General features: G+C 55.0%; 59 protein-coding genes and 2 tRNA genes (1 of these 61 running past the window's edge). 47 read left to right on the plus strand and 14 right to left on the minus strand.

Translation table 11 applies throughout. The annotated features are described in order from the left end of the window. Window positions 1-104 precede the first annotated feature (104 nt). Together ACTHO6_RS16385 and ACTHO6_RS16390 are read left to right on the plus strand one after the other, a co-directional pair. Window positions 105-192: transfer RNA gene (locus tag ACTHO6_RS16385), tRNA-Leu, on the plus strand. 12 nt (window positions 193-204) lie between these two features. Beyond that, window positions 205-278 (plus strand) — tRNA-Gly (locus tag ACTHO6_RS16390). Between the two features lie 403 nt (window positions 279-681). On the opposite strand, the gene ACTHO6_RS16395 is transcribed toward ACTHO6_RS16390, so the two are convergent. Further along, a complete protein-coding gene (locus ACTHO6_RS16395) occupies window positions 682-1,848 on the minus strand; it encodes a sensor histidine kinase (RefSeq protein WP_440242834.1) in 1,167 nt (388 codons plus the stop codon). A 215-nt stretch (window positions 1,849-2,063) separates the two neighbouring features. Here ACTHO6_RS16395 and ACTHO6_RS16400 point away from each other — a divergent pair, with 215 nt between their 5' ends. From ACTHO6_RS16400 to ytfJ, 13 genes are all read left to right on the plus strand, one after another. Then, window positions 2,064-2,714: a TerC family protein gene (locus ACTHO6_RS16400; protein ID WP_440242835.1), complete on the plus strand. Its 651-nt coding sequence runs from the start codon at window positions 2,064-2,066 to the stop codon at window positions 2,712-2,714. 70 nt (window positions 2,715-2,784) lie between these two features. Next, window positions 2,785-3,372, plus strand: a complete 588-nt coding sequence (locus ACTHO6_RS16405) for a YkoP family protein (protein WP_440242836.1) — start codon at window positions 2,785-2,787, stop codon at window positions 3,370-3,372. Continuing rightward, window positions 3,372-4,526 (plus strand): MGDG synthase family glycosyltransferase, encoded by a 1,155-nt coding sequence (locus tag ACTHO6_RS16410; protein WP_440242837.1) that lies wholly within the window; start codon window positions 3,372-3,374, stop codon window positions 4,524-4,526. Before ACTHO6_RS16405 ends, ACTHO6_RS16410 begins: the two co-directional genes overlap by 1 nt. A 56-nt stretch (window positions 4,527-4,582) precedes the next feature. Next, the gene (locus ACTHO6_RS16415; protein ID WP_005830919.1) at window positions 4,583-4,786 is read left to right on the plus strand and encodes an alpha/beta-type small acid-soluble spore protein; all 204 of its coding nucleotides are present in this window, start codon (window positions 4,583-4,585) and stop codon (window positions 4,784-4,786) included. 151 nt (window positions 4,787-4,937) lie between these two features. Continuing rightward, window positions 4,938-5,144, plus strand: a complete 207-nt coding sequence (locus ACTHO6_RS16420; protein WP_440242838.1) for a DUF1657 domain-containing protein — start codon at window positions 4,938-4,940, stop codon at window positions 5,142-5,144. Between the two features lie 70 nt (window positions 5,145-5,214). Then, window positions 5,215-6,075, plus strand: coding sequence for a DUF421 domain-containing protein (locus tag ACTHO6_RS16425; protein ID WP_440242839.1), 861 nt, complete (start codon window positions 5,215-5,217; stop codon window positions 6,073-6,075). 18 nt (window positions 6,076-6,093) lie between these two features. Continuing rightward, on the plus strand, window positions 6,094-6,567 hold the full coding sequence (spoVAC, locus tag ACTHO6_RS16430; RefSeq protein ID WP_440242840.1) for a stage V sporulation protein AC: 474 nt from the start codon (window positions 6,094-6,096) through the stop codon (window positions 6,565-6,567). 3 nt (window positions 6,568-6,570) lie between these two features. Further along, window positions 6,571-7,575, plus strand: coding sequence for a stage V sporulation protein AD (spoVAD, locus tag ACTHO6_RS16435; RefSeq protein ID WP_440242841.1), 1,005 nt, complete (start codon window positions 6,571-6,573; stop codon window positions 7,573-7,575). Window positions 7,576-7,591: 16 nt separating this feature from the next. Next, window positions 7,592-7,942: a stage V sporulation protein AE gene (spoVAE, locus tag ACTHO6_RS16440; RefSeq protein WP_440242842.1), complete on the plus strand. Its 351-nt coding sequence runs from the start codon at window positions 7,592-7,594 to the stop codon at window positions 7,940-7,942. A 101-nt stretch (window positions 7,943-8,043) separates the two neighbouring features. Beyond that, a complete protein-coding gene (gene sleB, locus ACTHO6_RS16445) occupies window positions 8,044-8,691 on the plus strand; it encodes a spore cortex-lytic enzyme (protein ID WP_440242843.1) in 648 nt (215 codons plus the stop codon). A 217-nt stretch (window positions 8,692-8,908) separates the two neighbouring features. After that, window positions 8,909-9,880 (plus strand): S-layer homology domain-containing protein, encoded by a 972-nt coding sequence (locus ACTHO6_RS16450; protein ID WP_440242844.1) that lies wholly within the window; start codon window positions 8,909-8,911, stop codon window positions 9,878-9,880. Between the two features lie 68 nt (window positions 9,881-9,948). Next, window positions 9,949-10,614 (plus strand): DUF2953 domain-containing protein, encoded by a 666-nt coding sequence (locus tag ACTHO6_RS16455; RefSeq protein ID WP_440242845.1) that lies wholly within the window; start codon window positions 9,949-9,951, stop codon window positions 10,612-10,614. 113 nt (window positions 10,615-10,727) lie between these two features. Further along, complete coding sequence (ytfJ, locus tag ACTHO6_RS16460; RefSeq protein WP_440242846.1) at window positions 10,728-11,186, plus strand: GerW family sporulation protein; 459 nt, start codon at window positions 10,728-10,730, stop codon at window positions 11,184-11,186. A 72-nt stretch (window positions 11,187-11,258) separates the two neighbouring features. Here the strand turns inward: ytfJ and ACTHO6_RS16465 are convergent, their stop codons facing one another. Both ACTHO6_RS16465 and pyc read right to left on the minus strand, forming a co-directional pair. Further along, window positions 11,259-12,308, minus strand: a complete 1,050-nt coding sequence (locus ACTHO6_RS16465; protein WP_440242847.1) for a flagellar filament capping protein FliD — start codon at window positions 12,306-12,308, stop codon at window positions 11,259-11,261. 73 nt (window positions 12,309-12,381) lie between these two features. Then, window positions 12,382-15,828 (minus strand): pyruvate carboxylase, encoded by a 3,447-nt coding sequence (pyc, locus tag ACTHO6_RS16470; RefSeq protein ID WP_440242848.1) that lies wholly within the window; start codon window positions 15,826-15,828, stop codon window positions 12,382-12,384. 142 nt (window positions 15,829-15,970) lie between these two features. Here pyc and ACTHO6_RS16475 point away from each other — a divergent pair, with 142 nt between their 5' ends. From ACTHO6_RS16475 to ACTHO6_RS16510, 8 genes are all read left to right on the plus strand, one after another. Then, window positions 15,971-16,411 carry a gamma-glutamylcyclotransferase family protein gene (locus ACTHO6_RS16475; protein WP_440242849.1) on the plus strand — a complete coding sequence of 147 codons (441 nt, stop codon included), beginning with the start codon at window positions 15,971-15,973 and terminating at the stop codon, window positions 16,409-16,411. 52 nt (window positions 16,412-16,463) lie between these two features. Then, a complete protein-coding gene (locus ACTHO6_RS16480; RefSeq protein WP_440242850.1) occupies window positions 16,464-16,997 on the plus strand; it encodes a hypothetical protein in 534 nt (177 codons plus the stop codon). 88 nt (window positions 16,998-17,085) lie between these two features. Further along, window positions 17,086-17,607 carry a thiol peroxidase gene (gene tpx / locus ACTHO6_RS16485; RefSeq protein ID WP_440242851.1) on the plus strand — a complete coding sequence of 174 codons (522 nt, stop codon included), beginning with the start codon at window positions 17,086-17,088 and terminating at the stop codon, window positions 17,605-17,607. Between the two features lie 70 nt (window positions 17,608-17,677). Continuing rightward, the gene (locus ACTHO6_RS16490; RefSeq protein ID WP_440242852.1) at window positions 17,678-17,899 is read left to right on the plus strand and encodes a hypothetical protein; all 222 of its coding nucleotides are present in this window, start codon (window positions 17,678-17,680) and stop codon (window positions 17,897-17,899) included. Between the two features lie 125 nt (window positions 17,900-18,024). Further along, the gene (locus tag ACTHO6_RS16495) at window positions 18,025-18,951 is read left to right on the plus strand and encodes an RluA family pseudouridine synthase (protein WP_440242853.1); all 927 of its coding nucleotides are present in this window, start codon (window positions 18,025-18,027) and stop codon (window positions 18,949-18,951) included. Window positions 18,952-19,221: 270 nt separating this feature from the next. After that, complete coding sequence (locus tag ACTHO6_RS16500; protein ID WP_440242854.1) at window positions 19,222-20,151, plus strand: fumarylacetoacetate hydrolase family protein; 930 nt, start codon at window positions 19,222-19,224, stop codon at window positions 20,149-20,151. 27 nt (window positions 20,152-20,178) lie between these two features. Further along, complete coding sequence (locus ACTHO6_RS16505; RefSeq protein WP_440242855.1) at window positions 20,179-21,336, plus strand: homogentisate 1,2-dioxygenase; 1,158 nt, start codon at window positions 20,179-20,181, stop codon at window positions 21,334-21,336. Between the two features lie 24 nt (window positions 21,337-21,360). Continuing rightward, entirely contained in the window at window positions 21,361-21,987 is a 627-nt protein-coding gene (locus ACTHO6_RS16510) for a flavin reductase family protein (protein ID WP_440242856.1), read from the plus strand. Window positions 21,988-22,067: 80 nt separating this feature from the next. Here ACTHO6_RS16510 and ACTHO6_RS16515 read toward each other — a convergent pair whose 3' ends face one another. After that, complete coding sequence (locus ACTHO6_RS16515; RefSeq protein WP_440242857.1) at window positions 22,068-22,310, minus strand: hypothetical protein; 243 nt, start codon at window positions 22,308-22,310, stop codon at window positions 22,068-22,070. A gap of 176 nt (window positions 22,311-22,486) precedes the next feature. Between ACTHO6_RS16515 and ACTHO6_RS16520 the strand changes: the two genes are divergently transcribed. Both ACTHO6_RS16520 and ACTHO6_RS16525 read left to right on the plus strand, forming a co-directional pair. Then, window positions 22,487-22,834 carry a PspC domain-containing protein gene (locus tag ACTHO6_RS16520; RefSeq protein ID WP_440242858.1) on the plus strand — a complete coding sequence of 116 codons (348 nt, stop codon included), beginning with the start codon at window positions 22,487-22,489 and terminating at the stop codon, window positions 22,832-22,834. 168 nt (window positions 22,835-23,002) lie between these two features. Beyond that, window positions 23,003-23,179, plus strand: coding sequence for a hypothetical protein (locus ACTHO6_RS16525; protein WP_440242859.1), 177 nt, complete (start codon window positions 23,003-23,005; stop codon window positions 23,177-23,179). A gap of 89 nt (window positions 23,180-23,268) precedes the next feature. Here the strand turns inward: ACTHO6_RS16525 and ACTHO6_RS16530 are convergent, their stop codons facing one another. From ACTHO6_RS16530 to ACTHO6_RS16540, 3 genes are all read right to left on the minus strand, one after another. Then, complete coding sequence (locus ACTHO6_RS16530) at window positions 23,269-23,883, minus strand: TetR/AcrR family transcriptional regulator (RefSeq protein ID WP_440242860.1); 615 nt, start codon at window positions 23,881-23,883, stop codon at window positions 23,269-23,271. Window position 23,884: 1 nt separating this feature from the next. Further along, entirely contained in the window at window positions 23,885-24,895 is a 1,011-nt protein-coding gene (locus ACTHO6_RS16535; protein WP_440242861.1) for an LLM class flavin-dependent oxidoreductase, read from the minus strand. A 590-nt stretch (window positions 24,896-25,485) separates the two neighbouring features. Continuing rightward, window positions 25,486-25,794 carry a DUF4372 domain-containing protein gene (locus ACTHO6_RS16540; RefSeq protein ID WP_440242916.1) on the minus strand — a complete coding sequence of 103 codons (309 nt, stop codon included), beginning with the start codon at window positions 25,792-25,794 and terminating at the stop codon, window positions 25,486-25,488. Between the two features lie 329 nt (window positions 25,795-26,123). On the opposite strand from ACTHO6_RS16540, the gene ACTHO6_RS16545 reads away from it, so the two are divergent. Then, on the plus strand, window positions 26,124-27,419 hold the full coding sequence (locus tag ACTHO6_RS16545; protein WP_440242862.1) for a hypothetical protein: 1,296 nt from the start codon (window positions 26,124-26,126) through the stop codon (window positions 27,417-27,419). A 419-nt stretch (window positions 27,420-27,838) separates the two neighbouring features. Here ACTHO6_RS16545 and map read toward each other — a convergent pair whose 3' ends face one another. Beyond that, entirely contained in the window at window positions 27,839-28,585 is a 747-nt protein-coding gene (map, locus tag ACTHO6_RS16550; protein ID WP_440242863.1) for a type I methionyl aminopeptidase, read from the minus strand. Between the two features lie 134 nt (window positions 28,586-28,719). Between map and nadE the strand changes: the two genes are divergently transcribed. Both nadE and ACTHO6_RS16560 read left to right on the plus strand, forming a co-directional pair. Then, window positions 28,720-29,472 (plus strand): NAD(+) synthase, encoded by a 753-nt coding sequence (nadE, locus tag ACTHO6_RS16555; protein WP_440242864.1) that lies wholly within the window; start codon window positions 28,720-28,722, stop codon window positions 29,470-29,472. 179 nt (window positions 29,473-29,651) lie between these two features. After that, complete coding sequence (locus ACTHO6_RS16560; protein ID WP_440242865.1) at window positions 29,652-29,873, plus strand: hypothetical protein; 222 nt, start codon at window positions 29,652-29,654, stop codon at window positions 29,871-29,873. 80 nt (window positions 29,874-29,953) lie between these two features. Here the strand turns inward: ACTHO6_RS16560 and ACTHO6_RS16565 are convergent, their stop codons facing one another. Then, on the minus strand, window positions 29,954-30,442 hold the full coding sequence (locus tag ACTHO6_RS16565) for a DUF2062 domain-containing protein (protein ID WP_440242866.1): 489 nt from the start codon (window positions 30,440-30,442) through the stop codon (window positions 29,954-29,956). A 186-nt stretch (window positions 30,443-30,628) separates the two neighbouring features. Here ACTHO6_RS16565 and ACTHO6_RS16570 point away from each other — a divergent pair, with 186 nt between their 5' ends. The 6 genes from ACTHO6_RS16570 (at window position 30,629) to ACTHO6_RS16595 (ending at window position 36,316) form a co-directional block, all read left to right on the plus strand. After that, window positions 30,629-31,255: a DedA family protein gene (locus tag ACTHO6_RS16570; protein ID WP_440242867.1), complete on the plus strand. Its 627-nt coding sequence runs from the start codon at window positions 30,629-30,631 to the stop codon at window positions 31,253-31,255. Next, the gene (locus ACTHO6_RS16575) at window positions 31,252-31,770 is read left to right on the plus strand and encodes a YkvA family protein (RefSeq protein WP_440242868.1); all 519 of its coding nucleotides are present in this window, start codon (window positions 31,252-31,254) and stop codon (window positions 31,768-31,770) included. The genes ACTHO6_RS16570 and ACTHO6_RS16575 overlap by 4 nt, the downstream gene beginning before the upstream one ends. A gap of 15 nt (window positions 31,771-31,785) precedes the next feature. Further along, window positions 31,786-32,736 carry a 3'-5' exoribonuclease YhaM family protein gene (locus ACTHO6_RS16580; protein WP_440242869.1) on the plus strand — a complete coding sequence of 317 codons (951 nt, stop codon included), beginning with the start codon at window positions 31,786-31,788 and terminating at the stop codon, window positions 32,734-32,736. Between the two features lie 174 nt (window positions 32,737-32,910). Beyond that, window positions 32,911-33,903, plus strand: a complete 993-nt coding sequence (locus ACTHO6_RS16585) for a hypothetical protein (protein ID WP_440242870.1) — start codon at window positions 32,911-32,913, stop codon at window positions 33,901-33,903. Next, window positions 33,900-34,163 carry a hypothetical protein gene (locus tag ACTHO6_RS16590; RefSeq protein ID WP_440242871.1) on the plus strand — a complete coding sequence of 88 codons (264 nt, stop codon included), beginning with the start codon at window positions 33,900-33,902 and terminating at the stop codon, window positions 34,161-34,163. Before ACTHO6_RS16585 ends, ACTHO6_RS16590 begins: the two co-directional genes overlap by 4 nt. Window positions 34,164-34,252: 89 nt before the next feature. Next, complete coding sequence (locus tag ACTHO6_RS16595) at window positions 34,253-36,316, plus strand: YecA family protein (RefSeq protein ID WP_440242872.1); 2,064 nt, start codon at window positions 34,253-34,255, stop codon at window positions 36,314-36,316. A gap of 77 nt (window positions 36,317-36,393) precedes the next feature. Here the strand turns inward: ACTHO6_RS16595 and ACTHO6_RS16600 are convergent, their stop codons facing one another. Beyond that, window positions 36,394-37,611, minus strand: coding sequence for an MFS transporter (locus tag ACTHO6_RS16600; protein WP_440242873.1), 1,218 nt, complete (start codon window positions 37,609-37,611; stop codon window positions 36,394-36,396). A 275-nt stretch (window positions 37,612-37,886) separates the two neighbouring features. Here ACTHO6_RS16600 and ACTHO6_RS16605 point away from each other — a divergent pair, with 275 nt between their 5' ends. The 8 genes from ACTHO6_RS16605 to ACTHO6_RS16640 all read left to right on the plus strand — a co-directional run bounded on the left by ACTHO6_RS16605 (window position 37,887) and on the right by ACTHO6_RS16640 (window position 46,777). After that, on the plus strand, window positions 37,887-38,828 hold the full coding sequence (locus tag ACTHO6_RS16605) for a carbohydrate kinase family protein (RefSeq protein ID WP_440242874.1): 942 nt from the start codon (window positions 37,887-37,889) through the stop codon (window positions 38,826-38,828). Window positions 38,829-39,180: 352 nt separating this feature from the next. Next, window positions 39,181-40,647 (plus strand): LCP family glycopolymer transferase, encoded by a 1,467-nt coding sequence (locus tag ACTHO6_RS16610; protein ID WP_440242875.1) that lies wholly within the window; start codon window positions 39,181-39,183, stop codon window positions 40,645-40,647. A 198-nt stretch (window positions 40,648-40,845) separates the two neighbouring features. Beyond that, complete coding sequence (locus ACTHO6_RS16615) at window positions 40,846-41,157, plus strand: hypothetical protein (RefSeq protein ID WP_440242876.1); 312 nt, start codon at window positions 40,846-40,848, stop codon at window positions 41,155-41,157. 77 nt (window positions 41,158-41,234) lie between these two features. Continuing rightward, complete coding sequence (locus ACTHO6_RS16620; protein ID WP_440242877.1) at window positions 41,235-41,708, plus strand: hypothetical protein; 474 nt, start codon at window positions 41,235-41,237, stop codon at window positions 41,706-41,708. Between the two features lie 210 nt (window positions 41,709-41,918). Continuing rightward, entirely contained in the window at window positions 41,919-43,922 is a 2,004-nt protein-coding gene (locus ACTHO6_RS16625; protein WP_440242878.1) for an FAD-dependent oxidoreductase, read from the plus strand. 164 nt (window positions 43,923-44,086) lie between these two features. Further along, on the plus strand, window positions 44,087-44,383 hold the full coding sequence (locus tag ACTHO6_RS16630; RefSeq protein ID WP_440242917.1) for a hypothetical protein: 297 nt from the start codon (window positions 44,087-44,089) through the stop codon (window positions 44,381-44,383). A 66-nt stretch (window positions 44,384-44,449) separates the two neighbouring features. Continuing rightward, entirely contained in the window at window positions 44,450-45,298 is an 849-nt protein-coding gene (locus ACTHO6_RS16635; RefSeq protein ID WP_440242879.1) for a YtnP family quorum-quenching lactonase, read from the plus strand. 243 nt (window positions 45,299-45,541) lie between these two features. After that, window positions 45,542-46,777, plus strand: a complete 1,236-nt coding sequence (locus tag ACTHO6_RS16640) for an MDR family MFS transporter (RefSeq protein ID WP_440242880.1) — start codon at window positions 45,542-45,544, stop codon at window positions 46,775-46,777. Here ACTHO6_RS16640 and ACTHO6_RS16645 read toward each other — a convergent pair. After that, on the minus strand, window positions 46,769-47,557 hold the full coding sequence (locus ACTHO6_RS16645; RefSeq protein ID WP_440242881.1) for a GDSL-type esterase/lipase family protein: 789 nt from the start codon (window positions 47,555-47,557) through the stop codon (window positions 46,769-46,771). The genes ACTHO6_RS16640 and ACTHO6_RS16645 overlap by 9 nt on opposite strands. 130 nt (window positions 47,558-47,687) lie before the next feature. Between ACTHO6_RS16645 and ACTHO6_RS16650 the strand changes: the two genes are divergently transcribed. From ACTHO6_RS16650 to ACTHO6_RS16660, 3 genes are all read left to right on the plus strand, one after another. Next, window positions 47,688-48,647, plus strand: coding sequence for an ABC transporter ATP-binding protein (locus tag ACTHO6_RS16650; protein ID WP_440242882.1), 960 nt, complete (start codon window positions 47,688-47,690; stop codon window positions 48,645-48,647). Beyond that, the gene (locus ACTHO6_RS16655) at window positions 48,613-49,608 is read left to right on the plus strand and encodes an ABC transporter permease subunit (protein WP_440242883.1); all 996 of its coding nucleotides are present in this window, start codon (window positions 48,613-48,615) and stop codon (window positions 49,606-49,608) included. The genes ACTHO6_RS16650 and ACTHO6_RS16655 overlap by 35 nt, the downstream gene beginning before the upstream one ends. 130 nt (window positions 49,609-49,738) lie before the next feature. After that, window positions 49,739-49,999: a DUF2573 family protein gene (locus ACTHO6_RS16660; protein WP_440242884.1), complete on the plus strand. Its 261-nt coding sequence runs from the start codon at window positions 49,739-49,741 to the stop codon at window positions 49,997-49,999. Between the two features lie 185 nt (window positions 50,000-50,184). On the opposite strand, the gene ACTHO6_RS16665 is transcribed toward ACTHO6_RS16660, so the two are convergent. The 3 genes from ACTHO6_RS16665 to ACTHO6_RS16675 form a co-directional block, all read right to left on the minus strand. Continuing rightward, window positions 50,185-51,414: a hypothetical protein gene (locus tag ACTHO6_RS16665; RefSeq protein WP_440242918.1), complete on the minus strand. Its 1,230-nt coding sequence runs from the start codon at window positions 51,412-51,414 to the stop codon at window positions 50,185-50,187. Window positions 51,415-51,517: 103 nt separating this feature from the next. Continuing rightward, window positions 51,518-52,087, minus strand: a complete 570-nt coding sequence (locus ACTHO6_RS16670; protein WP_440242885.1) for an RNA polymerase sigma factor — start codon at window positions 52,085-52,087, stop codon at window positions 51,518-51,520. A gap of 53 nt (window positions 52,088-52,140) precedes the next feature. Beyond that, window positions 52,141-53,805: a DNA repair helicase XPB gene (locus ACTHO6_RS16675; protein ID WP_440242886.1), complete on the minus strand. Its 1,665-nt coding sequence runs from the start codon at window positions 53,803-53,805 to the stop codon at window positions 52,141-52,143. Between the two features lie 141 nt (window positions 53,806-53,946). Between ACTHO6_RS16675 and ACTHO6_RS16680 the strand changes: the two genes are divergently transcribed. Next, on the plus strand, window positions 53,947-55,308 hold the full coding sequence (locus tag ACTHO6_RS16680; protein ID WP_440242887.1) for a hemolysin family protein: 1,362 nt from the start codon (window positions 53,947-53,949) through the stop codon (window positions 55,306-55,308). Between the two features lie 89 nt (window positions 55,309-55,397). Further along, window positions 55,398-56,090: the 5' portion of an ABC transporter substrate binding protein gene (locus tag ACTHO6_RS16685; protein WP_440242888.1), read on the plus strand. Its footprint extends 315 nt past the window's final position; the window shows 693 of its 1,008 coding nt (coding positions 1-693); it begins with the start codon at window positions 55,398-55,400; its stop codon lies beyond the right edge, outside the window.

Below are 56,090 nucleotides of genomic sequence, written 5' to 3' on the forward strand. Positions count from 1 at the left end.
GGAAGTAGCTCAGCTTGGTAGAGTACTTGGCTTGGGACCAAGGGGTCGCAGGTTCGAATCCTGTCTTCCCGACCATGCTTTGCCCAAAGATTCGTAACGAAATTGCCGGGGTGGCGGAATGGGCAGACGCAACAGACTTAAAATCTGTCGGGAGTTTCTCCCGTACCGGTTCAAGTCCGGTCCTCGGCACCATATCAGTCCGATGCGGGTGTAGTTCAATGGTAGAACTCCAGCCTTCCAAGCTGGTCGCGTGGGTTCGATTCCCATCACCCGCTCCATACGAAAAAGCGCAAAAGCAGAGAGCCAGTCGGTTTTCTGCTTTTTATTTTTGCATGAAAGGCTTCCAAGCGGAAGAATGACCGCCTCAAAAAGGGAGAGAGGCCTGAGAATGCGCATCGTCCTTGGAGCGTCCCACTGCTGCCACGCCGATGTCGAAAGCTGTCTGACGTTTAGGGTGGTAGAAACATATGTTTTCGTGTACAGTAAGGCTAAGATCGCTTACCGAACGAATGGGTAACGGATCTCTTGCATTGCCTCCTGAATTCCAGGAGGCTTTTTTATTTGGTGCAGCCCCGTTCTCGAATGCGGCTAGGATGCCAGGAATGGCTCTGCTTCCTTCTTTCGAATAAACGCACGAAGGCTACGCCAATAGCTGGCGCAGCCTCACGGTTCAACGGACGCTTACATGGATTGCGTTGCTTCCACTGCCTTTTCTGGCGAGACAATCGGCAGCGATACGACGAAGCGGGTGCGGTTTTCGTTGGAATCACAATGGATCGTGCCATTATGCTTCTCGATAATATTTTTGCAGATCGACAGACCGATGCCTGTCCCGTTTTGCTTGGTGGTGAAGAACGGCTGAAACAAAATCTCGACAATGTCCGGAGGAATCATCTCTCCGTTGTTTTCCACGTTCAAATAGAGCCAGCCGTCCGAAGCGGTGGCAATGACGTGGATGTACTTGTCCGTCCGATTTTGCACAGCGTCGATCGCATTGTTCAACAAATTGACGACGACCTGTTTTAGGCCTTCCTCATAACAAGCCAGAGCGCAGGGGTGGATTTGTTTTTCAAATCGTATATTTTCTCCTACCAGTCGCGGAGTAATGAGCGTTTCTACTTCTTCCAGCAGTTGCTCAACTTGGACAGTTTTGAATATTTCATCGAGAATCGGCTTTTTGGAAAAGCTGAGAAAGCCGGTTATTTGCCGATGCAAATTTTCGAATTCATGCATCACGACTTGAATGTACGTTTGCAGCTGCGCCTGTTCCTGTGTGGACTCGCTAATCAGCTTGAGAAAGCCTTCGATTGCGCACAACGGATTGCGCAGCTCATGAGCCATGTTGGCGGCGATTTTCCCCAGCATGGTCAGTTTGTCGTTATGCAGGTACGAAATCGTTTCTTCTTTTTGGACGAGCTCCTTGTTTATCATTTGCTCGAAATGATAGACAGCCCAGAAAACACTTTCATCCATCGCTTTCCCCAGTTGTTTTTCCAGGTAATGCATGTCCTGCGGAGAGAGCGACCATTGTTGCAGTTCGGGTTGAAGCACACGCCAAAAAACATTTCGATACAGCTGATACGTACGCAAAATGGAGGAGAAGGGGAACTCCTGCGAACGCAGCCACTCTCCCATATCCAGTGCCCAGTTCTGCATGTCCTGGTCCACGTTTTCCACCAGATAGCGGGCTAAGAGTATCGTGCGTTTCTCCGCAAAATCACGAGGAATTGTTACAGAGATTTCCATACTGCGAACAATTTCCTCCATCCATATTGTAGTAATTCTTGGAGCCAGATCTAAAATTTTCCGTGAAACGTTCAATAGATTAAGCGTCACAGTCTCCACCATCGCATTATCCACCCCACTAAAATCGTAAGGGAAAAGGGTAAGAGTAGACAAGGTATAATTATCCCGATTTCTCGATAAAATATTATTTTGTGGGAATTTTTTATTGACAAAATCCGCTGAAATACGCCTTCATTCGGAAAAATATGCAATCATGAGCCCCATTCTCGTCGCATAAAGTAGAATGGACAAACGTTGGATGGACCAGGGAGGCAGGGATGGGAGAGCATTTTTGGCTGGGTCTGGTACATATTTTCATGATTGATCTGGTGCTAAGCAGCGATAATGCTGTCATCATAGGAATGGCTTGTCGGGGCTTGCCTCTGCGGGAGCGAAGCCGCGCTGTCCTGTATGGAACGATCGGGGCCGTTGTCCTGCGTGTAGGCTTAACGGGCGTGACAACGTGGATGCTGGATATTCCGCTGGTCAAGGCGATCGGGGGAGGACTGCTCTTATGGATTGCCGTCAAGCTGATGGTGAACCACCAGGAGGAAACGACAGAGGTCGCGCATAATCAGACAATCGGCCAGGCCGTCCGAACGATTATCTTGGCGGATTTTGTTATGAGTCTGGACAATGTTTTGGCGGTTGGTGGGGCGGCGCATGGCGATATCGGGCTGGTTTTGCTTGGACTGGGGATGAGCATTCCGCTGTTAATGTGGGGAAGCGCGTGGGTGGCGCGACTGATGAACCGTTTTCCGGGCTTGGTCATCATCGGGGGCGGAGTGCTGGCTTTTACGGCGGTGGACATGTGTCTGGAAGACCCGTACGTATGGAAATGGATCAATCCGCTGCTGCTCAACCACATGTGGCTTCCGGCGATGGCTTCGGCAGCCATCATGCTGTGGGGACGGCTGAAAAGGGCCTAATCAGGTAATGAAAGGAAGCGATAGTGGGGAATACTACAAAGTAAACAACGCGGGAAAGGAACCGTTGCACATGAACACAAATCTCTTGATGCTATGGGGCTACTGGGATGAAATCTACCAACGGTGCACCAGACTGACCTACATTGAAAAAGGAAAGAACATTTTTCGGGTCGTTCCCTTGCGTTACCGAGGGGAGACATTGCGCACGTCAGACGAACGAAGTATTCGTGACGGCGATCTGATTCTGAAAATACATATTCACAACTATTACTTTGCCACGCTTTGCCGGGGAGTGCAGGACGAGCTGCGGGTTGCCCTGTTGTTGCGCAGGCATATTTTGCAGTCGCTGCCTCGACTGGCGGCTTTTCTGGAAGCGATGGAAGAACGGGAGCAAATCAAGGGAATCGTAGGCACAACCATGCTGCACAAAGGCGTGGCCCCTCTGGGATTTTCCATTTCCGATGTGCCGATGAACTGGTTTTTCCGCTACAAGCGCTGGTACTTGCGCCTCATGCTCAGGCTGGTCCATCCCCATGGCAAAAGACGGGTGCAGACGTGGAAGCACGACATGCCGTTAAAACGGGTCTACATGTCCAAGGAACTTTTGCTTGCCCGCTACGGACCAAGCAGGCAGCAGACGACAGAGGATTCGCTTTGATGGCGAAACGATTTTTGCTGGTCACGGAGGAATGGGCAGGGAGCGGACACAGGGTAGCAGCAGAGGCTCTGCGGGAGGCTTTGCAGAACATGGACGGTGCGGAATCAGTTCGGGTGATCGGAGGCTTGCAGACAGCCAGCCCCGGTTTGCGCGTGCTGTCCCGTTTTTTTTATTTCAACATGCTCAAATATGCCAAGCCTGTCTGGCAAAGGATGTACGAACAGGATGAGGTGTGGGGAAAGTCGCTGTCCAAGCCGCTCGGCTGGTGGCTGGCAGCCAGACTGCTTCGGCGGGTGCTGCTGGCGGAGCAGCCGGACGTCGTGATTGCGACGCATGCCTACTGCCTGTCGGCGCTTGCTTACGCCAAGCAAAAGGTAGACAAGCCGTTTCAGTTGGTCAGCGTGCCGACTGATTTTCACCTGAACCGCTTTTGGGTAGATCCGCGGATCGACGCCTACATGGTAGCGCATGAACAAATGGCGGAGCGACTGCAGCAACGCTATCGGATTCCTCGTGAAAACATTCACGTTTGCGGCATTCCCATCCGTCGTCCGTTCAGCCTGGCAGCGAACACGACCAGGCACGAGTGGAAACAGCGGCTCGGGATTGCCCCCGAGCGTTTTACCGTGCTGATTGGCGGAGGCGAGGGCGGCTACGGTCAAATGGAAGAAGTCATTCGCGCCTTGTTCACAGAGGAAGAGCCGCTGCAAATCATCGTCGTCACCGGAAAAAATGCCCGTCTGAAAAAGCGGTTGGAGACAGGGCTGGCGCACAGAGCGGAGCGGCACGAGCTGATCGTCAAAGGCTTTGAGGAATGCATGTGGCAATGGATGGGCGCGGCGGATGCGTATGTGACCAAACCAGGAGGCATCACGTGTGCAGAAGCGCTCGCTTTGCGGACGCCGCTGATCGTGTATCAGCCGCTGCCTGGACAGGAGAGGCATAACAGCGCGTTTCTCACACAGCAAAACGCAGCCATGCTGGCGAGAACGCCGGAGGAAGTCCGGGACGTCATCAGGCGTTGGCGCCAATCCGATCAAAAGGAGAGGATCGTCCTGCAAATGGACAAGCTGCGGCGTCCGGAAGCGGCTACCCGCATCGCCGCGCTGCTGTTCGAGCGGGAGTCTAAAATTGGAAAAGAAAATGGCGAATGAACAAAGAAAACTTCACGCATATTAAACCTACACCAACGACGAGGAGGTGATTACAGATGGCTAACAACAACCGCTCTAGCAACAATCTGGTGGTTCCCCAAGCAAACCAAGCGCTGGACCAAATGAAGTACGAAATCGCTTCTGAATTCGGCGTTCAGCTCGGCCCGGACACCACTTCCCGTCAAAACGGTTCAGTCGGTGGCGAGATTACAAAACGTCTTGTTGCCTTTGCTGAACAACAATTGGCTGGCCGTGGCTAATTGCATAGCTGGATGAGGAAAGGCACCCGCGGGTGTCTTTCTTTTTTGGGCATGGAAACATTTGGTAATAACTTACAGGGAAAATGGCAAACTTGACCGCATATTTCCGCGAGAGAGGCCGATTCTATACGTGTTGGGAGGTGAAGGAAGTATGACAGTCGGAGCACAGGTCAAACAAGCGCTTGCCAGCTTGAAGGGAGCGCAGGCAGATTTGGAGTCGTTCGCGCTGAGCACGCAAAACAAAAAAGCGAAGCAACTGTACACAGAAGCTGCCGAGCAAACCCAGGCGATTGTGAACAACCTGCAGCAACGGGTAACCGAGTTGGAAAATGAAGAGCCACAGTATAAAGGCTTCTAGCCTGCCGGGAACGAGGGGGAGAGACTCCCTCTTTCTTGGCTTTTCTGGCAAAGGCTGACGGAGGTGGAGCATGCCTGACTGGTTAAATATTTTGCTGCGCTCAGTGGGAGCGCTGGCGTACTTGTTTATTCTCACCAAAATTATCGGAAAGCGGCAAATCAAGCAGCTGACGCTCATTGAATACATCGTCGGAATCACGATTGGTTCCATTGCCGCCTTCATGGCGACGGAAATGGACGGGCCGATTGTTCACAGTTTGATTGCCATGGGTGTTTTTGCGATTGTCCCCGTCCTGATGGAATGGCTGACGCTCAAAAGTAAAGTGCTGCGCGATTTTTTCGAAGGCAAGTCGACCGTTCTTATTAAAGAAGGGAAAATTTTGGAGGACAATCTGAAAAAGGAACGTCTGACGGCGGAAGATTTGCTGGAGCAGCTGCGAATCAAAAACGTGTTCCGGGTCGCAGATGTGGAATTCGCCCTGATGGAAACAAACGGGGAACTGAGCGTGCTGTTGAAGTCCGAGAACCAACCCGTGACGCCGCAGCAATTGGAAATGACGGTGCCGCCGGCGGAAGAGGGACAGGTCGTCATTATGGATGGCGTCATCATGGACGAGCCGTTGGCGACTGCGGGCTACAATCGCCGCTGGGTGCGCACGCAGCTGCAAAAAGCGGGCGTGGCGCTGGAGAACGTGTTTCTCGGCCAGGTCGACAAAGGCGGAGAGCTGTACCTTGATTTGTATGACGACAAAATTCAGGTGCCGGCTCCGCAAGCGATGAAGCTGACGTTTGCGACACTGAAAAAATGCCAGGCTGATCTGGAGTTGTTTGCCTTGGGGACGAAAAGCGAGGAGGCCAAACAGACCTATCAGCGTGACGCGGAGCAATTGCAGCAAGTCATCGACCAAGTCAAGCCGTTTTTGATACGGTGAAAAAGGAGCGAAAGAAGAGTGGCGGATCAAAAAAAGAAGAATCTGACCCCGGTGCAGCAGGAGTATCAGCAGCTGGCGAAGCGCCATGAGCCGAAGCCTCCGCTCGTACGCAACTTCACCCGCGCCTTTTTGGTAGGGGGTGCCATCTGCCTGATTGGACAGGGGATTACAGAGATGTTCATCCGATACTTTGATTTTACCGAGAAAACGGCGGGAAATCCCACAGTCGCTGTCCTGATCCTGCTCTCGGCGCTGCTCACGGGTTTGGGCGTCTACGACCGGATCGCGCAATGGGCAGGGGCGGGCACGAGTGTTCCGGTGACCGGTTTTGCCAACTCGATTACCTCAGCTGCCATCGAGCATCGCAGCGAAGGGCTGGTGCTTGGCGTAGGCGGCAATATGTTCAAGCTGGCAGGCTCTGTCATCGTGTTTGGTGTTGCTGCCGCATTCGTCATCGGTCTGTTGAAAACGTTGTTTACGATGGGAGGGTGACGCATGCGCCAGGGTCATCAGTCGTGGGTGTTTCCCTCCAAGCCGGTTATTCTCGGCCACGCTGCCATCGGTGGGCCGTTCGAAGCGCAGGGGCCGTTGGCAGAGGATTTCGATACGCTGCACGGGGATTTGATGATAGGTCAAGAAAGCTGGGAAAAGGCAGAAAAAGTGCTGCTGGAGGAAGCGTGCTCGAAAGCCATCGAAAAAGCGGGGCTGACGAAGGAGCAAATCAACTTTTTGCTCGCCGGCGATTTGATGAACCAGATCATTTCCGCCAGCTTTTCCGCCCGCACGCTGGCGATTCCCTTTCTCGGCATTTTCGGAGCGTGCTCGACCGCCATGGAAGGCTTGGCGCTGGCTGCGCAGCTCGTGGACAGCCAGGCGGCGGACTGCGTGCTCGCGGCGACGTCCAGCCATAACGGGGCGGCAGAAAAGCAGTATCGCTACCCGACCGAGTACGGTTCCCAGAAGCCGCCGACCGCTCAGTGGACGGTCACGGGAGCTGGGGCGGCCGTGGTTGGCAACAAAGGCGCTGGTTTGCGCGTCACCGGTGCCACAATTGGCCGGGTCGTCGACATGGGGATGACCGATCCGTTCAACATGGGGGCGGCGATGGCTCCGGCTGCGCTGTCAACGATCGAAACGCATTTTCGCGACTTCCAGCTTCCGCACGACCACTACGACCTGGTGGTAACGGGAGACTTGGGGAAGGTGGGGCATGCAATTTTGTCGGAACTATTGCCCAAGCATAACGTGATGGTGCCGCTGCAGCGCTACATCGATTGCGGGAAGCTCATCTACGGAGACAACCCGAATGTCTGGTCCGGGGGGAGCGGCTGCGGCTGCGTGGCGACCGTTACCTATGGCCACCTGCTGCGGAGGATGCGCGCGGGCGAATGGAAGCGGATGCTGGTGGTGGCGACAGGCGCGCTGCTCTCGCCGATTTCATATCAGCAGGGAGAGAGCATCCCTTGCGTCGCCCACGCCGTGGCCATCGAGTCCGAGTGACCTGGAGGGTGATAGCATGACGTTTGTATGGGCATTTCTCGTAGGAGGAATCATTTGTGTGATCGGCCAATTTCTCATGGATGTCGTCAAGCTGACTCCGGCACACACCATGTCATCGCTGGTGGTCGCCGGGGCGGTGCTGGACGGCTTCGGGCTGTATGAGCCGCTCGTCCAGTTTGCCGGGGCAGGCGCTACCGTTCCCATCACCAGCTTCGGCAATGCCCTCGTCCACGGAGCAATGGCCGAAGCGGAGCAGCACGGACTGATCGGCATTGTCACCGGCATTTTTGAAGTGACCAGCGCAGGCATATCGGCGGCGATCGTCTTTGGCTTTTTGATGGCGCTCCTTTTCCGGCCCAAAGGCTAACGGACGAAAAGGGGCGTCATATGTTACCTGTGCTGCCAAAATGCTTGAATTGAACCTGCTTTCGCCAGCTAGTAGAATGATGGCGTAAGGAGGGGATGTTCATGTCATGGGTGAAAAAAACAGTGACGACCCTGCTCGCGGCGATGCTTGCCGTCGCGTTTGTTTGCCCTGCCGAATCTTTTGCCGCGCCTCTCTTGAAGCGAGGCAGCGAGAGCGGGGATGTATGGGATTTGCAGTACCGTCTGCAACTGCTGGGGTATTACACGGACCGGCTGGATGGCATCTACGGAGCGAACACCGTCCAGGCAGTCAAAACGTTTCAAAAAGCATATGGATTGCCAGTCGATGGCGTCGCTGGTACACATACATGGCGGGCGTTAAAAAAAGTATCGGTCAATCAAAACGAGATGCAAATGCTCGCCCAGCTGGTTTATTCGGAAGCACGGGGAGAAAGCTTTACGGGGCAGGTAGCCGTCGCGGCGGTCGCCCTGAATCGCCTTCAATCCAAAGACTTTCCGGACACGCTCAAAGGAGTCATTTTCGAGCCGTACGCGTTTACGGCGGTTCTGGATGGACAGTACTGGTTGAGCCCCAACAAGACGGCCTACCGGGCCGCATGGGAAGCCGTAAGAGGCTGGGACCCAACCAATGGTGCGCTCTATTACTTCAATCCATCGACCGCCACGTCCAAATGGATCTGGACTCGTCCGCAAGTAATGAAGATCGGCAAGCATATTTTCGCCAAATAACAAAAGCACAGAGCAAAAGGCTCTTGATATTGGGTACGCCACGTGCCGATCAAGGGCCTTTTTTCATTCAGGCAAACGGCCCGGTGCAAAGGCGCCGCTCGGTCAAAAGCTCTCGAAGCGGCTATGGCTGTCTGGAAACAATTGTACATTGAGTTCCCGAAATGTTTCGATACAATGATACGAAAAGGATTTCAAATCGCTTTTTTGGAGGATGATGATGAGGAAACAGTTGATCCTGGCCTCGCTGGCAGCCTTGCTGGTCATCGGCGCGCCGGTCGCAGAGGCAAAGATAAACGAGACGAATGCGACACCTTATACAGACATTGCAGACCATTGGGCCAAAAAAGAAATCGAGAAACTGTACATAAGCGGAGCCGTTGGCGATGCCGAATCGTTCCGCCCGGACGATCCGGTCACACGCGGCGAGCTGGTGACGATGTTCGTGAAGGCAAAGGGCATTGCGCCCGCAGCGACCAGCCAATCGCCGTTTGCCGACGTTCCCGCAAGCAGTTGGATGGCTCCTTTTGCCGAAACCGCTTATCGGCTGGGAATCGTTCATGGGACCAGACAGGGAAGCCAGGTGCTTTTGAAGACGGACGAGCCTGTCACGCGAGAAGAGCTGGTATCCATTTTGGTTCGCTCCAGGGGCGAAAGCGGTGCCGCCAACCAGCTGAAATGGTCGACGACGATCCAGACGCTGGCCAAGTACCCGGATGGACAGCGCGTGGACAAGAGTTACCAGCGGGCATTTGTATACGCATTGGAAAAAGGCTTGGTCAGTCCGTATGCCGACGGTACTTTGAAGCCGAAAAACGCGATGACGAGGGCGGAAGCCGCCACGTATGCGGCTTTGCATTTGCTCAACGGCCAGACGGCGAAAAGGACGCAGCAGCTTGTTAACGGAACCGCTTACAAGCAGGCGCTGACCGTCCAGACGACGGCCTACAGCTATGCGAACCAGCCGATCCTGTCGTATCTGGAGTATCCGCTGCGCGAGGGAGTCGTCGCGGTCGATCCGGCTGTCATTCCGCTGGGAAGCCATCTGTATATCGACGGCTACGGCTATGCGGTCGCGGCCGACATCGGCGGCGCCGTCAAGCAGCGTCATGTGGACTTGTATGTGCCGACCTTGCAAGAAGCCAGAAGCTACGGCATGAAGCAAGGTGTAAAAGTGTACGTACTGGATTAACGCAAAAGATTTCAAACATATTTCCTGCTCTTTCCACTCATACTAACGGTGGAAAGGGTGGGATTTTTTTGTGGGGCTGGGTATTTGCCGGATTGCTTGTGTTGCTGATACTGCTGGCCATCACGCCAGTCAAAATCACGTGTTACTACAGTCGAAAAGAGGAAGACGACCAGTTGACCATCGAGATCACGTTATGGCACGGTCTTTTTTCCCGCAAATACGAAATACCGATGCTGCTGTTCAAAGTGTCTCCAGCCGGCCCGGAGCTGGTCGCGAAGGTGGACACGATCCAGCAAGGAAGCAAAATCCAGGAGAAGGTCAAAGATTTTACGCGCAGACAGGTGAAAAAGTGGTACCACAACTACCGGGAGCTGGTCGACCGGGTGCGGGATTTGTTGCCGCTGATCCAAAACTTGTGCAAGCAGATTCACTGCACCAAGCTGGAGTGGCATACGCTTTTGGGCACAGGGCAGGCGGCTGAGACCGGGGCCTTGACGGGGGTCATCTGGGGAGTCAAAAGCGTGATTGTCGGTGTCTTGTCGCATTCCATATCGTTGCGCACGATGCCGAAGATGAGTGTCCAGCCTGTCTGGAACGCAGCGGTCATCCAGTCGACTTTTCGCTGCGAGCTTCATTTTTACCTGGGCCATTTTCTTGCTTCTTTATTGAAAATCGCTCTGCGCATCCGAAAAAGCAGCCAGCGCAAATGGCAATCGACGCCATCGCAGGCGTAAAACGTCTGCCCTCGGAGCGATTCAGCATTCTTTGCAGGGACAACGGTACATGCTCTGAAAACGTTGGGGGAATGTTAACAGATGAGACATACAGGAAGGAGGAGCAGCTTACTATGGCAGACCATCCGATTCAAGGCCTGATGCGCACGGCGATGGAAAATCTCAAGCAAATGGTCGATGTCAACACGATTATCGGCGATCCGGTCGAGACACCGGACGGGAGCGTGATTCTCCCGATCTCGAAAGTAGGATTTGGCTTTGCGGCAGGGGGGAGCGAGTTTCAGTACGACCAGCACCACCAGGGAATCGCAGGCCATCCGTTTGGGGGCGGTAGCGGGGGCGGCGTTTCAATCACTCCGGTTGCCTTTTTAGTGGTCGGAAAACAAGGAATTCGCTCCATACCGCTTGAAAATACGACGCATCTGTACGACCGGATTCTCGATTCGGTTCCGCAGCTGGTGGACAAGATGCAGTCGCTGTTTAAAAAGCATGACGAACCGCCGGTGCATGCCCAGCCGGTAAAGGGAAGAGTAGACGAGCACGACCTGGAAGAGCTGATGGACCGGGGATAAAAAACAAACAGGTATGCGGCCTAGGAGCTAGGGCATACCTGTTTGTTTTATGGGGCGAGGCCCGCAAGCCTTTTACCACCGTTGATTGAAAAACAAGCCAGTCCGCGCGGCAAAGCAAAACTGCATGGCGGAAGCTGTCGTCCGCTCGTACGGATTGGCCGAGAGCGCCGCGTCATACGGGCGGGCGAACGAGGCAAACGGCTTGCTCTGCACCCGAATGACTTCCTCGCGAAGAGAGCGGGACAGGCGAGCCATTTCTTTGGCGAAACCGGAAAAGTCGGCAGACACCGCCTCGCGCCACGTCGCCTCATGCAAGGCGATCTGCCCATCCGGCTGTACGCGCAGGCCGTAGCCGCCGAGCGCTCCATCGGTCGCTTGCGCCAATCGCGTAAACGTCTCCAGCTTTTGCGTCGCCCAGCCGGAAAACGGATCCGCCAAGAAAGCATGCAGGCGGTTATAGATGTTGACGAGCGTGCGGGTATGCCGCAGGATGAACTCCACGTCCGGCGCGATTTCGATGAAAATATCGTTCGCCTCCGCCCTCAGCAGGGAAAGCTGCACCGCCCCGTCTGAGAGTGCGATCTGGTTGGAAGGGCTTGTATGCAGTGTGCCATCCCACCAAAAGACGGCGTCGGTCGCTTTCTTCGTGATGGGCTCCCGTCCAGGCGAACCAGCGGCGTGATCCCTGCCTGGCACAAACTGCTGCGGGCTATCCGCAACGACGGCAGGAGCGTCGCCCGGCAACGCCTTGCCTGTCAGGGACTGTCTGCTCGCGAGCGAGACGATGCGCAAACGGTGCGTACCGTTCGCTGCTTGCGAATGGGCCTGGACAACTGCCGCCTCGGGAACAGATGAGACGACTGCTTGCTGATGGATCGCGCTGGTTGGCCGAGCCGGATCAAACTCGCGCGCAGCCTGATCCAGGTCGGCAAAAAGGCGGTACAGGCGGGACAGGGAATCGGAGAGATCAGTCATCCACTGTTGCTGCCGGGTGTAGTAGGGCTGCAGGCTATAGCCAAAAACCGGCGCGACAGGTGCGCTGAGCTTCGCCTGGACCATCTGGAAATGGTAGCGGCCTACTCGCTGGCTATACGGAATGTGGCTGATTCGATCTACTTTCAAGCCGATCCCCTCCCCCCGAATATATGGAACCCCATGGAAATTATCGTCTGTTCCCTTCCATTATAGACGATGCCTACTCCATTTCAATGAGCAGATCGCCGGTTTCGATCGCTTCGCCCGCTTTGACGTAAACGGCCTTGATTTTTCCGTCCTGCGGCGCCTGAATCGTTGTCTCCATCTTCATCGCTTCGCTGACGAGGAGGTGCTCGCCTTTGCGCACCTTGTCCCCTTCGGACACCAGCACCTTCAGCACTTTGCCTGGCATCGAGGCACCCAGGTGAGCGGCATTTTGCGAGTCAGCCTTGCGTCGGATTGTCTCGGACACTTGGGCCGACTGGTCGCGGACAAAAATTTCCCGCGGCTGACCGTTCAACTCGAAGTAGATGATGCGTCGGCCGTCCGGATGCAGCTCGCCTATGGCAACCAGCTTGATAATCAATGTTTTTCCGCGCTCGATTGTAATAGCCGTCTCTTCGCCTGGACGCAGCCCGTAGAAGAACGTAGGGGTGTTCAGGACGGACAGATCGCCGTATTCTTTCAGGCGCTGGTCGTATTGCAGGTACACCTGCGGGTACATGATGTACGAGAGCACGTCCAGCTCGCTCGGCTCGCGTCCGATTTTTTCCTCCAGTTCGGCGGCGACCTCGGTAAAATCAATCGGCGCCAGCAACTCGCCCGGACGAGCGGTGAAAGCATCGCGGCCTTTCAGGACGAGCTGTTGCAGTCGTTTTGGGAAGCCGCCCGGCGGTTGGCCCAGGTAGCCCTGGAAAAACTGGATGACGGAATCCGGGAAGTCGAGACGCTCGCCCTTTTCCCAAATATTTTCTTCATTCAGGTTGTTTTGCACCATGAACAGGGCCAGATCGCCGACGACCTTGGAGGAAGGGGTGACCTTCACGATGTCGCCGCACATCTGGTTGACGACAGCGTACATGCGCTTCACTTCGTCCCAGCGGCCTTCCAGACCGACCGCTTTGGCCTGCTGCTCCAGGTTGGTGTACTGGCCGCCCGGCATCTCGTGGATGTAGACCTCTGTGTTGCTGGCCTTCATGCCGCTTTCGAAGCCTTGGTAGTACGGGCGGACATCCTCCCAGTAATCGGACAGCTTGTTGAACGAGTCAAGCGACAGGCCCGTATCGCGCTCGGTATGGGCGAGGCTCGCGATCAACCCGTTCAGGCTCGGCTGCGAGGTCAGACCGGACATGGAGCTGACGCATGCATCGACGATATCGACTCCGGCTTCGACGGCTTTCAAGAGCATGGCCGCACCATTGCCGGATGTGTCGTGCGTGTGCAGGTGAATCGGAATGCCGATCTCCTGTTTCAAGGCGCGAATCAGTTCATAGGCAGCGTAAGGCTTCAAGAGGCCCGCCATGTCTTTGATGGCGAGGATGTGCGCCCCGGCTTTTTCCAGTTCTTTGGCCAGGTTGACGTAGTAGGCCAGGGTGTATTTCGTCTTCGTCGGGTCCAAAATGTCGCCGGTATAGCAAATCGCCGCCTCGGCCACTTTGCCTGTTTCGCGCACCGCATCAATCGCTGTCTGCATGCCCGGCAGCCAGTTCAGGCTGTCGAAGATCCGGAAGACGTCGATGCCATTGGCTGCGGATGCTTTGACAAACGCCTGAATGACGTTGTCCGGGTAGTTCGTGTAGCCGACCGCGTTCGCCCCGCGCAAAAGCATCTGGAACAGGATGTTCGGGATGCGCTCGCGCAAAATTTGCAGCCGCTCCCAGGGAGATTCCTGCAAGAAGCGCATGGACGTATCAAACGTAGCGCCGCCCCACATTTCCAGGGAGAAAAGTCCCGCCCCGAGCTTGCCCGTCGCTTCGGCAATCGAGGCGAGGTCGTAGGTGCGCACGCGTGTGGCAAACAGCGACTGGTGCGCATCGCGGAAGGTCGTGTCGGTAACGAGCACCTGTTTTTGCTCTTGTATCCAGCGAACCAGGCCGTCTGCGCCTTCCCGGTCGAGAATTTGCTTCGTGCCGTCCGGATACGGCTGGGCAAACGGCGTGCGCGGGATGCGCGGAGAGTCAAAGTGCGGCTTTTTGTCCGGCTTCGCCATCCCTGGATACCCATTGACAATCGTGTTCCCGATGTACGATAGTAATTTCGAACCCCTGTCCTGACGACTAGGGAATACAAACAGCTCCGGTTTGGTATCGATGAAGGAGGTGTCGTAGTTTCCGCTGAGAAAATCAGGGTGCGTGACGACATTCTCCAGGAACGGCAGGTTGGTTTTCACGCCACGAATGCGGAATTCACGCAACGTTCTGAGCATTTTGCGCGCGGCCTGGTCAAAGCTTGTCCCGTACGTGGAGATTTTGACCAAAAGCGAATCGTAGTACGGCGTGATGATCGCGCCGGGGTAGCCGTTCCCGCCGTCAAGACGAACGCCGAAGCCACCGCCGGACCGCCAGGCTGACAGACGGCCAGCATCGGGCAGGAAGTTGTTTTCCGCATCTTCGGTCGTGACGCGACACTGGATGGCATAGCCGCTCATGTGAATCTGCGATTGCGAGGCGATCCCGATTTCCGGATTGGAGAGAGCGTGCCCTTCTGCGATGCGGATTTGCGACTGCACGATGTCAATGCCCGTAATCAGCTCGGTGATGGTATGCTCCACCTGAATGCGCGGATTGACTTCAATGAAGTAAAAGCGCTTGTCCGGCGTGAGCAAAAACTCGACCGTCCCTGCGTTGGAGTAGCCTGCTTTTTTCATGAGGGTGAGAGCCGCCTGGCAAATTTCTTCCCGCAGGCTGTCGTCGAGAGAGAGGCTTGGCGCCACTTCCACGACTTTTTGATGGCGTCTTTGGACGGAGCAGTCGCGCTCGTACAAATGCACGATGTTGCCGTGGTTGTCGCCCAGAATTTGCACTTCGATATGTTTGGGCTGTTCCAGATACCGCTCCAAATAGACTTTGGCGTTGCCGAACGATGAACGTGCCTCGGAACGGGCGCGATCCAGCGACTCCTGCAACTCGTCCTGGCTGCGCACAATGCGCATGCCGCGGCCGCCGCCGCCGGAAACCCCCTTGATGATGATCGGATAGCCGTATTCCTTGGCAAACAGGAGAGCCTCCTGCAGCGATTCGATCGGCTCCGGCGTCCCTGGAATGACCGGAATTTGCGCTTCGATGGCAAGCTTTCGCGCTTCTACCTTGTCGCCGAACTTTTCGATCAATTCAGGAGAAGGTCCGATGAAAATGATGCCTTCCTCCTGGCAGCGCTTGGCGAATTCGGCATTTTCGGCGAGGAAGCCGTACCCTGGGTGGATCGCATCGACATCGTTGCGCTTGGCGATCTCGATGATGCTGTCAATGTCCAGGTAGGCTTCAATCGGGCCTTTTCCGGCCCCGACCAGGTAGGACTCGTCCGCTTTGAAACGATGAATCGAGACGTTGTCTTGCTCGGAGTAAATCGCAACCGTGCGAATGCCGAGCTCAGTGGCAGCCCGGAAGATACGGATTGCAATTTCTCCGCGGTTTGCTACCAGTAACCGATTGATCTTTCCTTTTGCCAAATCTCTCTCTCCCTCCGTCTCAGCGCGAGACATAAAAATTTATATAGAATAAATATACAAAATTTTCGCTACGCAAAACACCCTTTATTTCTTTTCCGCCATTTTCCGCCATCTATCAAGGAACAGACTGGAGTGAATCGAGTTGCACAGGCAGCTTCCCGTTTTTGTCTATGGTACGTTGTTAAGAGGCTTTTCCAATCATGCCATCTGTGTCAAGCCGTTTCCCCATACAGAACGCAAGGCGACGATCCGGGGGGAAATCTATCATTTGCCAGAAGGCTATCCCGGCTTATTGATAGGAGCGGAGGAGAAGAACGAGGCAGAAGTGACAGGCGCTGTCCTTGATTTTGCCCCCGAAGTGTACGACAAGGCACTCGCCGTCCTCGACGAGTTGGAGACGTATTACGGAGAGGGAGATCCGCGCAACGAGTACGAGCGGATGATCGTCGCAGCCCGTTTGGCCGACACCGGACAGGAGGTTTTGGTGTACGTCTATCGCTATCTGGATCAGGAGTACGCAAGGCAGGCCGGAACGAAGGTAGCGCATGGCGACTGGCGACGGTTCATGGAAGGGAGCGGCTGAATACGGGAGGCGCGTTTTGCCAAAACTGGTAGGGTAAAGGAGGGACCCTGCCATGGAATTGATGAATGCAACCCCTGCGCAAATCTGGCGCTTGCTGATTCCGCCAAGCTACTGGATGTTTTCTGCGGAAGTTCCCGAGGATGAACTGATCTTCCATTATCGCGACCATATTTATTTTGTGAACCAGGATGGCTCGGTGTTGGCGCTGCCCAAGCCCGCCTGCTTCGAGACGCTCGATATGGGCACGCTGCTGGAGTATTTGGCGACGTCTGACGACACGATTGACTTTGACGATGAGGGCGAGTTCGATTACGGTTTTGTGCTGAAGCAGATGGGCTACATCGTCCCCGTCAGGGAGAAGCGGGAGAAGGCTACCTATCAGGTCGAAATTATCAACACCGCCCTGCCAAAAGCGCACGGAACCCGCTACGAGATGAAGCATGTCGACTTCGGCTTCGCCCTCTATCACGCGCTGATGCGCTGCCACGAGCTCAACGCGAAAACGGACTGGGAGTACGAGCACGAAGTAAAGCGGATCGTGAAGGTCGATGCCAAGACTTCGGGGAAAGTGCACGTGAATCTGTAATTTCTCCTATTGGCATAGTGAAAAAAAGTGAATGATAGGGTATGATAAATAAGGTACATATAAAACAATTGGTGAGGAGGAAGAAATCATGACAACTGCTGTTGAACGCAAAGGCGCATTTGTTTTCAAAGGGGGTCCTGTAACCCTGCTCGGTCCGGAAATCAAAGTGGGCGATACAGCTCCTAACTTCACCGTAGTAGGCGGCGACCTGTCTCCTGTCACACTGGACGATTTCAAAGGAACCGTCCGCATCATCTCTGTCATCCCGTCCATCGACACGGGTGTTTGCGACGCGCAAACTCGCCGCTTCAACGAAGAGGCTGCCGGTCTGGAAGGCGTAACCGTGCTGACTGTATCCGTTGACCTGCCATTCGCGCAAAACCGCTGGTGCGGTGCTGCCGGCATCGACAAAGTGAAAACCGTATCCGACCACAAAGACCTGTCCTTCGGTACTGCGTACGGCGTCGCGATCAAGGAGTTCCGTCTCTTGTCCCGCGCTGTATTCGTCATCGATGCAAACGACAAGGTTGTCTATGCAGAATACGTGCCTGCTGCTGGCGAGCATCCAAACTACGAAGCTGCGATCGCTGCTGCGAAAGCTGCGAAGTAAGTTTCGCGTCATAAGCTCGCGTAACGAAACCCCCTGTTCTTTCCTATGAGACGAGCAGGGGGTTTTTGCCATGTCCGAGGTTCAACCTGTTTCCTGTGTCTGGAAATGGCAGCGGCTGCGGCTGGAAGTATGCCATGGCGACGCCGTGCACAATCCCGCCGAGCAGCTCGACGGATATTTGGCCGCCATGTCGCGGGCCTGCTCCATTCTGCAGTGGAAGGCACCTGAGCAGCCAGGCTGGTATTTGTTCGCCGTGCGCGGCCGGTGGAGCCAGGGAGACGCGGGAGATTGAGGTCCGAAAGAACGGGCAAAGCCGTCCACTGTAGCAGCACGACAGAAGGGAGTTGTCCGTGCGGCGGGTCTTTTTGTTATACTGGACAGCAGGAATAGCAGGGAAGACCCAAAGGGAGAGACAACATGCAGGAAGAATTGATACGGTTTACGGCAGACGAGGCAGATGCGGGCCAGACGGTACGGGAAGTGCTGCAAAAGCGCTACGGTGTGTCGCGCCGCTTGCTGATCCGGGCCAAATTCAAAGGAACGATTACGCGCAACGGCACGCTCGTGTACGTGAACGAACGGCTGCAAGCCGGGGATGAACTGGCTGTCATGCTGGACATAGAAGAGGAAGAGACGGTAGCTCCCGAGGAAATGCCGCTTGGCATTCGCTACGAGGACGAGGATTTGATGGTGATCGCAAAGCCGGCTGGTCTGGTCGTGCATCCGACGGGCAACCATCCGGGCGGCACGCTTGCCAACGGCGTGATCGCCTACTGGAAAAAGCGCGGCGAAGCGAGAAGATTTCGCGCCGTCAACCGCCTGGACAAGGATACGTCCGGCTTGATGATTGTCGCGAAAAACCAGTGGGCGCACGAGCAGTTCAGCCGCATGCAGCAGGAGGGAACGCTGCACCGCTATTACCAGGCGATTGCCGAGGGGATCGTCGCATCGGAGGAAGGGACGATTGATGCGCCGATCGGGCTGGCGGAAAACTCGTTTATCACGCGGCAGATTCGGCCGGATGGACAAGCGGCCGTCACGCACTATCGCGTGCTGGCCCGCGGCGAGGGCATGACGTTCCTGGAGCTGAAGCTTTCGACGGGGCGCACCCATCAGATTCGGGTGCACATGCAGAGCATCGGACATTCGCTGGCAGGCGACGACTTGTACGCAGGCGGTCGGGAGCATATCGGCAGGCAGGCGCTGCACGCGGCGCGGCTGTCTTTTGTCCACCCGCGCAGCAAGGAGACGATGGCGTTTGCAGAGCCGCTGCCAGACGACATGCAGGCGTTGTTGCATACGTTTTTTCCCGCGCTGCCTGCAAACGACAAGGAAGGGATGTAGCCGAAAAATTCGGCAATTTCCTCTGGAAAGCGGAAAGTGTTTTCGCTATGATAGAAGAAACAGGAAATACGCTGTAAACAGACAGCTGGTTGTCTGCGGGGAAAAATCCCGCAAGATTTTTTTCGGTAGCAGACAGACCCAGCTTGCGCCTGGCGCATGTTTCGGTCCATGTGACAAGAGACGGGGGGACCCCTCTTGTTTGTCATGCGCCGAAAATGGCTTACGGGGGTGAGCTGGGTTTTTTGTGTCCAAAGAAAAGGAGGGGAGCGCATGAAAGTCGTCTCCTATCGGTCAAGCGAGCAAGCGGCCTGGCGGGCAGGGCTCGTGCTGGGCGAAACAGTCAGGGACATCGCGCAGGCTCTGCCAGGCGCGCCGTGTACGGTGCAGGAGCTGCTGGAGCAGTGGGACGTGTGGAGGGAGCGGCTGGCGTCGATTTCCGAAAGCGCACCTGCTTTGGAAGCAGACGTGGCGTTGCAGGAGGTGCGCCTTGGATCGCCGCTGCCGCGTCCTGCCAGCTTTCGCGATTTTTACGCCTTCGAGGCGCATGTGAAGACAGCGCGGGCGCGTCGCGGGCTGGAGATGATTCCCGAATGGTACGAGTTTCCCGTCTTTTATTTTTCCAATGCGGCGGCCTTTAGCGGGCCAGAGGCGAGCATTCGGCGGCCGAAGACGACCCGGTGGCTGGACTACGAGTTGGAAGTGGCTTGCGTCATCGGCAAGGCGGGAACGGACATCCCTGTGGAGCGGGCGCACGAGCATATTGCGGGCTACTCGATTTTAAACGACTGGAGCGCGCGCGATATTCAGCGCGAAGAGGTCAAGGTCGGGCTGGGGCCAGCCAAAGGCAAGGACTTTGCCACCTCGATGGGGCCGTGGCTGGTGACGCCAGACGAGCTGGAGGATGTACGTATAGCAGGGGAACAAGGCGACCGCTACGATCTCGCGATGGTGGCGCGGGTAAACGGCGTCGAGTATTCCCGCGGCAATTTGCGCGATATCCACTATACGTTTGCGGAAATGATCGCGCGCGCCTCGCAGGACTGCATGCTGTATCCGGGGGACGTCATCGGCTCGGGCACGGTCGGCACCGGCTGCATTTTGGAACTGGGGCCGGAAAAGCACGGCTGGCTTGCGCCGGGAGATGTAGTCGAGCTGGAAGTCGAACGCCTCGGTGTGCTCGTCAATACGATCAGCGAATAAATCACGCCGAAAAAAGGGGGAAGCAGAATGGCTTTTTACCACCGCATGGGAGAGGTGCCGCAAAAGCGACACACGACGTTTTACAAGCCGAATGGAGAGCTGTACCGCGAGCAGGTCATGGGTACGAAAGGCTTTTCCGGGATTCAGTCGATCCTCTATCACCACAACCCGCCGACACAGGTGCGCGAGACGCGCAAATACGCGGACGTGCGCCTGGAATTCGTCGAGCAGGCGGAGTTGAAGCATCAGCACTTCAAGACGTTTGATCTGCCGCCGGGGGGCGATCCGATTTTTGGCCGCCGTTATTTGCTCGGGAACAGCGACGTGGTCATGGGCGTCTGCTCGCCAACGGAGCCGATGGACTATTTTTACCGCAATGCGGACGGGGACGAGGTCGTGTTTGTCCACGAGGGCGAGGGCGAGCTGCAGACGATTTTCGGCACGATTGTCTACAGACCTGGCGATTACCTGGTCATCCCGATCGGAACGACGTACCGGATCGTGCCCGCGGTGCAGAGTCGCTTTTTGGTGATCGAGTCGCAAAACGAAATCGTCGCTCCGAAGCGCTATCGCAACGAGCACGGTCAATTGTTGGAACATTCGCCGTTTTGCGAACGGGATATACGCGTGCCGGAAAAGCTGGAGACGCATGTGGAGAGCGGCAGCTTCGAAGTGCGCGTCAAGCGGCAGTCGGTCGTCTACAGCTACTTTTTCGACTTCCACCCGTTTGATGTCGTGGGCTGGGACGGCTACCTGTATCCGTATGCGCTGAGCATCCACGATTTCGAGCCGATAACGGGCCGGATTCATCAGCCGCCGCCGGTCCACCAGACGTTTGCCGGACAAAACTTCGTCATCTGCTCGTTCGTCCCGCGTCTGTACGACTACCATCCGCAGGCGATCCCTGCGCCGTACTACCACAGTAATGTCGAGAGCGACGAGGTGTTATACTACGTCGACGGCAACTTCATGAGCCGAAAAGGCGTCTACGAAGGCTCGATTACCCTGCACCCGATGGGAATTCCCCACGGGCCGCACCCTGGCAAGGTGGAGGCCAGCATCGGCAAAAAAGAAACGAAGGAACTGGCGGTGATGCTCGATACGTTCCGGCCGCTTTTCGTCACCAAAGAGGCGTTGGCGGTGGAGGACGAAGCGTACATGTCGAGCTGGCTGCCGTCCGAGTGAACGACGTAAAAAGGCGGGATCGGAATGGAAATCGCAATTCGCGAACTGGAGCGTCAGGACAAATACAAGCTGTTGATCGGCTGCATCGTGCCGCGGCCGATTGCCTGGGTAACCTCGCACGATGACAAGGGAGTCGTCAATGCCGCTCCCTTCAGCTATTTCAACGTTGCAAGCATCGAGCCGATGATGGTCTCTGTCGCCGTTATGCGCAAGCCGGGCAGCGTCAGGAAAGATACGGCGCGAAACATTTTGCAGACAGGCGAGTTCGTCGTCAATATGGTGGACATCCACAATGTCGATGCGGTCAACCAGACGTCGGCCGACTACCCGCCGGAAGTAAGCGAGGTAGACGCGCTCGGACTGGAGGTCGCGCCCTCTGCGGCGGTCCGGGTTCCGCGGCTTCTCGCGTCGCGCATTCATTTTGAATGCAGGCTGCATCAGATGGTGGAGCTGGGTACCCCTATTACTTCCGATCTCATCATCGGCGAGGTCGTGCATGTGCATGTCGCCGATGAGCTGTATCACGCGGGCAGGATTGACCCGCATGCCTTTGCGCCCGTGAGCAGGCTGGCGGGGCATACGTACGCGACACTGGGCGATTTGTTTGACCGTCCGCGTCCCGTCTACGATCCGTCTGCCGGGTCCAAATAGCGCCAGGCGTCAACAGAAAGTGTCAACCGAAAGCAAAGAACCGTTCCCGCTGTGCGCTGGAACGGTTTTTCGCGTGTCCGCTAGTTCAGGCCGGGATAGCGGGAGATGGCGTCCGGCCTGATCCAGCGGTTGTAGTCCGAGGCAGTTCCGGCATTGGCCGGCGTGCCGTACGGGGTGGCGTTCGGCTCTTGCCCCAGCGGATGGATCACGTTTTGCTGGTAGTACAGCTCGCGATCGCTTTGGATGTAGGAGCGATCCTGCCAGCCAGCGGAGGTGCATCCGCTTGTGAACAGGACCAGAAACAGGAGCAGCATGAACGGCATGGTCGATCACCTCGTATGTAGCGTGACTTTTCCGGCCCGATTTCATACGGGCGAAGCGCATATCCGTCCAGGGACGGAGGACAAATCCCTCTGCGGGCCATTTTGCCGCTGGGCGCTCTCGTATATCCTTATACCTATCAGGCAAGCGTTCGCTAGAGAGAGGAAGGATGGGTACAATGGAAAGACGTCTGTATCGCTCTTCGCAAGATAAACGGTTGTTTGGGGTCTGTGGAGGGATTGCTCAATTTTTGCGTGTGGACTCGACGCTCGTGCGTGTGGGAGTCGTCATTTTGACGGTTTGCACGGGAATCCCGATCTTGCTCTATATTCTTTTGGCGATGATTATGCCAAAAGAGCCGCAATGGACTTACGCGGCTGACGGGTTCGACCTGTACGATGCGCCCATGGCGGGACGAGCGCGGATGAACGACCTCGATTCCGAAATCGAACGCCTGGAAAAGCGGGCGCTGGTGCAGGAAGTTCGTCGTTTGCGTGAAGAACTGGGAAAATACAAAGGCTTGTAACCAAAAGAGAAGAGGCTTCCTGCGGCAGGCGGGGGCCTTTTTTCATGGCAAGCACAGCAATTGGTTTCCAGGCACGCTCACGAAAAATCAGCTGTACGAAATCGGCAACTTCTGCGTTTTTCGGCATAACATGTAAGGTGGGAGAATGTACATAGGGAGGGAGAAGCAGTGTATCTCGGCGTGTTCGATTTAAATCAGCGTCTGGAGCAAACCCGCAAAATGCTGCGGGAAAAGCAGCACCTGAAAAAGCTGATTGAAGAAGACATCCAGGAGCTTGAGAAAGATGTTCAGGCTTTGGAAGCGATGACGAACAAAGAAAAGTACGCAACCAGCGGCCAGCGATAACCGATCGCTGACAAAGACAAACGGTCCGAAAAAACCGCAAAAAGTGGCGACTGCGCAAAAGGCAGAGGGCCACTTTTTTCCGTTTGGTTTCAGTTTGGCGAATGGACAGCGATCAGCTTTTCGACGATCCCGGGGAGCAGTTGGATCGCCTCGCTGTCGGTTCCATACGTCTGGCTATCCGCATACGTTCCCTCCATCAGCAAGAGCAGCGTGTAGGCGAGCTCGCGCGGATTGGCTGCGCCCAAGGCGACAGCGCGCTCCAAAAAGGCGACAAAAATCCGTTTTTGATGCGCACAGACCAGCTCGCGAACAGGATGGGCGGGATCGGGAAATTCTACCGCAACGTTGAGAAAGCAGCAGCCGCGACACGCTGCGGAGGACGCGCGGGCAGCCAGATCGGCAAAAAACTGGACGAGCTGCTCCCGCGGCCGATCCGGATGCTTCGCCATGCTTTCGTCCCACTCTTGCCAGAAAGCCGCCTGCTTTTTTTGCATGTAGGCGAGGATCAGGTCGGTTTTCGAAGCAAACTGGCGGTAGACGCTCATCTTGTTCATGCCGGCGCGCTCCACGATCGCGTCGATACTGACGGCGTGGATGCCTTCCTGGTAAAAAAGCTCATCGGCCGCCTGCAAAATCATTTCCAGCGCTTTTTCACGCGGGACCCGGACTCGTTTCGTGGAGGTCATCGGCGAATCAGGCCCCATGCTACGATTTCCACACGTCCGCGACGATCTCGAAGGAGCGCACGCGATCTTCATGACGGTACATTTGCGTCGTAATCATCAATTCATCCGCCTGGGTAGCCGCAAGCAGCTCCTGCAACTTCTGCTTTACCGTGTCCGGATTGCCGATGATGGAGGAGCGAAGCTGGGCGAGCACGGACATTTTTTCGAACTCGCTCCACAGTTCATCCATATTGTCTACTGGCGGCTGGATCGGTTTCAGATCGCCGCGGATGAGGTGGAGGAACGCCTGGTAGTGCGAGGTGGCCAGCCGCTCGGCAAGCTCATCTGTATCTGCTGCCATGACGTTGACGCCCACCATGGCATACGGCTCGGACAGTACGTCGGACGGACGGAAGCAGTGGCGGTAGGTTTGCAGCGCAGGCAAGGTGTAGTTCGGCGAAAAATGGCCGGCAAACGCGAACGGCAGTCCGAGCAGCCCCGCGAGACGCGCCGAAAAATCGCTGGAGCCAAGCAGCCAGATCGGGATGTTCAAGCCTTCGCCGGGAATCGCCCGCAGCGCGCCGGCATTGTCGCTGGTGCGCGGACGCAAATACTCGCGCAGTTCTTCCAGCAGTTCGGGAAAATCGTCTCCGCCAATCCGCAGGTCGCGCCGCAGTGCCCGGGCCGTGCGCTGGTCCGCGCCGGGAGCCCGTCCCAATCCGAGGTCAATTCGTCCCGGATAGAGCGATTCCAGGGTGCCGAACTGTTCGGCAATCACCAGCGGGGCGTGATTGGGCAGCATGATCCCGCCGGAGCCGACGCGCATGGTCGACGTGCCCCCGGCGATGTGGCCGATCAGCACGGCGGTCGCCGAGCTGGCGACACTGGGCATGGCGTGGTGTTCGGCGAGCCAGTAGCGGTGAAATCCCCACTTTTCTACCTTTTGCGCCAGGTCCAGGCTATTTTGAAACGACTGGGCAGCCGTACTGCCTTCTACGATGGGAGCGAGATCCAGCACGGATAGCGGGATGTCGCGCAAAGCTTTTGCCATGAAAAGATGCCTCCTCTGAGGGGAATGTTGTTACTGACCGGTAACAAACGTACTTGCATCTTACGAAGAGGGAAGGGGGCTGTCAATGTTTCAATCGGCTGTGGCGGCACTTTGCGTCCCGTATATCGTTAATGGAAGCAGAAATCCAGGAAAAGTCGCATGTTTTTCCTCAGCTTCTTTTTCCATCCATTGGTCATGAGAAAATCGTCTAAACGGCTGTTTGCCATCTTCAACAAGTGGTGTGCCATCCACTGTAGCGAGTTCGCAAAGAGAAAATCGGCAGACTGACGATTGTCTTTGACGGGGCTGAATACATAACAATCCCTTTTAATGGAACTCCCTTCGGAAACGGGACGATCAAACAGATACCGGATTGCTGCCTTCTTCTTTACACGCGTAACCAAGAAGATCCGGCGTTTGCAGAGCACGTCAAACTTGGCGCACAAATCCCCGATCGAACACATACGTCGTACCCGGATTGTCTACGAGTATATCGAGTTGAGTCTGGTCATGAGCACGTGCTGGCGTCCGTTGTACCGTTTCCGAATAGAAGTCTTCCGGAGAAGCAAACGCTACCCGAAAGTGAAGTTTTACTCGTGCCTTTGTCTCACGAAAGGTCGCCCATTGGTACGTATGGAAGCACAAGGGATCGTGGTCGCATCTACGGTGTGAAAATCACGTTCCATAGCTGGGCGAAGAGAGCATAGTCGGATCCGTTGAACCAAGTCCATGAAAACACGCTGCAACAGGTTGGAATGAAGCTGAAATTTCCTTCCTAAAGCGTCATTTGCAATCGCTCGTAATCCTTCTCGCTGCTGAAGTTGAGCATGCAGAAACAACAGGAGAAAGGCTGAGGTCGTCAGCTTTTTGACATACTTGTCTTGGTCAATAGAAGCAATTTACCAAATGACGAAAGTAAGGTATTTTTGTCCATGGTGGGATCCTTTCAGTGGATTTGGACAGAAACTACTTGACCATTCCATTGTAAAGGGTTTTTTTGTGCCCTCCATACCCAATGAAAAAACACTGAATATTATGTGTATTTCAAGTCCATTAATGCAACGCTAGTGAAAAACTCAATTCTTTAGTTGGAGGACTCACTAACATAAATTGACGTATATTGGATAAGTACCGTGTAATGTATGTTTAAATAAGGAACAAATAAGAAAATTATCCAGTCATTTATATTTGATTCTAAAACCATTAAAAAAGGGGGAGTAAACTGGTTATGAGACGGAGCAAGGTTTGGAAAATAACGGTATCTACAGTCCTGTTGTTGACGTTAGCAGTTGGGAACTTTGGTGTCGAAGCAAAGGAAGAAATAACTACATCAAAAATTAAAAAAGGATCTTTTAAGATTGGAGTAATTGGAAGTGAAGATGAAAGCGCAGTTGGAAAATCTGTTGACCGAGCTGTAAATAAGCTTAAAAAAAGCGGCATTAGTAGCGAAGAGGAATCTCTAACACTATTAGATCAAGACATCGAAGTAATTCCTGACGATATCGATGCACTTTGGGTATCAGAGAAAAATATGAAAAAATCAAAAGTTAAGAAATTATACAAGCAAGCAAAAAAGAGTAAAAAGCCTTTTTATGTATTTGGGGAAAAGCTTGATGCAGAAGAAATCAATAGTACTTTTGAGAGTGAATTAGATATCGCTCCTGAATATAACAAGAACTCTTCGTACTCTCTGGATATGTTTGGGTACAAATTTGAGGATAATCAAGTGAAATTGTCCTCGGTGATCTCTATCAATAGAAGAAATCAAGAGTACGAATTGAAAGACCTTGAGGACATTACCAAAAGATATGATATAAAAATTACCAAGGGCACTAAATCTAAAAAATCGAAATTCAGTTTCTTTAGCCCAAATATTGCATCCGCTGCAGGTATTGATGTTACTTTGCCGGATTCATTCAGTAATATCTATACTTGGGAAACTGAGATTAATCACTTTGTGGATATAAATTCTACCCAGCAGAGACTAGCAAAATCGTATCATGTTTGGGAAGTTTATAAAGATGATACCCCTGGTAATCCTGATACAAAAAGCTATGTTTACTTCCGCGCTGATCAGCCGCTAAACGAGTTCGAACAGTTTCATTCAGATGAATTGATTCAAAGACTTGATGCGGATAAAACAAGCGAAATTATAACGAAGGGCTGGCTTCCTGATGATTCAAGTTTCTCTGGAAGTGTAGATTTAGATCTTTCGTGGCCACCCGGAGCAAGTAATTCCTGGTACACAGACGGAGACATAGAAATTTTTGATTCAAGAGGATCTCTTAGTGGTGACTGGCACAAGTTTAGTGTAGAGGATAATGAATACTTTGATGATGTTCTATCCGATTCTGATGTTTGGGTTGCCTCAATGCAGTACACTATTAGTCAGAAAGCTACAGGACACAAAATTGGTCATGATTTTGAGACCACAATTGATGGTCATACTGGCAGAGCAGAGCCAAATGAAGTAGACGATTGGGATACTTCTGGTAACCTGTACTTTTACTGGGTTGTAAGATAACAGCAACAGGTAATTTGGACCGTTGCTGATGAAGGTAGAAAAAATAAGCGCATATTCTTTTGCGGAAGAGTTTGATGGTAACATTAGTACGATACGCAGAGGTGGAGGTAGCCCAAGTAGTAAAATTAGACAATAATGAGTATTTAATCATTTTCAATGCGATGGCTAATGAAAATAACGAGTAAAGGCACCCCTGCGGAGATTTTCCTTTTACACGCTCGGATTGTCTGGAAAACGGGCAGTCTTGCTCGGCATCGTTCGATGAAGGCTGGCTGCTTTCATCATGGATTGCTTTCATCATGGATATAGCAACGTTTCTCAAATACAAAAGGGGCTGTCTCGAAGTCGAAAATTCGACTGTTGAGACAGCCCCTTTCAAGCGCAAATCAAGCTGCGCAGTCGCCCATGTTTGCAGGCGTCTACTGCTGGGTCAAAATCACCGGCCCGTCGGCTGTAATCGCAATCGTATGCTCGTACTGGGCCGACAGCTTGCCGTCGCGCGTTCTCGCCGTCCACCCGTCCTCGTCGATCGTCGCATGGTAGGTGCCGACATTGAGCATCGGCTCGATGGTGATGACCATGCCTTCCTTGAGGCGCTGACCTCTGCCCGGGGGACCGAAGTGCGGAACGAACGGCTCCTCGTGCATTTCCTGCCCGATCCCGTGCCCCGTGAAGTCGCGGACAACCGAGTAGCCCTGCGCTTGGGCGTAGGTTTGGATGGCGTGGGAAATGTCCCCGATCCGATTGCCGACCACAGCCTGTTCAATGCCCAGGTACAGCGATTTTTCCGTGACCTCAAGCAGTCTTTTCGCCTCCGGGGAGATGGTGCCCACCGCGTACGACCAGGCGGAATCGGCCAGCCAGCCGTTTTTGCGCACGACCATGTCAATGGTGACGATATCTCCGTCGCGCAGCGGCTCCTTTTTCGGGAAGCCGTGGCAGATCACGTCGTTGACCGACGCGCAGGTGGCATATGGATAGCCGTGAAAGCCTTTTTGCTCAGGGGTGGCGCCATGACTGGCCAAAAATTCTTCTACGAATTGATCAATTTCCCAGGTTGTGATCCCGGGACGGATCATCGACGCGATTTCGCGATGGCAGGCGGCCAAAATTTTGCCTGCGGCGTGCATCAGTTCGATTTCTTCCGGTGTCTTGAGGATAATCATCGACTCTCTCCTTGTCCTCGCGTTAGTTCACATGCTCCATACAGTATATAGTGTAGACCTGTTTAGGGCGAATTGCCACAGGCAAAACCGCATGGTAGGATGAGGAAGAACGAAACAACCTGGGGGTAGGTAGCGTGGACAAGTTTCAGGAGCATCTGGCCAACTACCAGATGCATGTAAAAGACGATATCGAGAAACGGATTGCGTTTATTCGCGAGCAAATCGACGGGAACGGACTTGGCGGTGTGGTTGTGGGCATTTCCGGCGGTATCGACAGCGCTGTGACGGCTGCTCTGTGCGTACGCGCTCTGGGCCGCGAACGCGTGATTGGCGTGTGGATGCCCGCGTACTCCCAAAGCGTGCATGCCGAAGACTCGCAGCGCTTGGCGGAAGCGATCGGGCTTACCCTGCACACGGTCGATGTAGGTCCGGCCTACGATGCGCTCGTGCCTGCCATCGAAGGCGTGCTTGCGCTTGGCGACAAGACAAAAGGAAATACGAAGGCGCGTCTGCGTATGACGGTGCTGTACGCAATTGCCAACCAAAAAGGCTATCTGGTCGCGGATACGTGCAACCGCAGCGAAATTCACGTCGGCTATATGACAAAAGGTGGAGACGGCCTGGCCGACTTCAACCCGGTGGCCAGCCTGACGAAGCACGAAATCCGCATCCTCGCGGCCGAGTTGGGCGTGCCGGAGTCGATTATTGGCAAAGCGCCTTCTGCCGATCTGTGGGAAGGCCAGACGGATGAAGAGGAAATGGGCTTTACGTACGAAGACCTCGACCGTCTGCTGATTACAGGCGAGACCAGACCGGAAGCAAAAGAACGCATCGACTACCTGCACCGCATCTCCGAGCACAAGCGCACGCTGATGCCGGGGATTTAACGGGACAAAACGACCAGCCGTTGACCCGCTTGCCGCTCCACGGATATAGGCAAGAAAACGTGAGCATGATCCGGTGCCGATAGGGGAAGGAAGCGACTTCTGCGACAGGTTGATTATTGGGCGGTTTTGTACGATAATAGAAGTTACGCATAAATCTTTCGAGGAAAGAGGTGGAACAGATGTCGACGACTGAATTGATGCTGCGAACAAGTCTGGAAGGCCGCGTGAAACGTACGTTGCAAACGTATTTCCGCCGTCCCAACGACGTGTTGATAAAGGAAAGCCTCGGAGCGAACGGCCTGTCCCCAGAACAAGTGGAAGTGACAATGGATCTCTTGACAAAAGGGTATACGGTTGCGGAAATCCTGGAGCAACTGCGGGAAAAAGGCTACTTCGCCTAAGCGGATGCACAGGAAAAGGACCGGACTGACAAGGAGTTGTCGGTTCCGGCCTTTTTTATTTGTCCAAAGCGCCGTGACCGTCAGGGAGACGTGCGGCTTTGCGGCAGCGTACGCCGCGCTTTTTTCCTGCGGTATAACTGCAAGGCGGCGTACACCAAAAAGTAGCTGGCGGCAGCGACGAACAGGCCCATGATTGCGCTGCCCGTAAAGTAAGCCAGCCCCTTTTTCTGCACCCAGACGAGCCATTCTTGCCAGGCTTCCTGATGTTGGACGGCCGGATGCTGTAACGGTTTCCCGACCAAAGCGTACCCAATATTGTAGTTGATGACCATGAAAATCGGCAGGACGAGCTTACCGAGGAAAAAAGCGATCAAGGCGGCAGGCAAGCTGGCGCGGAACAGTTTGACCAACGGAAAAAGCAGCAAAAAGGCCAGGCCAAAGGTGGGGAGGGTGATGAACTCCACAAAAATCCCTACCGAAAAACCGCGGGCGACAAAAGCGGGGGCACCCTTCATGCGGAGCAGCTTGTAATATTCCAACTTCAGCTTTCGAAACAGGTTTGTCCACATCCGCATTCCCTCATTTATCCAGTGGTCATGGCTGGGTCAGATTGGTTGGGTCAAAAAGAGTATGTCCCGTTTTTCCCGAATTCATAGCTTTCTCCGCTTTCGCGCCGACGAAGCGGATCATTTGTACATGCCCGTATCTTTTGGCATAATGGAGAGGGCAGACCAGCAAGAAAAGTGGTGGACGACATGACAGAGGTTATGGGTACTTTTAGCGAATATATTGCGCAATACGGTTATGGAGCTCTGTTTGGCTTGTTTTTTCTGGGGATTTTGGGGATGCCTTTGCCCGAAGAAACGCTGCTGGTTTTTTCCGGGTTTTTGGTCTCGACCGGACAACTCGCCTACTGGCCTACTTTTCTCGTCTGCTTCCTGGGCTCCGTAACGGCGATGACAACGGCTTACTGGATCGGCCGGACACTGGGCTTTCCTTTTCTGGAGCGGTACGGAAGGCGGCTCGGAATGGGCTACACCGTCTATAAAAAAACGGAAGAATGGTTCAATCGCGTAGGAAAATGGGCGCTGCCGCTCGGCTACTTCATTCCTGGCGTGCGTCAGTTTACGGCTTACTTTGCCGGAATTACAAGGCTTCCTTTTCCGACGTTTCTCTTGTACACCTATGCGGGCGGACTGTTTTGGAGCCTGCTGTTTGTCACCTTGGGCTGGCAACTGGGTGAGCGCTGGGACGAACTGTTCAATCTCATCGGGCGCAACCTGGCGATCTTCTTTATCGCGGTGTTTGCAGTCATTGCGGCCTGGTCGTATTATCGCCACCAGGTCGGTTTGAAAAAACAAAAACGGAGGGGATTGCCATGAACGAAGAAAATCGGCAGGAAAACCAGCTTCCGGCTGTGCGTCAGCCGGAGCAGCTCGTTCCGCTTGAATTGCCGGAGGCCCATCAGCGCTTTTACGATAAACTGCGTGCCAAAATCGAAGCATTTATCAAGGAAAAAGGCGGAAACGACACAGTCGCCACCTATATTTTGCTCGCGCCCGACCTGTTCGTGCTGCTTGCCCGCCTGCTCCTCGACAAGCGGGTAGGCGTTCAGTCGAAGGCAATTGCCGGGGTCGCGGTCGCGTACTTCCTGACGCCGATCGACTTTATTCCGGAAGCGCTCGTAGGCGGCTTTGGTCTTTTGGACGATGTCGTTCTGGCTGTGTACGCCCTGCGGCGGATACTGGTGGATGTGGACGAAAACATCGTTCGCGAGCATTGGAACGGCAAAGAGGACTTGCTCGGCGTCATTACCAGGGTCGTGAAGTCGGCGGATGATCTCGTCGGCAAAAAAATCGTGAAAAAGCTAGAAGATACTTTGTTCCGAAAAAAATAACAGGATGGGACACAGATGACAAAATATTTGCTTGATTATCAAGAGGGAGAGCGAGTGATCGCCTTTTGCCTGGTGAAGAGCAAGGAAGCCGGGGTCGCAAGCAACCAAAGCGAGTATTTGAATCTGGAGTTGGGAGATCGCTCCGGGACGATCATGGCGAAGCTGTGGGACGTCAGCCCGGAAATGAAAGAGTGGATCGCGGTCAAATCGGTCGTAAAAATTGATGCTACTGTCCAGTTGTACCGGGGAAAAAAGCAACTGGTGATTCAGCGCATCCGGCCGGCGGCGGCATCGGACGAAGTCATGATGGAGTCGCTCATCCCCGTTTCGCCTGTTCCGGTGGACGAGCTGTGGGCGAAGCTGGAAGCGACGGTGGACAGCCTGAGGAGCAGCACGCTCCAGGCAATCATCCGGGAGGCGCTTTCCACGGAGGAGATCCGGGATCGGCTCAGGCATTACCCGGCAGGAGTAAGGATGCACCATAACTACTACCACGGACTTTTGGAACATATCGTCTCGTTGCTGACAGCAGCCCAGAGCTTGCTTCCGCTCTATCCGCAGGTCGACAGGGACGTGTTGTTCGCCACCTGCATCCTGCACGATATCGGAAAGCTGTACGAGCTGTCTGACCCGATTGCGCCGGATTACACCACGCCAGGCCAACTGATCGGTCACCTCGTCATGGGGGTCGAGATCGTGAGCGGCATATGCCGCAAGCTCGACATTCCGCTGGGGGATGCCGAAGTGCTTCATCTCAAGCATTGCATCCTGAGCCACCACGGGGAAGTGGAAAACGGCTGGGGCAGCGCCGTATCGGGCAAGACGCCGACTGCGGTCCTGTTCCATTACCTCGACCAGATTGACAGCAAAATGAATGCGCTGGGACAGACGCTTGCCGACATGAACGAGGACGAAGAGTGGGCGTACGCCGGGGCACTCCGCCGAAAAGTCTGGCGGGGCTATTAAGGTAGCTGCGGACAGGAAAGCCAACTGCGCGAATCACGCAGTTGGCTTTTGGGGCTTTCTTTTCAAAATAGACAAACACTTCGCGGCTGGTAGGATTTTTTTTCTTTTTGTAGAATACCTTCATGATTCCCATTTGACTTGGCAAAAATGCCGATCACGAGAAGGAGAAAGTGCATGAAACGGCCAACCTATACCCTACCAAGTATTGTCAAAAAGGTATTCCGGTCCGGCGAGCGCTCCCTCCCACGTACGGAGATTTGCTCCCGAATGGAAGCGAATGAGCTGACTGCTTTCGTGGATCTGGATAGTGAGACACTACTTGATAACGTGTTGAAGATGGAGCGGTCGCCCGTGCGGATTGCCAGCTCCGAGGCGATCGTCGAGATCACCTACCAGCCTCACCAGGTGTACGATTTGGCGTATCGCTTTTTGCGTGACACGCAAGCACCGAAAAAGCTGGAACAGATCGTCGCAGAGCTGCGCCGTCAGACGCAGTTTGGCTGGAACCAGATCCTTCGCATGTTGCAATTGGAACGCGACCCTCGCTTTGTGCAGTATCAGGGCGACGACAGATGGTTTCTGGCGGAGTGGACCCAGGCGAATGACCAGGTGTACGATTTTTGCCGGGACAATGGCATCACGCAGGTAGCTGCCCGCTCGCTTGTCCATTTTTTGGAGCAAGAAGTGGGAATCGCGGCAGATGCTGCTTTTTTGCCCATGCTGGATGACCGTTTCCGGATTGAGGGAGATACGCTGTATATCATTGTGCGCAGTGATGTGACGGAGGAGGAACTGGCTGTGGAAGAAATAGCAGCGGCCGCCTCTTCTGAATCGATAGCCATGATCGAGAGGGAAACAGAAGAAGTTGCCCCCGCATCGATGAATCCTTTGCACCAGGCAATCGAGCAGCATGCACCAATTTTTACCGAGGAGGAAACGACGATGACAAACGCTACGAACACGCGAGTGCTGGAGGAAGTACAACAATTGCTGCAACAGGCGGTCAGCCTTCTGGAAGGCCGCAACCAGGAGATGGCCCAGGAGGTTGTTGCCCATTTCCAACAAAGCAACATGCAAGCTATAGAAGTGCTGATGAAAGAGAAACATAAGCATGAGCAGATCGTACTTGGCATCCAACAAGTACTGGCGACCAGTGAGCAACAATGAGTAAACTTGAGGCAACGATCCGGTTGGAACAGCGATTTGATTTGCTGCGCGACGTGATCGCGAGTTATCGGATTCGCCTTCAAGACATGGAGCAGGAAGTGGTGGAGCTTTTTGCCGCCAACCAGCTCTCTGCTATTTCTGCATGCATGAGCGAGAAGCAGCGCATCGTCCGGTTGATGAACCGTCTGGAGTTGTTTATCAGCCAGTGGGAAGGCAACAGCGATGTGGGAATCGCTCATGAACCAAAACGAGAAACTTGAACACATGATGGATAATGCGGTAGAATAGGGGGATTGTGCAGGATTCCCCGCGCATGCCGCGTGGGATGGAAAGGAGATCCAAACCCTCTATGTCAGTAGGAAGAAACGAACTGTGCCCTTGCGGGAGCGGAAAAAAATACAAGAAGTGCTGCGGGGTAGTCACTCCGATTACCGAGCTGCGCAGCCGTCACGAACAAAAGTTGCAAAAAGAATATGCAGGCTGGGTGGAGCGTCTGAATCATTTCGTGGGAGGCCATGTGACCAGCGAGACGATTCAGGAAGTGCGCAGTCGATTTGCGGCAGAGGTCGGCTTGAGCGAACAAGAGGTCACCCGTCCGGAGTGGGCCGCGCATTTCTTCAACTGGTGTGTCCTGGATGTGAGAACAGGCGGAAGCACACTGCTTGAGAACTACATCAAGCAGCACGGGCGGCGGATGGAGCCTGATCTTCGCCGGGCTTTTGCTGAACTGCATCTGAATGTGTACGAAATCATGGAGGTTGATCGGGATGTCATGACCGTTCAACAGCCGATCACGCGGGAGCAGTATTACGTCCTGCGGTCCAACAACGTGAGCGTTATGCCGGGCCAAATCATTGTCGGGCGTCTCTTGAACCTGGGGCTGCGCAACATGCTGTTTTCCGGCAGCATCATTTTGCAGCCGCACGTCAAGGACGGCTTGCTGGAATGGCTGAAGGAGCATCCGGAAGTCGGGGAAGCGGCAGCCGACACGGGCAAACGCGTGTACACAACCGCGCTGTACCGTTTTATCGTCCAATTTGGCGAAACGGACAAGGAGCAAGCAGGGGCGAGTTCCTTGCTCCGTCGCACGTATCCGGTGCCCAATCGCGAGCAGCTGCTCAAAGCGATTGAGGCAAACCCCGCCTTCGAACTGAAAAAGTCTGACGACACCAAAGAAATGTGGGTGTATGCGACACGCAAGGAAGAGCACTTGTTCCCGGCTTTGAAGGATGCACTGCTGGAACTGTATGAAGTGCGGGCAGAGGTGCTGCTTGAGGAAGATAAGCTGTATCTGGAAGGGTACGCACCGGACCTGGAGGAAGTCGCGCAGCTGCTCTTGCTGCTTGCCTGCGAGCAGGAGGAAGAGATTCGCGTCCTGACTTCGACCGGCTCGAAGCTGTCGAAAGGCACCTTGTTTATCACCAGCCAGCCTACTCTGCCACCAAAGGTTTTGCAGTGGGCCGTGCAGACGTATTTTGCGGAAAAGTGGCTGGTGACGCCACATGAAGCGCTGGAAGAGCTGGCCCCTGTTCTGGTTGCGGCCACAGACAGCAAGGAGCTGCACGCCAAGCTGGAGAGCGTGCTGGAACAGCTGGAGCAAGACCACAAAGCAGGCCAGGGCCTTGCGCGCTACATCCGCATGGATATGCTTCGTCCGCGCCTGTCGCTTGCAAACGACAGCCTGCATGTGAACAACCTGCTCACCCGTCCCCTGATCGAAGGCTTGCCGGAGAGCGTGTATACCGTGCATCCGGACAGGCTTGCAGACATCAATCGCTTCGTTCAGGAGATGACGGAGGGCAAGTCGGAAGCAACAGTCAAAAAGTACGATGAGGTCATGAACAACTTCCGCTCTTTTGTCAGAGGCGCGTTCGGTCCCGGTTTTACGTGGGAACAGCTGCGCAAGGAAGACCTGGCGTACTTCCTCGTGCATGATATTTATACACGCGCAGATGCCGTGACGAAAACGCTGGCGGCGAATCTGTTGTCGGTCATGGCGGCCTTCTTCAAGTGGCTGGACAAGCAAGGGGTGACAACCCTTTATGCGAGCATGCAGGCTTTGGTTGCCGAGTTGAAGGAAAGCTTGCCGGAAGCTTATCGCCTGCGCGGTCTGCTGGAAAAAGAAGCGAACCAGAACCTGTACGGCCATGCGACTGTACCGAAGGATGTCGCAGAAGAAGCGCTGGTCGTACTGTCCGTTGACGCGGACGGTTTGGTAGCCAAGCGCCCAGACGGAGAGAAAATCACGCTGTCCGTAGCGGCAGATGGAAAAGACGTGCTGAAACCTGACTGGATCATCTCCGGTCTGATCGGCAAAGGCGAGGACGGCCTCTGGCGCCTGTACGGCACGCCGGAACTGTACCCGCCGGCGATTGCCCAGTTGCTGGGAGTACAGACTGGCGTATTGGTCTAATCGAGAACGGAATCGGTACACATGAAAAACCCGAGGAATAGGCTCCTCGGGTTTTTCGATTTGTTGTCAGGGGAGCTTTAGCGTGCCCATTCCTGCAAGGTCTTGTCTGTAGGCAACAAAAGTCCGACCAAGCCGATCAACGGCAGCGCAGAGCAGAGCGCGATGACGAAGCCAAGGCTGAACATGTCGGCCAAATAGCCGAACGCAAGCGCTCCCATGCCCCCCATCCCGAATGCCAGACCGATAATCAGGCCGGACACGGTCCCGATTTTTCCCGGCAGAAGCTCCTGGGCGTAGACAACGGTGACCGAAAAGCTGGAAAGCATGATGAAGCCGCTTACGACCAGGAGCGGGAAGGCCCAGAACCCGGAGACGTAAGGCGTCAACAGGGTAAAAGGCAGCGATCCGAGCGTCGAGAGAATCAGCAGATTGCGTTTTCCGAACCGATCCGAGAGAGGACCGCCGAAGAAGGTTCCGACGGCTCCGGCGAACAGGAAGCCGAAAATGACGAGCTGGGCGCTGGAGTAGTTCATGTGCTTGACGTACATCAAGTAAAACTGGTAAAAGCTTTGATAGCCTGCGTTCATCCAGGAGCGGACGCTCACGATCAAAATCAATAGCCACAGGGCGATCAGCCGCTGTCTGCGATTCGTGTACGCGACGCTTGCGGCAATCGTCTTCTTCAGTCGTTGCTGGCCGCGATACCAGAGCGCTACGTAGAGCAAGACGCAGCTGGCCAATACGGCGGGCAGCAAAAACCAGGCGGCGCCGGGCTGGCCGAGATTGGCGAACACGAGAATGGTCATCAGCGGCGCCAGCGCTTGCCCGGCGTTTCCCCCTACCTGGAAAATCGACTGCCCCAAGCCGCGCCGGGGACCGGATGCCTGGTGGGCGAAGCGGGAGGCCTCCGGATGGAAGACAGCGGAGCCGATCCCCACGCAGGCAACGGCAACGAGGACGAGGGCGTAGTTGCCCGCAAAGGCGAGCGCGAGCATCCCCAGCCCCGAGACAAGCAAGGCGAGCGGGGGCAGAAACGGCTGCGATTTGCGATCGGAAAAAAAGCCGACTACTGGCTGCAGGACGGAGGATGTCAGGTTCATGACCAGAAGGATGATTCCTACCTGTGTGAAGGTCAAAGCAAGATTTTTTTCCACGATGGGAAGCAAGGCGGGAATGACCGCTTGCAGGCTGTCATTCAGCAAATGAACGAGGCTGATGGCAAACAGCATGCGGTAGACGGTAGGTGCCGCCTGTCCTCCCCCGGAGGCCGGAAGCGTCGTAGATGTGGCACTCATCTCATTCATCTCCTAGTCGAAGTCTATAAAACAGCGAAATGCCTATCGTGCCTGTGGATCGCCCACGCACTTTTTCTCACTGTAGCACGGAACCGATCGAGGCGTCATTACTGTCTGAACGGAATATGGCGGCACGACATAACGCTGGGGAACGTTGGTTCGAAGGAGGAAGTTTTCGAATGGGTAGGGAAAGGCAAGCGTGTTGTCGAAAAAGAGAAGGAGGAAAAAAACGGACTTGACTAGACCATGAGCAAAAGGCTGGGAGGAGTGCCAAAGTGCTGAAAAGGATCACCGAATACTGGCTATGCGTGGGTGGAGCCAATGTGGACGTGCAAGGAGTCACTTCTGCCAGATTGCTGTCCGGAACGAGCAATCCAGGCCATGTTCAGCAAGCGGCAGGCGGAGTAGCTCGAAATGTGGCGGAAAATCTGGGATGGCTGGGGGAAGAAGTGCAGCTTTTCGCTCTCGTGGGAGAAGACGCCGACGGAGAATGGTTGAGACAAGTAACAGCCAAAAGCGGGGTAGCGACCCATGGGATGGTCCGCATCGCAGGCCAGTCGACAGGAAAGTATGTGGCGATTCGCGACCTCGATGGCGGGCTGTACACAGCGGTGGCAGATATGGAAGTAAACGAAGCCTGGACCGACGAACTGGTTCAGCATGCCCTGGAGCGTCTTCCACAGGCAGCGGGGCTGTTTTTGGATGCGAATCTGCCGGAAACGGCCATCGGTGCTTTTGTCGAAGAGGCGAACAAACGGGGAAAAATGGTGATGGTAGACCCTGTCTCTGTCAAAAAGGCGGAGAAATGGCGGCCGTTTTTGCAAGGTGTCCACGTGCTGATCGCGAGCATGGACGAGGTAGAGGCGCTGGCCGGCCAATCGCTTTCCTCCATTCGCGATGTGGAAGCGTGCGCAAACCGACTGCTTGAGCAGGGGCTTCATCAGCTTGTGGTGAACTGCGGCGAGGCGGGTCTGTACCTGTGCCGGCAGAAGGAGTCTATCTGGGTAGCCGCTCCGCCTGTGCCCATTCGTGAAGCCGCATGCGATGCTTTTGCCGCGGGGATTATTTACGCGCAGCGCCTAACGCCGCTGCTGCAAGAGCAGGCGGCCTACGGACTGGCATTGGCCGAATTGAGCCAGCACCAGACTGGCCGTTATGATCTGCACGCGCTTGCAGAGCGAAAAGAGTTTTTTGTAGCAGCAGTAAATAAGGGATAACCATCCCGTCACGGAAACGACCATCAGGAACGGCTCGTGCGTCAAGGAGGCGATTCTCATCGCTCCGGGCAAGCGCAGCCGCAGCGACCAAGGCTGTAGACTGTCGCCAGACCGTCGCCACTCGCCTTGCCATAACGAATCAGAAGGCTCCCCCATCGACAAAAACGGTGGGGGAGTTTCTCGTGAAAGGAACATTTTTCTACAAATGCAGACAATCCTATGGTACAATATCTGAATCAGATGATTGCCAACAGAAGAAAATATTAGTGCATCTGGTTAAGTGGCACTGTTCACAATCGTGCCTCCCTTTTCTTTTGTCAAAAAGCGTGCGCGAACAAGGAGATTGATACATATGCCAGACACTGTTGTCAAAACACGCGTTTCTGCTACACGCAAGAAGAAACAGCCGGCCCGTAACCGCAAGCTGCGAAGGTTCCTGGCGATTTTTACGCTGACCGTACTGTTGATGGTCGGCGGAGTCGCAGGAGCGATTTATTGGAAAATGGAAGACGCTCTGAATGTCATCACAAGCCCGGGAGAGACTGGCTTTATCTCGGATGCCTCGAAAAATGCGGACCCGGTCTATCACGCCGACAAGCCGATGTCCTTCGTCCTGCTCGGCTCTGATTCGCGTCCCGAGACCGGATCGATGAATACGGACGTCATGATCGTGGCGGTAGCCAATCCGCAGACCAAAAAAGTCACGATGGTGTCCATCCCGCGCGATACGCGGGTGAAAATCCCGGGATATCGCGATTACCACAAGATCAACTCCGTGTACGCCAATGGCGAGGCGGAACGGAGACAGGCGGAACGCAACAACCAGACGCCAACGGAAGACGGCATTTCCTTGACGAAGAAAACGTTGAGCGACATTTTGGGGATTCCGATTGAACATTTCGTAGCTGTCGACTTTGACGGATTCAAGGCCGTGATTGACGAGCTGGGGGGAGTGGAGGTCAACGTCGACCGCAAGCTCGTCTACGACGATCCGACCGATGATACGCACATCAATCTGAATCCGGGACTCCAGACCCTGAATGGCGAGCAGGCACTTGGCTACGTGCGTCACCGTCACGACAATCGCGGAACGAAATACTACTCCAGCGACTTCGATCGCAACCGCCGCCAGCAGGAAGTGATCCGCGCCGTCGTGGAAAAAGTGGCTTCCTTGGACGGATTTACCAAAATTTTCAACATCATGGATGTAGGCGCGAAGCATATCCATACAGACCTGTCCAAAGAGCAGATCAAAGGTTTGGTCTATGACTTCAAAGGCTTCAACGCCTCTGACCTGACCACGCTCGAAAACGGAGCATACTGGGAGGGTGGATATACGTTCCTGGAAAAAGAAAAACTGGAGTTGATCCGCAGCTCCTTGCAAGCGGAGATGGGACTGTCCGGCAAAGTGGTCGCGCAGCTGAACGACTCGCCGATTCAGGGAGCGGGCGAGCCAGCTGTTGCCGCCAGCAGCAAGGCGGTCAAAAAGAGAACGACGGAATCCGCCGCCTCGGTAACAAGCAAGCCGAAAGCAACGAAGGTACAGAAAAAGCCGACGGAGCCGATCGAAGTGGCGGAAGGACAGGAGTTGGCGGAAGAAGGAGCCGCTCCACCGCCGGATGTCGCGAGTCCTGGGCAGCAAGGCCAGACCACTTCGCCAGGCACGCAAGCGCCAGCTCCGAATGGGACTCAGCCGCCTTCCGCGCCGGGAGGCAGTATCCATACGGGAACAACGGCACCGCCTCCCGACATTGTGGCTCCGCCTGTTGCCGGGCAGGATAACGGCTCGACGCCGGGTAGCCCGACAACCCAATCATAAGACGCCAGGCAGGCACTCGCTTTTTTCAAAAAGCGGGTGCTTTCTTCTTTTTCCAAGCCAAGCTTTTCTATTTTCAATAGAACTTTTTTAAGAAAAATGAAACGAAAGGTTTAGAAAACACCAATTTCGTGGTACAATAATAATATGCTGATAAGACAGATTAATCAGATAATTAAAAACCTGACTGGAGGGATTTGGATGACGATTTTCTTGGTGAACCTGTTTCTGGTGATTGCCTTTGTGTACCTGATCAGCCGCCAACAAAATGAAGAGTTTGTGTACGACGAAGATTTTTTCCTCCAGAACCCCTCAGCGCTGGAAGAATATCAGCAAATGCCGATTGATTTTCAACAAGCCTTTTTCCGCAAGCACAAAGAGTGGATTAAGGAAAAATATATGCGGGGGGAAAGCTATATTTTAGGCTACTGCCCGAACAAGGAAGTAAGACGCGCGTGGCTCTCCGAATTCATGAATCAAAAAAATATGAACAATACCCCAACCCCTTCCTGAGCGAAGGGGTTTTTCCTGCCTGGGTTCCTCGTGCTATACTTCTAGCTGGATGGAATCATGCGAGCAACAGGAGGACCATGTACGTGCTGCCATTATTGATCGAAAAACTAAATCAACTGCTGTCTGCGCGAGGAATGATTACGGATATCGTTTTGCGCTCGGACCGCTCTTTGCTGGAAGACGAAGAAATGCGCGAAGTGATGATGACGTTCGCAGGCTCCGATGAAGAAGAACAGCCTGTGGCGACCGTTCATCTGTTTGAGCTGGGGGACGAACAGAGCTGCGAGGTCGAGGTCGAGATCGCCTATCCGAACGCTTTGGAAGCCGCACAGATTCAGGCTCTCTGGGAGCAGGCGAGAAGCCGGGTAGCGGAATGCTCGCTGTCTGAAAAACGCCGCTACGTAGAACCGGGCAAGCTGGTTGAGACGAGGGTGCAGGTGGACTATCACTTTGTCCTCCAGGCACCGCAGAGCGCAGCGGAAGAAGCGGAATTGACCGAGACGCTGGAAAGGTTCGCCCTAGACTTGGCAGAGTTGGTCAAGCTGGGATAAGCAAACGTAAGGCATCGGCTCAGGAGAATGGCTCCTGGGCCTTTTTAGGCCGCCTGGGCAGGGGGAACTGCTCACAGCGGCGTACATGTTCGCAAGCGGATTGTTTTGTTTGTTTTGTCAGCAGATCGGCAGGATTTGAGAGCCGGCGTGCAGAATCGAATACAACAAGAGGTGAATGAGTATTCATTCGCATAGAGGGAGGGGCTTGTCTTGAAGCTTGCAAACGTACAGGAACCGATTCAGATTGGGGCCATGACACTGTCGAACCGGATCGTCATGGGGTCTATGCACGTCGGATTTGAGCGACTGCCGGACGGAGTGGCCCGGCTTGCCGATTTTTACGCGGAACGTGCCAGAGGGGGAGCCGGATTGATCGTGACGGGAGGCGCTGCGGTGCTGCCCGAGGGCGGCATGGGCGAAGTATACTGCAACGTGTACCTGGATGAGCATATCGAACAGTTGAAGGTGATTACGGAAAAAGTTCATCAGGCTGACGGCAAAATTGCGCTCCAGCTTTTTCACGCGGGTCGCTATGCGTACAAGGAGGCGACAGGGCTTGATCCGGTAGCGCCGTCGCCCTTGCAGGCCCCGATCAACCGTTGGAAGCCGCGGGAGCTGGATGCGTCCGAGATTGAACGGACGATTGCGGCCTTTGCCGCCGGAGCGGTTCGCGCGCAAAAAGCCGGCTTTGACGCGGTCGAAATTATGGGCTCGGAAGGCTATCTCATCAATCAGTTTCTCTCTCCTGTCACCAATCATCGCCAGGACGACTGGGGGGGAGACTTTCTGCGGCGGGCGCGGTTCGGCGTCGAAGTGGCGAAGCGGGTACGCGCGGCGGTAGGGCCCGATTTTCCTGTCGTGTTTCGGATGTCCGGGCTCGATCTGATTCCGGACAGCACGAGCATGGAGGAGACGCTGCAATTTGCCCGCATGCTGGAGGAAGCGGGCGTCGATGCGCTCAATATCGGGATTGGCTGGCACGAGTCGAAGGTTCCGACGATTTCGATGATGGTTCCGCGTGGAGCGTATGTGTGGGTGGCCCGGCAGGTCAAGCAGGCTGTCAGCATTCCGGTGATCGCCAGCAACCGGATCAACGATGTGCGCTATGCGGACGAAATTTTGCGCGCCGGGCACTGCGATCTAGTGTCCATGGCCCGGCCTTTTTTGGCAGATCCGCAAATCGTGGCCAAAAGCTTGCAAGGACGCTTTGATGAAGTCAACACGTGTATCGCCTGCAACCAGGCTTGTCTCGACCATATTTTTGACGGCAAGGTGGCGTCCTGTCTGGTCAATCCCCAGGTCGGTAGAGAGGTGGAGTGGGCGCTGGTTCCGGCGGTAGTCAGGAAAAAGGTAGCGGTTGTGGGAGCGGGACCGGCCGGACTGGAGGCGGCACGTGTGCTGGCAGAACGCGGCCACCAGGTCGTCCTTTTCGAAAAACAGGAGCGGATTGGCGGGCAGCTCAACTACGCGCGCCAGGTGCCGGGCAAAGCAGAGTTCAACGAGACGCTTCGCTACTACCGCACGCAGCTTGCGAGACTGGGCGTAGAACTCAGACTGGGTACGGAAGCAAAAGCCGATGCGCTGGAGGCGGAAGGCTTTGTAGAAGTCGTCATCGCTACGGGAGTCGTCCCGCGCGTGCCGGAAATCCCCGGCAGGGAGCTTGGCCATGTCGTCATGTACAACGAAGTGTTCGATCACAAGGCGAAGATCGGAAACAAGGTAGCGATTGTGGGGGCGGGCGGAATTGCTTGTGATCTGTCCCATCTGCTCATCCACAATGAAGTCATCTCATCGCAGACGGCTGAGTATTTACTAACCTACCGGATCGTGGATGAACGGACGATTCACAGGTTGCAAGCGAGCAAGCGAAAGGTGTTCATGCTGCGCAGAGGCAAGCACGTCGGAAGCGGATTGGGCAAGACGACTCGCTGGGCGACACTGGCTTACTTAAAACAACGGGGAGTGGAGATGCTGACCCAGGTTGAATACAAGCGAATCGCTCCGGAAGGGGTGTACATCATCGTCAACGACGAGGAGCAGCTCGTGCCTGCGGATACGGTGATTATTGCGGCTGGCGCTACGTCTAACCAATCACTTTATCACGAGTTGACCAACCGTCTCCCTGTTCATTTGATCGGCGGGGCCAAAGAGGCCGGGGAGCTGGATGCCAAGCGGGCCATCCTGGAAGGGGCGCGGGTAGGCAGAGCGATTTGATACTCGCAAAAGTTTTTCTATTCCGAAAATAGCTAGAATCGTGTATGCTAGAAAAAGGATGTCGTCTTATCGGAACTTTTGTCGAATCACTTTTCAACCCCTATAAATTCTTGCACAATGAAGGCATACTGTTAAAATTCATTTGATTGGGGGCTTTCGCCTTGATGAACCACAATGGCATTCTGTTAGGAAAGCGTTATTTCCTGTACTCCACTGCGCAGGTGGTAGCGGTGGAGGGATGGACGTTTACGATTGCCCCGGGGTTTAAGATGATTGCAGGTGGCAGTGCCAACCCGCTTCAGACATTAATCAGCGTGTATCGTGAAAATGAAAAGGTTGCTCAACTCGTGCTTCATCATAAACGTTCGGACTCAGATGTCACCGTGCAGGCCGTATCCAGCGAACTCCTGCTGGAAATCGCTCCTGCGACCAGAACCGTGAGTGTGGCTGAGAAGCAGTAAGGCACCCTTGACGGGGTGCTTTTCGTTTTTTTCGAGCAAAGCATGCAGGCGAGGAGGCTGGATGAGATGACAAAAAACGCATGGCAAGTAGGCGAGCTGCGATTGACATGGCTCAAAGGCGGTTTGACGCAGCTTGATGGAGGCGCGATGTTCGGGGTGGTTCCCAAGCCGCTCTGGAGCAAGCGCTACCCTCCGAACGAGTTGAACCAGATCCCGCTTAGAGCAGACCCGATTTTGGTACAAGCTCACGGAAAACGCATCCTGATCGAGTCCGGAATCGGAAACGGTCGGTTGACAGAGAAACAGAAGCGCAACTATGGACTGGTGGAAGAATCGCAGGTCAAGGAAGGGCTGGCGGCAAACGGCTTGACGCCTGCGGACATCGACATCGTCATCATGACGCACATGCACTACGATCACGCGAATGGCCTCGTCTCGGTGCGGGACGGCCAGCTTTTTTCCACGTTTCCGAACGCAGTGATCTACGTGCAGGAGCAGGAGTGGGCCGAGATGCGAGAGCCTAACATCCGTTCGCGCCATACGTACTGGGAAGACAACTGGCGCCCGATCGAAGCGCAGGTGCAGACGTACGGCGCCACTCACGAGGTCGTTCCCGGCATCACCTTGCATCATACGGGCGGCCACAGCCAGGGACACGCCATCGTCCGCATGGAAAGCCAGGGCCAGCTGCTCTTGCACCTCGCGGACATCCTGCCGACGCACGCCCACCAAAACCCGCTGTGGGTCATGGCCTACGACGACTATCCGATGACGTCCATCTTCGCCAAGGAAGAATGGATTCTCGGCGGCATCCGCCAAGACGCATGGTTCACGTTTTACCACGATACCGTCTATCGCGCGGTGAAGTGGAACGACCAGGGAGAGCTGGTTGACCAGATCAAGATTGTAGAGTAAAAACCGGGAGCGTCCCGGTTTTTTTGTTTTCGGCAGGGAAAGCTCCGAGCGGGGACAGGTCCGGATCAACAGAAAAAGTTTTCACGCTATCGAATTTTCAATAAGCCTCATAGAAATTTTTCATAATCAAAAAAATTCGAATGATTATTGACGAACGATAGACGGCTCACTACAATAGGAACATCACAGAGCATCTGTTCTGGTAGGCAGGACGGAGCAGAACCGTTGCGGGGAGAGAGACCTATGAGCTGGATTCAATCACGCATGCAGGAGTATCACCCGATCGTCTGGTCGCTGGTCGTCGGGACCGTGTTCGTCAGGGCGGCGAGTTCGATGAGCATGCCGTTTTTGTTTTTGTACTTGTCCAACCAAACCGATATGGACCTGGCCACGATCGGCCTGACCATCGGGGCGGGGCCGCTGGCCGGGACAATTGGCGGATTCATCGCCGGAACGCTGTCAGACCGGATCGGGCGCAGACGGGTCATGCTGGGAGCGCTGTACGTCTGGACGCTGGTGTTCGTCGGATTTGCGCTCAGCAAAAATCCGATGATTTTGCTGTTGCTCAACATGGCAGGCGGCCTCTGTCGTTCGTTTTACGAGCCGGTTTCGCAGGCGCTGATGGCAGACGTGACGCCTCCGGAGAAACGCTTCCGGGTATTCGGCCTCCGCTATACAGCGATCAACGTCGGCGTCGCGGTAGGCCCGATCGCAGGCGCCGTGCTGGCGAAAACGTCCGTCGCGCTGCCTTTTCTCGTGACCGCGCTCATTTACCTCGTGTACGTCATCAGCTTGCAAGGGCTGTTGAACAAGTTCGGGATCAAGCAAATCGAGGGACAAAAGAAAGAGACGATCACTTTTGGCCGGGCTTTCAGCGTGGTCGTGCACGACAAGGCGTTCCGCTACTACATGATCGCAGGCGTGCTGGGCGCGATCGGCTATTCGCAGATGTCCTCCACCCTCGCCAAGTTCACGGAGATGACTGTCGTGTCCGGTGCAGAATTGTTTGCCATCCTGATGAGCGTCAACGCGCTCGTGGTCGTGCTGATGCAGATGCCGCTGACCCGATGGGCCGAAAAAAAGACGCCTCTCACCGCTATTGTGGTGGGAAACGTCTTGTATGCACTGGGTGACGTCGGCTTCGCCTTCGCCCACTCCTGGATCGCTTTTATCATCGGCATGGTGCTGTTTACATTCGGAGAAATCCTGACCTTTACTGCGGGTGACGTCCTGATTGACCGCATGGCACCGGAAGGAATGCGCGGCAGCTACTACGGGGCCAAAAGCTTCAGCAACCTCGGACAGTTCATCGGCCCGTGGATGGGCGGCATGCTCCTCGGGCTTTACAGCGGTACGACCCTGTTTTTGACCGTCGCGGCTTTTTCCCTGCTGAGCAGCGCATTCCAGTGGGCAGGCCAGCGGGCTTACTTCGCCACCCGTGGCCAATCGCTGAATCAGGCCAGGGCAGAATCACTCTAGCGCCTGCAGGATGCGTTCTGCGATGCGGGCATAGCCCTCTGCATTCGGGTGGAAATGATCGGTGTACAGGTACGCCTGCTCCTTGCGCAAAAACAGGTCGTAGGTCGGCACCACGAACACCTGCGGATAACGGGCGGCAATCCGGGCGGCAGTGCTGTTCCAGTCGAGAACCGGCTGCACGGTATCCGCTGCCGCTTCCGTATTGCCAAACGGGTTGTACAAGGAGGCGTAGACGATTGTCGCCTTGGCGTTCAACCCGCGAATTTGCCGGATGATTTCTTCGTAGTTGGTCGCAAGCCTGTTCGTGGCTGCGGCCACTTTTTCTTTGTCGATCGTGTAGAGACCGCCCGTCTGCCTGAACAAGTCATTGCCGCCGATGGTGAACAGAATCAGGTCGGCCTCGGCAATCAGCGTTTTGACCTGTGCTTCGGACATTTGCTTGAGCAGGTCGGACGACTCTTGCCCGTTAATGGCGAGATTGGTAAACGTGATCGGACGGCCCGTCTTTTTTTCCAACGCTTGCCGGACGAGGCCGACATAGCCTTGACCGTTCGCATCGCCAGCGCCGCGTGTGAGCGAGTCTCCGAGCGCGACGACCTTGTGGACGCCTTCTTTTGGCAAAGCGGCAGGCGGTTTCGCGGCTTCGGCAGGCGGCGTTCCTGTGGAGGGGGCCAATTGCTGCGGATTCATCGCCAGGACAAAGCCCGTGGCAAACAAGAAAAAGGACAGAAACGACAACAACCCTGCGCTGCGCCAGAGAAGTTTGCCGGATGTGCGCATCGGCTATCCTCCTGTTCGTTGGGTAGTATGTAGCCATGGTATAATGGGATGGGACATCTTCTGCCAGTGTACCATAAACGAAACGCTGCCGTCAGTTGGGGGAAGCGAAACAAAGAGAGGAGGGCGCACCTTGGGCGACACAGTCCTCGCCGTTTCACGATTGCAAAAGTCGATCGGCAACAAGCAGATCATTCACGATATCACATTCGACGTGCGCGCCGGTGAGGTGTTTGGCTTTTTAGGGCCAAACGGCGCGGGCAAGACGACGACCATTCGCATGCTGGTCGGCCTGGCAAAAGCAGATGGGGGAGACATTCGCATCGGAGGCATTTCACTGCGGGAGAACTTCCCGGAGGCCATCGCGCAGGTCGGCTGCATTGTGGAAAATCCCGAGCTGTACAAATTTTTGACAGGCCGGGAAAACCTGGAGCAATTTGCCCGCATGAGCGGAGGAATTACGCAGGAGCGGATCGAAGAAATCGTCCGTTTTGTCGATCTGGAGCGGGCGATCGACGAGAAGGTCAAAACGTATTCGCTCGGAATGCGGCAACGGCTGGGGATTGCGCAAGCGCTGCTGCATCGGCCGAAAATCTTGATTCTCGATGAACCGACAAACGGGCTTGACCCGGCAGGGATTCGCGAACTGCGCCAGTTTATTCGCCGTTTGGCCGAGGAGGAGGGGCTTGCTGTCTTCATTTCCAGTCATCTGCTCAGCGAGATCGAAATGATGTGCGACCGGGTGGCGATTATCAACCAGGGAAAAGTCATCTCGGTCGGGCTGGTGCAGGAGTTGATGGCGCAGTTTGCCGACCAGGTGGAGTGGACGATCCCGCACACCCGTCTGCCAAAAGCGCTGGATGTGCTGCGCGGGCACAACGCCGTGACGGATATTTTGACGGTCGGGGAGGAAAGCGTGAAGACGCGGATGGATATGTCGCGGGTAGGCGAAGTCAACCAGAAGCTGGTGCAGGCGGGAGTTCCGGTGGTCGGGATTGCCACGAAAACCGTGACGCTGGAAGACTTGTTCCTGACGCTGACAGGGGGGGAGGAGAAACATGAATCCAAGCATGCTGGGCCTCGTCCAAAATGAAACCGTCAAATTGCTGCGCCGCCGCCGCTTTCTCGTGGTCGTGCTCATTCTGGCCATTCTGATCCCGATTTTTACATACGCCCAATACCGCTCGGTCGTGACGGCCCAGGAACGGATGGGTACGACCGATTGGCGGCCGCTGTTGACCCAGCAGATCGTCGACATGCAAAACAGGCTCGCATCCAGCCGCCTCCCGGATGAATGGCGCGAGTTTATCAAAATCCGGATTCAACAGCAGCAGTATTACCTCGATCACAATATCAACCCGATGGCGCCCGGCGGACCGACGTTTGCCCGCGGTTTTATGGATCAGGCGATTTCCATGTTTTTGCCGATGATTATCGTCGTGCTGGCCGTCGATATCGTGTCGGCGGAGTTTAGCGAAGGGACGATCAAGCTGCTTTTGACCAGACCCGTCCGGCGCTGGAAGGTGCTGACGAGCAAGTACATCACGCTCTTGCTGTTCACCTCGCTTACGGTGCTTGCGACGCTCCTTCTGGCTTACTTGCTCTCGGGCGTCGTGTTTGGCTACTCCGGGTGGGACTTGCCTGTTCTTACCGGCTTCGCGGTGACAGACGGGGAGCTGGATACAACGGGTGCTTTCATGCTGCCGCAGTGGCAATTTTTGCTCATGCAGTATGGGCTTGGCTGGTATGTTTGCCTCGTCGTCGGAACCGTTACGTTCATGGTCTCCGTCCTGATTCGCAGCGCCGCAGCAGGCATGGGCATCATGATGGCGGCGCTCATCAGCGGAACGATTCTGACGCAGATGGCTTCGTCATGGGAGTCCGCCAAATATTTGTTTGTCGTCAATCTGCAGCTTACCGATTACCTCAACGGAACGCTGCCCCCCATCAAGGGAATGACACTGCCGTTCTCGCTGACCGTGTTGACGGTATGGGCGGCAGCGGCGCTGCTGGTGGCTTACGCGGTCTTTACCCGCAGAGACGTCACTTCCTGATCGGGGAAAACGCTACGTTCCTTGCCGCAAAATCCAAAAGCGCTGCGCTGAAAAATCTGCTTTTGCCGAGCGGACATTTTGCATACAATGTGTCCATGAGTAAGTGAGTGAGGAAAGCGGGGGATGATCCATGGATGAGAAAAAAGAAGCGCTGGTGCCTGAACTGGAGGAGCTGCTGCACAAGTTTACCGAGCTTTTGACGGGGGAAGCGACGCCGGAGCGTGTCGAGATGGTGAAGGTATGGTGCCTCTACACCACGATGGCAAAAGCGATGCCGCCCCTCGTCCAGCATTGGGCCAGCGAGCCGGAGCATCAGGATGCGCGCAACCGCATTCGGGAAATCATCGAACAAATCAAGCAGTGGAACCAGGCGAAAAATCAGGGCCGGTAACGCGATCATGAGAAAACGCCGTCTGTTTGCGAGAAAAGGCAAAAGACGGCGTTTTTTTGCGCAGATAAGCCGGTGCCAAATGGCTTCGCGCCGCCCGGTTTTCTGCGGCCGACGAGCGGCGACAAAAAAGACACGCTCCTGGTGCAACAGGTCGTGTCTCCGGGAAATGCGGCTTTTCGTGCTTGCTACGGTTTCCAGCTCATCTGTTTGGAAGTCTCGATCAATTCGTCCAGGGAAATGCCATGGGCCGTTACGATGACGTAAAGGGACTGGTTGTTGGACTGGGCATTGAAGTGAACGGCGTGCTCGGCAACGGAGCTATTCTGGTCCGGATTGTCAAACGAAACGGCGATGGCTTGCTCGCCGTTCACCGCGAACAACTGCGTAGCGGAGAACGTGCCCGGGATCGAGAGACTTCGCTTGCCTTTCGTATTGCGAACCACCTCGATGCGAATCCAGTCGTCGTTGCGCTTGTACTCCGCCGAGAGCCGCGTGACCTTTTGGCTCGTCTCCGATTCGTACTGGACAGAGATTGTACGCAAGGAAAAGCTGTTCGCGTTCTGCGCCAGCACGGGAACCGGCATGTCAGAAGCTTGTACGGCTGTGTCCGTGTCCGAAAAAGTCGACAGCGTGATCGGCTGTTTGGCTGCCATGGCAAGCGTTGGTCCTACAACGACGCTGTCGCTGCTTTCCTTCTGTCTGGTTTCTGTTTCGCTCATGGTAGCCGTCCCAAAAGCTTGCTGGTCCGCTGCGGGCGATCCGACCTTTTTCGCAGCGGCCAGGGTGTTCTCCGGAGCTTTTGCCTCTTTTTCCGGGGCTGCCTTGGCGTTCGCTCCCTGCCCCTCTGAACCGGCCGTCACGCTTCGGGAAGCCGCGGACGCCTGCTCCTCTGCTTGGGGCGCCGCTGTTTTGGCCTGCGGCGCATCTAGGGCGATTTCCTGGCTGGCCAATGAAGGAGCAACAGGGGGCGTAGCCGGGGAAGCAGGTGCAGTCTCTGTGGTCGCTTCGCTTGCCCTTGACAGCGGCTGCTCGCTGCCAGCGGCATCTGCTGCCGATCGGGCAGAAGCGGGAGAGGACGAAGCAGCACCAGGCGTTTGCCCTGCTTCGCTGCTATACGCCACGATTGGGTCGCCTGTCTGGCTGGATTCTACCTGTAACGCTGTCTGACTGTCTTGGAGCTGCTGGTAGCTGATGAAGCCCACTGCCAAAAGGACTGCTGCTGCGCTGACCCAGGCGAATGAAGGGAAGCCTTTCGTCCGACGCTTGTCGGGCATAGGTGTTGCCGCTTGCTGGGGAAGCACAGCTACGGCTGCAGCGTGAGGGGGCACACCTTGTCCGGCGTTCTGGTAGATGGCCTGCATGATCCTCTCTTCCAGGTTCGCTTGAGGCAGTGGAACGTCCTTCAAGAACTGCACCTCCTCTTCGGTAGTCATTTGCGTTTCCACCCATGCGATGCAATCGTCACAGGTCTCTATATGGGAAAGCAGATCGCTATCCGTGTCATCTGGCCATGCGTCTCTAAATGCCTGGCAGTTCATGTACGAGCCCCCCTTCCTTGCGGGATAACAATTTTGCGAGTTCTTGGCGAGCGCGCAAGTAACGGACGCGTGCTGTAGACTCGGCGATGCCGAGAAGAGCTGCAATTTTTTCGAACGGATATTCATGCGTGCAGCGAAGGACGATCACTTCCCGGTAAGAATCCGACAACAAGGCAAAAGCCTCCTGGATTTCCCTGCGCTGCTCCTTGTTCATAAGCGATTCTTGCGGAGACTCGTCCCGCGTATTGGACGGCACATACGCCAGCTGCTCGTCGGAGTCGTGATACTTCCGCCTGCGCAGAAAATCAATACACTTGTTGCGAGCAAGCGTATGTAACCAGGATGAAAACTGAGCATCGCCTCGGAACGTGGACAGCTTCTCGTACGCCTTGACGAATACTTCCTGGGTCAGATCCTCCGCATCCGCGCGATTGTTCACCATTTTGTAGATGAAGACGTAGATCATATGCTGATACCGCTGGATGAGGTCGCGATACCCTTCGATGTCGCCCTGAAGAATCCGCTGAATGATTTCGGCGTCGGATTGCATGGAATCTCCGGCCTCCCTTCCCTCTTTGAGACGCTGGCTGCTTTCCAAACGTTTCAACCCAGCGTCTCGTTTTCTATAATTTCGTATGGATAGCCTTGCTCGACGAGAAAAAGTTGACGGTGCAGCGAAAACTCTTGCTCTCGCGTATCCCGTGTCACAAGCGTATAGAAGTGAGCGGTGTTATTGTCCGCTTTGGGCCGCAAGATGCGTCCCAGTCGCTGTGCTTCTTCCTGACGGGAGCCGAATGTGCCCGAAATTTGAATGGCGACATTGGCGTCCGGCAAATCGACAGCGAAATTGGCCACCTTGGACACGATCAGGCGCGTGATGTCCCCGTTTTTAAATTGCTGATACAGCGTCTCGCGCTCTTTTTCCGGAACTTTGCCTGTAATCAGCGGCAATTGCAGCGCATTCGCCATCTGCTCCAGCTGATCGACGTACTGACCGATAATCAATACCCGGTCGCCTTCGTGGCGCTCCAGCAGCTTCTTGACAGCCTCCAGCTTTTTCGGATTTTCGGCAGCGATCCGGAACTTTTGGCGGGCCGTCGCCTGCGCATACGCTTCTCGCCATTTCGGCTCAAAAGGCAGCCGGATTTCCCGGCAGCGCGCTTCTGCAATCCAGCCCGCATCCTCCATGGCTTTCCACGGAACCTCGTACTTTTTCGGCCCGATCAACGTAAAGACGTCCTCTTCCCGGCCGTCCTCCCTGACGAGCGTAGCCGTCAAGCCCAGGCGGCGTGTCGCCTGAATCCCGGAGGTGACGCGAAAAACAGGGGCGGGCAATAAATGCACCTCATCGTAAATAATAAGCCCCCAGTCACGCTCTGAAAAGAGTTTCATATGAGGAAATTCATCGAGCGAAGCGGGGCGGTATGTGAGAATTTGATACGTTGCCACCGTGATCGGCTTGACTTCCTTGTGATCGCCGGTGTATTCACCGACCAGTGCGGGATCGAGATCGGTCTTGTCCAAAAGCTCGGCGATCCATTGCCGCACGGAGGTCGTATTCGTCGTCAGAATAAGCGTAGCCGTCTGCAAGTGGGAAATCGCGCCAATGCCGATCACCGTCTTCCCGGCGCCACAGGGCAGGACAAGCACGCCGCTGCCGCCTAGAGCGGAGCCGCCGCGGTAAAAGGCGTCGATCGCTTCCTGTTGATAGGGACGTAACGAAAACAGCTTTCCCGCTGCGCTTTTCGCGCGCAAACGGACCGGGCACGGCTCGCCCTGCGAATAGCCCGCCAAATCCTGGACAGGCAGCCCCAAACGAATCAGCTCCTGCTTGATCAGGCCGCGCGCGTAGCTTTTCAGCACATAGCCGTCTTCGAGCAGGGCCGCGATCGATTTGTAGCCGGCAAGCTCTCGGAGAACAAGCGGATCGTCGCTATGTAAAACAAGATCATCTCCATGGCGTTCGAGCCGGATCAGACCGTATTTGCGCATCGTTTCTTCGATTTCCTTGACGATGGTTGGAGGCACGCCGTACTTGCTGTAAGTGCCGAGGATGCCCGTCACCTCATGCGGCTTGATTCCGCTGGCGGCCGCATTCCAGAGCGACAGTGGCGTCATCCGGTACGTATGGATGTACTCCGGGCTTTTCAGCAATTCGCAAAATCCGCTGATGGCCTGTCTGGCTTCGGCAAACAAAGGATGCTGCGTTTCCAATAAAATCGTGCGATCGCTTTGCACAATCATCGGCAAGTCTGGACGATAAGACAAGAGCTTCACCTCGTGACAACGGCATAGGAATCAGCACTATGGTATCACAATCGGGAAAAGAAAGAAAAACGAACAGGTAACATTTACGGGCGGATGGGACACAATATCCCAAAGCATGGTCGAAGAAGGGAGGCGAGGAGCATGGAAGCGTGGGGAAGCTTGTTCAACTTGGGTTTGGTCTTGATCCTCGTTTTCCTCAACGGGTTCTTTGTCGCAACCGAATTTGCCGTGGTAAAAGTGCGGGAATCCAGGATCGCCCAGCTGGTGGCGGAAGGGAACAAGCGCGCTGCAAACGTGTCGCAGGTCATTCGCAATTTGGACGCGTATTTGTCAGCGTGCCAACTGGGCATCACGCTGGCGTCGCTGGGACTGGGCTGGCTGGGTGAGCCTGCCGTGGCTCATCTCTTGCATCCCGTCTTTCGCTATTTTCAGCTCAATGAAACGCTCGTGAGCAGTATTTCCTTTATTATCGCCTTTTCGGTCATTACGTTTCTGCATATTGTGCTGGGGGAGTTGGCGCCGAAAACGTTGGCGATCCAGCGCACGGAGATGGTCGCGCTGGCCGTTTCCCGGCCGATTCAACTGTTTTACAAAATCATGTATCCGTTCATTGCGCTCTTGAACTGGTCGGCGAGCCGTTTTCTCGCCCTGTTTCACATTTCGATGGAACCGCACCAGGAGGCGCATACCGAAGAGGAAATCCGCATTCTCGTCAACGAAAGCCACAAAAGCGGGCTGATTGACCAAACCGAGCTGATGCTCGTTGACAACATTTTTGACTTTTCCGAGACCATGGCCCGGGAAATCATGGTGCCGCGTACGGACATGGTGGTGCTGAACCTGCGCGATCCGTTTGAAGAAAACGTCCGGCTGGTGCAAAATGGCCGGTTTACCCGTTATCCCGTCGTGGATGGCGACAAGGATCATGTCGTGGGCAGCTTGCACATCAAGGATATGCTGACGGGGCTTTTGCAGGGCGAACCTCATGATTTGCAGTCGCTCATGCGGCCGATCCTGACTGTGCCCGAGACCATCTCGATCAGTCGCCTTCTGACGATGCTGCAAAAACAGCGGGGACAGCTTGCGATCATCATTGACGAATACGGCGGAACAGCGGGGCTGGTCACGCTTGAAGATATTATGGAAGAAATCGTCGGAGACATCCAGGACGAATTTGACGATGAACGTCCGCTGGTCGAGAAGAACGACGGGGTGTTGTCGCTCGACGGTCGGATGCTTCTGGAGGAAGTGGGCGACTACCTGGACATGGATCTGGAATCGAGCGAGGTCGATACGCTTGCCGGCTGGATTTACATGCAGATTGACCACCCGCCGCGCGTGGGCGATCGGGTGCGCGAGGGCCCGTACGAATTCGTGGTCGGGGAAGTCGATCATTACCGGATTACCAGGGTTCTTGTCAAAAAACGGACGAACGCCGAGGAAGAAAGCGGTGCGAAAGAGGAAGGAAAAAATAGCTTTTCAGAACAAAATAATATGCTATAATGGGACAGAAGTTGCGCGTAGGCAACAAGGCCGGGTTGCCGGAGGGTGACCAGCGGCCAAGAGAGAAGAGCTTAGAGGAGGAAGTACAGATGAGACGAGCAGTCAGTATGGTACTGACCACATTGCTGGCGTTTTCTTTGGCAGCATGTGGAAATCAAACAGGGGAACAGAGCGAAGCAACGTCGGCCGGTTCCGCCCAGGGGCAAACCGTGAAGCTGGGCTTGACGCAATTCGTGGAGCATCCGGCACTGGATGCGATTCATCAAGGCATCTTGGATGGCTTGAAAGAATCCGGCTATGAAGAGGGCAAAAATCTGGAGGTTGACTACCAGAACGCCCATGGCGATATGAACAACACGATCTCGATTGCGCAAAAGTACGCCGGAGACAAGAAGGATTTGGTCGTAGCGATTGCGACTCCGTCCGCTCAGGCTGCAGCCAAGGCGATTACCGATAAACCTGTTTTGTTCAGTTCCGTAACAGACCCGATCTCGGCTCAACTGGTCAGCAGTCTGGAGAAGCCGGACAAAAACGTGACCGGAACGAGCGACAAAGTATCCATGGAACAGCAATTGAAGCTGGTCAAAACCTTCTTGCCACAGCTGAAAAAGCTGGGCGTGATCTATACCACCTCTGAAGTGAATTCCGAGGTACAGGTAAAAGAACTGGAAGAAGCAGCGAGCAAAGAAGGCGTAGAAATCATCAAGGCGGGTATTTCCCAGCTGTCCGAGGTGCAACTGGCCGCTCAGGGACTGGCGGGAAAAGCGGACGCCATGTTCATT

It is taken from the genome of Brevibacillus sp. SAFN-007a, from assembly GCF_051967035.1.
In the GTDB taxonomy this organism is placed as follows: Bacteria; Bacillota; Bacilli; order Brevibacillales; family Brevibacillaceae; genus Brevibacillus.

Coding starts and splice junctions, on each gene's coding strand:
- ACTHO6_RS16400 (WP_440242835.1), top strand. CDS start 2,064: ATGGGAGAGCATTTTTGGCTGGGTCTGGTACATATTTTCATGATTGAT.
- ACTHO6_RS16595 (WP_440242872.1), top strand. CDS start 34,253: ATGTCAGTAGGAAGAAACGAACTGTGCCCTTGCGGGAGCGGAAAAAAA.
- ACTHO6_RS16660 (WP_440242884.1), top strand. CDS start 49,739: ATGGATGAGAAAAAAGAAGCGCTGGTGCCTGAACTGGAGGAGCTGCTG.
- ACTHO6_RS16395 (WP_440242834.1), bottom strand. CDS start 1,848: ATGGTGGAGACTGTGACGCTTAATCTATTGAACGTTTCACGGAAAATT.
- ACTHO6_RS16630 (WP_440242917.1), top strand. CDS start 44,087: ATGAACCACAATGGCATTCTGTTAGGAAAGCGTTATTTCCTGTACTCC.
- ACTHO6_RS16425 (WP_440242839.1), top strand. CDS start 5,215: ATGCCTGACTGGTTAAATATTTTGCTGCGCTCAGTGGGAGCGCTGGCG.
- ACTHO6_RS16570 (WP_440242867.1), top strand. CDS start 30,629: ATGACAGAGGTTATGGGTACTTTTAGCGAATATATTGCGCAATACGGT.
- ACTHO6_RS16505 (WP_440242855.1), top strand. CDS start 20,179: ATGGCTTTTTACCACCGCATGGGAGAGGTGCCGCAAAAGCGACACACG.
- ACTHO6_RS16405 (WP_440242836.1), top strand. CDS start 2,785: ATGAACACAAATCTCTTGATGCTATGGGGCTACTGGGATGAAATCTAC.
- ACTHO6_RS16590 (WP_440242871.1), top strand. CDS start 33,900: ATGAGTAAACTTGAGGCAACGATCCGGTTGGAACAGCGATTTGATTTG.
- ACTHO6_RS16510 (WP_440242856.1), top strand. CDS start 21,361: ATGGAAATCGCAATTCGCGAACTGGAGCGTCAGGACAAATACAAGCTG.
- ACTHO6_RS16545 (WP_440242862.1), top strand. CDS start 26,124: ATGAGACGGAGCAAGGTTTGGAAAATAACGGTATCTACAGTCCTGTTG.
- ACTHO6_RS16530 (WP_440242860.1), bottom strand. CDS start 23,883: ATGGGGCCTGATTCGCCGATGACCTCCACGAAACGAGTCCGGGTCCCG.
- ACTHO6_RS16535 (WP_440242861.1), bottom strand. CDS start 24,895: ATGGCAAAAGCTTTGCGCGACATCCCGCTATCCGTGCTGGATCTCGCT.
- ACTHO6_RS16580 (WP_440242869.1), top strand. CDS start 31,786: ATGACAAAATATTTGCTTGATTATCAAGAGGGAGAGCGAGTGATCGCC.
- tpx (WP_440242851.1), top strand. CDS start 17,086: ATGACAACTGCTGTTGAACGCAAAGGCGCATTTGTTTTCAAAGGGGGT.
- ACTHO6_RS16410 (WP_440242837.1), top strand. CDS start 3,372: ATGGCGAAACGATTTTTGCTGGTCACGGAGGAATGGGCAGGGAGCGGA.
- ACTHO6_RS16640 (WP_440242880.1), top strand. CDS start 45,542: ATGAGCTGGATTCAATCACGCATGCAGGAGTATCACCCGATCGTCTGG.
- ACTHO6_RS16415 (WP_005830919.1), top strand. CDS start 4,583: ATGGCTAACAACAACCGCTCTAGCAACAATCTGGTGGTTCCCCAAGCA.
- ACTHO6_RS16560 (WP_440242865.1), top strand. CDS start 29,652: ATGTCGACGACTGAATTGATGCTGCGAACAAGTCTGGAAGGCCGCGTG.
- spoVAD (WP_440242841.1), top strand. CDS start 6,571: ATGCGCCAGGGTCATCAGTCGTGGGTGTTTCCCTCCAAGCCGGTTATT.
- ACTHO6_RS16575 (WP_440242868.1), top strand. CDS start 31,252: ATGAACGAAGAAAATCGGCAGGAAAACCAGCTTCCGGCTGTGCGTCAG.
- ACTHO6_RS16645 (WP_440242881.1), bottom strand. CDS start 47,557: ATGCGCACATCCGGCAAACTTCTCTGGCGCAGCGCAGGGTTGTTGTCG.
- ACTHO6_RS16490 (WP_440242852.1), top strand. CDS start 17,678: ATGTCCGAGGTTCAACCTGTTTCCTGTGTCTGGAAATGGCAGCGGCTG.
- ytfJ (WP_440242846.1), top strand. CDS start 10,728: ATGGCAGACCATCCGATTCAAGGCCTGATGCGCACGGCGATGGAAAAT.
- ACTHO6_RS16620 (WP_440242877.1), top strand. CDS start 41,235: ATGTACGTGCTGCCATTATTGATCGAAAAACTAAATCAACTGCTGTCT.
- ACTHO6_RS16515 (WP_440242857.1), bottom strand. CDS start 22,310: ATGCCGTTCATGCTGCTCCTGTTTCTGGTCCTGTTCACAAGCGGATGC.
- sleB (WP_440242843.1), top strand. CDS start 8,044: ATGTCATGGGTGAAAAAAACAGTGACGACCCTGCTCGCGGCGATGCTT.
- ACTHO6_RS16615 (WP_440242876.1), top strand. CDS start 40,846: ATGACGATTTTCTTGGTGAACCTGTTTCTGGTGATTGCCTTTGTGTAC.
- ACTHO6_RS16610 (WP_440242875.1), top strand. CDS start 39,181: ATGCCAGACACTGTTGTCAAAACACGCGTTTCTGCTACACGCAAGAAG.
- ACTHO6_RS16420 (WP_440242838.1), top strand. CDS start 4,938: ATGACAGTCGGAGCACAGGTCAAACAAGCGCTTGCCAGCTTGAAGGGA.
- ACTHO6_RS16495 (WP_440242853.1), top strand. CDS start 18,025: ATGCAGGAAGAATTGATACGGTTTACGGCAGACGAGGCAGATGCGGGC.
- ACTHO6_RS16520 (WP_440242858.1), top strand. CDS start 22,487: ATGGAAAGACGTCTGTATCGCTCTTCGCAAGATAAACGGTTGTTTGGG.
- ACTHO6_RS16500 (WP_440242854.1), top strand. CDS start 19,222: ATGAAAGTCGTCTCCTATCGGTCAAGCGAGCAAGCGGCCTGGCGGGCA.
- ACTHO6_RS16585 (WP_440242870.1), top strand. CDS start 32,911: ATGAAACGGCCAACCTATACCCTACCAAGTATTGTCAAAAAGGTATTC.
- ACTHO6_RS16680 (WP_440242887.1), top strand. CDS start 53,947: ATGGAAGCGTGGGGAAGCTTGTTCAACTTGGGTTTGGTCTTGATCCTC.
- ACTHO6_RS16480 (WP_440242850.1), top strand. CDS start 16,464: ATGGAATTGATGAATGCAACCCCTGCGCAAATCTGGCGCTTGCTGATT.
- ACTHO6_RS16450 (WP_440242844.1), top strand. CDS start 8,909: ATGAGGAAACAGTTGATCCTGGCCTCGCTGGCAGCCTTGCTGGTCATC.
- ACTHO6_RS16655 (WP_440242883.1), top strand. CDS start 48,613: ATGAATCCAAGCATGCTGGGCCTCGTCCAAAATGAAACCGTCAAATTG.
- ACTHO6_RS16670 (WP_440242885.1), bottom strand. CDS start 52,087: ATGCAATCCGACGCCGAAATCATTCAGCGGATTCTTCAGGGCGACATC.
- ACTHO6_RS16565 (WP_440242866.1), bottom strand. CDS start 30,442: ATGTGGACAAACCTGTTTCGAAAGCTGAAGTTGGAATATTACAAGCTG.
- ACTHO6_RS16635 (WP_440242879.1), top strand. CDS start 44,450: ATGACAAAAAACGCATGGCAAGTAGGCGAGCTGCGATTGACATGGCTC.
- map (WP_440242863.1), bottom strand. CDS start 28,585: ATGATTATCCTCAAGACACCGGAAGAAATCGAACTGATGCACGCCGCA.
- spoVAE (WP_440242842.1), top strand. CDS start 7,592: ATGACGTTTGTATGGGCATTTCTCGTAGGAGGAATCATTTGTGTGATC.
- ACTHO6_RS16600 (WP_440242873.1), bottom strand. CDS start 37,611: ATGAGTGCCACATCTACGACGCTTCCGGCCTCCGGGGGAGGACAGGCG.